52 protein-coding genes (2 of these 52 cut by a window edge) are annotated in these 57671 nt (G+C 73.6%); 28 read left to right on the top strand and 24 right to left on the bottom strand.

Annotation, left to right across the window (positions count from 1 at the left end; translation table 11 throughout):
* Positions 1-651, bottom strand: the 5' portion of a protein-coding gene (locus ACTMSW_RS05285; protein ID WP_441179289.1) for a LuxR C-terminal-related transcriptional regulator. The gene continues 63 nt to the left of window position 1, outside the view; only the first 651 of its 714 coding nucleotides appear in the window; the start codon lies at positions 649-651; its stop codon lies off the left edge, out of view.
* Complete coding sequence (locus tag ACTMSW_RS05290) at positions 603-1907, bottom strand: histidine kinase (RefSeq protein WP_441179290.1); 1305 nt, start codon at positions 1905-1907, stop codon at positions 603-605. The genes ACTMSW_RS05285 and ACTMSW_RS05290 overlap by 49 nt, the downstream gene beginning before the upstream one ends.
* 191 nt (positions 1908-2098) lie before the next feature.
* Here ACTMSW_RS05290 and ACTMSW_RS05295 point away from each other — a divergent pair, with 191 nt between their 5' ends.
* Positions 2099-4234, top strand: coding sequence for an MMPL family transporter (locus ACTMSW_RS05295; RefSeq protein WP_441179291.1), 2136 nt, complete (start codon positions 2099-2101; stop codon positions 4232-4234).
* A gap of 80 nt (positions 4235-4314) precedes the next feature.
* Here ACTMSW_RS05295 and ACTMSW_RS05300 read toward each other — a convergent pair whose 3' ends face one another.
* From ACTMSW_RS05300 to ACTMSW_RS05315, 4 genes are all read right to left on the bottom strand, one after another.
* Positions 4315-5439 carry a glycosyltransferase family 4 protein gene (locus ACTMSW_RS05300; protein WP_441179292.1) on the bottom strand — a complete coding sequence of 375 codons (1125 nt, stop codon included), beginning with the start codon at positions 5437-5439 and terminating at the stop codon, positions 4315-4317.
* The gene (locus ACTMSW_RS05305; protein WP_441179293.1) at positions 5436-6695 is read right to left on the bottom strand and encodes a M48 family metallopeptidase; all 1260 of its coding nucleotides are present in this window, start codon (positions 6693-6695) and stop codon (positions 5436-5438) included. Before ACTMSW_RS05305 ends, ACTMSW_RS05300 begins: the two co-directional genes overlap by 4 nt.
* Positions 6696-6863: 168 nt before the next feature.
* Complete coding sequence (locus ACTMSW_RS05310; RefSeq protein ID WP_441179294.1) at positions 6864-7079, bottom strand: hypothetical protein; 216 nt, start codon at positions 7077-7079, stop codon at positions 6864-6866.
* Positions 7080-7467: 388 nt separating this feature from the next.
* Positions 7468-8955: an NYN domain-containing protein gene (locus tag ACTMSW_RS05315; protein ID WP_441179295.1), complete on the bottom strand. Its 1488-nt coding sequence runs from the start codon at positions 8953-8955 to the stop codon at positions 7468-7470.
* A gap of 127 nt (positions 8956-9082) precedes the next feature.
* On the opposite strand from ACTMSW_RS05315, the gene ACTMSW_RS05320 reads away from it, so the two are divergent.
* From ACTMSW_RS05320 to ACTMSW_RS05340, 5 genes are all read left to right on the top strand, one after another.
* Positions 9083-10837, top strand: coding sequence for a DEDD exonuclease domain-containing protein (locus ACTMSW_RS05320; protein ID WP_441179296.1), 1755 nt, complete (start codon positions 9083-9085; stop codon positions 10835-10837).
* A gap of 129 nt (positions 10838-10966) precedes the next feature.
* Complete coding sequence (locus ACTMSW_RS05325; RefSeq protein WP_441179672.1) at positions 10967-12757, top strand: RelA/SpoT family protein; 1791 nt, start codon at positions 10967-10969, stop codon at positions 12755-12757.
* Between the two features lie 43 nt (positions 12758-12800).
* Positions 12801-13343: an NUDIX hydrolase gene (locus ACTMSW_RS05330; protein WP_441179297.1), complete on the top strand. Its 543-nt coding sequence runs from the start codon at positions 12801-12803 to the stop codon at positions 13341-13343.
* Positions 13340-14236, top strand: a complete 897-nt coding sequence (locus tag ACTMSW_RS05335) for a nucleotidyltransferase family protein (RefSeq protein WP_441179298.1) — start codon at positions 13340-13342, stop codon at positions 14234-14236. The genes ACTMSW_RS05330 and ACTMSW_RS05335 overlap by 4 nt, the downstream gene beginning before the upstream one ends.
* Before the next feature lie 36 nt (positions 14237-14272).
* The gene (locus ACTMSW_RS05340; RefSeq protein ID WP_350923225.1) at positions 14273-14560 is read left to right on the top strand and encodes an Lrp/AsnC family transcriptional regulator; all 288 of its coding nucleotides are present in this window, start codon (positions 14273-14275) and stop codon (positions 14558-14560) included.
* An 88-nt stretch (positions 14561-14648) separates the two neighbouring features.
* Here the strand turns inward: ACTMSW_RS05340 and ACTMSW_RS05345 are convergent, their stop codons facing one another.
* The 5 genes from ACTMSW_RS05345 to ctaE form a co-directional block, all read right to left on the bottom strand.
* Positions 14649-15314, bottom strand: a complete 666-nt coding sequence (locus tag ACTMSW_RS05345) for a DUF4142 domain-containing protein (RefSeq protein WP_441179299.1) — start codon at positions 15312-15314, stop codon at positions 14649-14651.
* 267 nt (positions 15315-15581) lie between these two features.
* Positions 15582-17213, bottom strand: a complete 1632-nt coding sequence (gene qcrB / locus ACTMSW_RS05350; protein ID WP_441179300.1) for a cytochrome bc1 complex cytochrome b subunit — start codon at positions 17211-17213, stop codon at positions 15582-15584.
* Complete coding sequence (gene qcrA, locus ACTMSW_RS05355; protein ID WP_441179301.1) at positions 17210-18298, bottom strand: cytochrome bc1 complex Rieske iron-sulfur subunit; 1089 nt, start codon at positions 18296-18298, stop codon at positions 17210-17212. The genes qcrB and qcrA overlap by 4 nt, the downstream gene beginning before the upstream one ends.
* A gap of 67 nt (positions 18299-18365) precedes the next feature.
* The gene (qcrC, locus tag ACTMSW_RS05360) at positions 18366-19202 is read right to left on the bottom strand and encodes a cytochrome bc1 complex diheme cytochrome c subunit (protein ID WP_441179302.1); all 837 of its coding nucleotides are present in this window, start codon (positions 19200-19202) and stop codon (positions 18366-18368) included.
* 72 nt (positions 19203-19274) lie between these two features.
* Positions 19275-19874, bottom strand: a complete 600-nt coding sequence (gene ctaE / locus ACTMSW_RS05365; RefSeq protein WP_441179303.1) for an aa3-type cytochrome oxidase subunit III — start codon at positions 19872-19874, stop codon at positions 19275-19277.
* 108 nt (positions 19875-19982) lie between these two features.
* Between ctaE and ACTMSW_RS05370 the strand changes: the two genes are divergently transcribed.
* The 4 genes from ACTMSW_RS05370 (at position 19983) to ACTMSW_RS05385 (ending at position 23055) form a co-directional block, all read left to right on the top strand.
* Complete coding sequence (locus ACTMSW_RS05370; RefSeq protein WP_441179304.1) at positions 19983-20927, top strand: cytochrome c oxidase assembly protein; 945 nt, start codon at positions 19983-19985, stop codon at positions 20925-20927.
* Positions 20928-21113: 186 nt separating this feature from the next.
* Positions 21114-21509, top strand: a complete 396-nt coding sequence (locus ACTMSW_RS05375) for a hypothetical protein (protein ID WP_441179305.1) — start codon at positions 21114-21116, stop codon at positions 21507-21509.
* A gap of 54 nt (positions 21510-21563) precedes the next feature.
* Complete coding sequence (gene trpD / locus ACTMSW_RS05380) at positions 21564-22610, top strand: anthranilate phosphoribosyltransferase (RefSeq protein ID WP_441179306.1); 1047 nt, start codon at positions 21564-21566, stop codon at positions 22608-22610.
* Between the two features lie 235 nt (positions 22611-22845).
* Positions 22846-23055: a hypothetical protein gene (locus ACTMSW_RS05385; RefSeq protein ID WP_441179307.1), complete on the top strand. Its 210-nt coding sequence runs from the start codon at positions 22846-22848 to the stop codon at positions 23053-23055.
* Between the two features lie 207 nt (positions 23056-23262).
* Here ACTMSW_RS05385 and ACTMSW_RS05390 read toward each other — a convergent pair whose 3' ends face one another.
* Positions 23263-23691 (bottom strand): cytochrome c oxidase subunit 4, encoded by a 429-nt coding sequence (locus ACTMSW_RS05390; protein WP_441179308.1) that lies wholly within the window; start codon positions 23689-23691, stop codon positions 23263-23265.
* 10 nt (positions 23692-23701) lie between these two features.
* Positions 23702-24670 (bottom strand): aa3-type cytochrome oxidase subunit II, encoded by a 969-nt coding sequence (gene ctaC, locus ACTMSW_RS05395; protein ID WP_441179309.1) that lies wholly within the window; start codon positions 24668-24670, stop codon positions 23702-23704.
* A gap of 432 nt (positions 24671-25102) precedes the next feature.
* On the opposite strand from ctaC, the gene ACTMSW_RS05400 reads away from it, so the two are divergent.
* On the top strand, positions 25103-26254 hold the full coding sequence (locus ACTMSW_RS05400) for a cysteine desulfurase family protein (RefSeq protein WP_441179310.1): 1152 nt from the start codon (positions 25103-25105) through the stop codon (positions 26252-26254).
* Positions 26251-26484, top strand: a complete 234-nt coding sequence (locus ACTMSW_RS05405; RefSeq protein ID WP_441179311.1) for a sulfurtransferase TusA family protein — start codon at positions 26251-26253, stop codon at positions 26482-26484. The genes ACTMSW_RS05400 and ACTMSW_RS05405 overlap by 4 nt, the downstream gene beginning before the upstream one ends.
* A 118-nt stretch (positions 26485-26602) precedes the next feature.
* On the opposite strand, the gene ACTMSW_RS05410 is transcribed toward ACTMSW_RS05405, so the two are convergent.
* From ACTMSW_RS05410 to ACTMSW_RS05420, 3 genes are all read right to left on the bottom strand, one after another.
* Positions 26603-27580 carry a carbohydrate kinase family protein gene (locus ACTMSW_RS05410; protein ID WP_441179673.1) on the bottom strand — a complete coding sequence of 326 codons (978 nt, stop codon included), beginning with the start codon at positions 27578-27580 and terminating at the stop codon, positions 26603-26605.
* Between the two features lie 199 nt (positions 27581-27779).
* Positions 27780-28148, bottom strand: coding sequence for an iron-sulfur cluster insertion protein ErpA (gene erpA / locus ACTMSW_RS05415; protein ID WP_441179312.1), 369 nt, complete (start codon positions 28146-28148; stop codon positions 27780-27782).
* Positions 28149-28314: 166 nt separating this feature from the next.
* Positions 28315-29454, bottom strand: a complete 1140-nt coding sequence (locus tag ACTMSW_RS05420) for a glycerate kinase family protein (RefSeq protein ID WP_441179313.1) — start codon at positions 29452-29454, stop codon at positions 28315-28317.
* A gap of 68 nt (positions 29455-29522) precedes the next feature.
* Between ACTMSW_RS05420 and nadA the strand changes: the two genes are divergently transcribed.
* From nadA to ACTMSW_RS05435, 3 genes are all read left to right on the top strand, one after another.
* On the top strand, positions 29523-30722 hold the full coding sequence (gene nadA / locus ACTMSW_RS05425) for a quinolinate synthase NadA (protein ID WP_441179314.1): 1200 nt from the start codon (positions 29523-29525) through the stop codon (positions 30720-30722).
* Positions 30723-30929: 207 nt separating this feature from the next.
* On the top strand, positions 30930-32285 hold the full coding sequence (gene murA / locus ACTMSW_RS05430) for a UDP-N-acetylglucosamine 1-carboxyvinyltransferase (protein WP_441179315.1): 1356 nt from the start codon (positions 30930-30932) through the stop codon (positions 32283-32285).
* Positions 32286-32407: 122 nt separating this feature from the next.
* Complete coding sequence (locus ACTMSW_RS05435; RefSeq protein WP_441179316.1) at positions 32408-33007, top strand: DUF3043 domain-containing protein; 600 nt, start codon at positions 32408-32410, stop codon at positions 33005-33007.
* Between the two features lie 48 nt (positions 33008-33055).
* Here ACTMSW_RS05435 and ACTMSW_RS05440 read toward each other — a convergent pair whose 3' ends face one another.
* The 3 genes from ACTMSW_RS05440 to ACTMSW_RS05450 are packed head-to-tail and all read right to left on the bottom strand — an operon-like array spanning position 33056 to position 35704.
* Positions 33056-34021 carry an ABC transporter ATP-binding protein gene (locus tag ACTMSW_RS05440; protein ID WP_441179317.1) on the bottom strand — a complete coding sequence of 322 codons (966 nt, stop codon included), beginning with the start codon at positions 34019-34021 and terminating at the stop codon, positions 33056-33058.
* Positions 34018-34860 (bottom strand): ABC transporter permease, encoded by an 843-nt coding sequence (locus ACTMSW_RS05445; RefSeq protein ID WP_441179318.1) that lies wholly within the window; start codon positions 34858-34860, stop codon positions 34018-34020. Before ACTMSW_RS05445 ends, ACTMSW_RS05440 begins: the two co-directional genes overlap by 4 nt.
* Positions 34853-35704 carry an ABC transporter permease gene (locus ACTMSW_RS05450; protein ID WP_441179674.1) on the bottom strand — a complete coding sequence of 284 codons (852 nt, stop codon included), beginning with the start codon at positions 35702-35704 and terminating at the stop codon, positions 34853-34855. The genes ACTMSW_RS05445 and ACTMSW_RS05450 overlap by 8 nt, the downstream gene beginning before the upstream one ends.
* On the opposite strand from ACTMSW_RS05450, the gene ACTMSW_RS05455 reads away from it, so the two are divergent.
* The 3 genes from ACTMSW_RS05455 to ACTMSW_RS05465 are packed head-to-tail and all read left to right on the top strand — an operon-like array spanning position 35670 to position 41387.
* Positions 35670-35945, top strand: a complete 276-nt coding sequence (locus tag ACTMSW_RS05455; protein ID WP_441179694.1) for a hypothetical protein — start codon at positions 35670-35672, stop codon at positions 35943-35945. The genes ACTMSW_RS05450 and ACTMSW_RS05455 overlap by 35 nt on opposite strands.
* On the top strand, positions 35942-40342 hold the full coding sequence (locus ACTMSW_RS05460) for a WG repeat-containing protein (protein WP_441179319.1): 4401 nt from the start codon (positions 35942-35944) through the stop codon (positions 40340-40342). The genes ACTMSW_RS05455 and ACTMSW_RS05460 overlap by 4 nt, the downstream gene beginning before the upstream one ends.
* Positions 40343-40388: 46 nt before the next feature.
* Positions 40389-41387, top strand: a complete 999-nt coding sequence (locus tag ACTMSW_RS05465; RefSeq protein ID WP_441179320.1) for an aldo/keto reductase family protein — start codon at positions 40389-40391, stop codon at positions 41385-41387.
* Between the two features lie 42 nt (positions 41388-41429).
* On the opposite strand, the gene ACTMSW_RS05470 is transcribed toward ACTMSW_RS05465, so the two are convergent.
* Positions 41430-42227 carry a site-2 protease family protein gene (locus tag ACTMSW_RS05470; protein ID WP_441179321.1) on the bottom strand — a complete coding sequence of 266 codons (798 nt, stop codon included), beginning with the start codon at positions 42225-42227 and terminating at the stop codon, positions 41430-41432.
* A complete protein-coding gene (locus tag ACTMSW_RS05475) occupies positions 42227-42427 on the bottom strand; it encodes a hypothetical protein (RefSeq protein WP_441179322.1) in 201 nt (66 codons plus the stop codon). Before ACTMSW_RS05475 ends, ACTMSW_RS05470 begins: the two co-directional genes overlap by 1 nt.
* A 245-nt stretch (positions 42428-42672) precedes the next feature.
* Between ACTMSW_RS05475 and ACTMSW_RS05480 the strand changes: the two genes are divergently transcribed.
* The 3 genes from ACTMSW_RS05480 to ACTMSW_RS05490 all read left to right on the top strand — a co-directional run bounded on the left by ACTMSW_RS05480 (position 42673) and on the right by ACTMSW_RS05490 (position 46672).
* The gene (locus tag ACTMSW_RS05480; RefSeq protein WP_441179323.1) at positions 42673-44550 is read left to right on the top strand and encodes a bifunctional adenosylcobinamide kinase/adenosylcobinamide-phosphate guanylyltransferase; all 1878 of its coding nucleotides are present in this window, start codon (positions 42673-42675) and stop codon (positions 44548-44550) included.
* The gene (locus ACTMSW_RS05485; protein ID WP_441179324.1) at positions 44540-45313 is read left to right on the top strand and encodes an adenosylcobinamide-GDP ribazoletransferase; all 774 of its coding nucleotides are present in this window, start codon (positions 44540-44542) and stop codon (positions 45311-45313) included. The genes ACTMSW_RS05480 and ACTMSW_RS05485 overlap by 11 nt, the downstream gene beginning before the upstream one ends.
* 63 nt (positions 45314-45376) lie before the next feature.
* On the top strand, positions 45377-46672 hold the full coding sequence (locus ACTMSW_RS05490) for a DUF2314 domain-containing protein (RefSeq protein ID WP_441179325.1): 1296 nt from the start codon (positions 45377-45379) through the stop codon (positions 46670-46672).
* Between the two features lie 142 nt (positions 46673-46814).
* Here ACTMSW_RS05490 and gcvT read toward each other — a convergent pair whose 3' ends face one another.
* Positions 46815-47939 carry a glycine cleavage system aminomethyltransferase GcvT gene (gene gcvT, locus ACTMSW_RS05495; RefSeq protein ID WP_441179326.1) on the bottom strand — a complete coding sequence of 375 codons (1125 nt, stop codon included), beginning with the start codon at positions 47937-47939 and terminating at the stop codon, positions 46815-46817.
* A gap of 160 nt (positions 47940-48099) precedes the next feature.
* Here gcvT and ACTMSW_RS05500 point away from each other — a divergent pair, with 160 nt between their 5' ends.
* Positions 48100-49671: a leucyl aminopeptidase gene (locus ACTMSW_RS05500; protein ID WP_441179327.1), complete on the top strand. Its 1572-nt coding sequence runs from the start codon at positions 48100-48102 to the stop codon at positions 49669-49671.
* Between the two features lie 74 nt (positions 49672-49745).
* On the opposite strand, the gene ACTMSW_RS05505 is transcribed toward ACTMSW_RS05500, so the two are convergent.
* On the bottom strand, positions 49746-50075 hold the full coding sequence (locus tag ACTMSW_RS05505) for a hypothetical protein (protein WP_441179328.1): 330 nt from the start codon (positions 50073-50075) through the stop codon (positions 49746-49748).
* Positions 50076-50251: 176 nt separating this feature from the next.
* On the opposite strand from ACTMSW_RS05505, the gene lpdA reads away from it, so the two are divergent.
* The 5 genes from lpdA (at position 50252) to ACTMSW_RS05530 (ending at position 56718) form a co-directional block, all read left to right on the top strand.
* Positions 50252-51643 (top strand): dihydrolipoyl dehydrogenase, encoded by a 1392-nt coding sequence (lpdA, locus tag ACTMSW_RS05510; RefSeq protein WP_441179329.1) that lies wholly within the window; start codon positions 50252-50254, stop codon positions 51641-51643.
* A gap of 72 nt (positions 51644-51715) precedes the next feature.
* Entirely contained in the window at positions 51716-53578 is a 1863-nt protein-coding gene (sucB, locus tag ACTMSW_RS05515; protein WP_441179330.1) for a 2-oxoglutarate dehydrogenase, E2 component, dihydrolipoamide succinyltransferase, read from the top strand.
* 205 nt (positions 53579-53783) lie between these two features.
* On the top strand, positions 53784-55115 hold the full coding sequence (locus ACTMSW_RS05520) for a low temperature requirement protein A (RefSeq protein ID WP_441179331.1): 1332 nt from the start codon (positions 53784-53786) through the stop codon (positions 55113-55115).
* Between the two features lie 108 nt (positions 55116-55223).
* Positions 55224-55712 carry a hemerythrin domain-containing protein gene (locus ACTMSW_RS05525; protein WP_441179332.1) on the top strand — a complete coding sequence of 163 codons (489 nt, stop codon included), beginning with the start codon at positions 55224-55226 and terminating at the stop codon, positions 55710-55712.
* Positions 55713-55779: 67 nt separating this feature from the next.
* The gene (locus ACTMSW_RS05530; RefSeq protein ID WP_441179333.1) at positions 55780-56718 is read left to right on the top strand and encodes a TIGR03621 family F420-dependent LLM class oxidoreductase; all 939 of its coding nucleotides are present in this window, start codon (positions 55780-55782) and stop codon (positions 56716-56718) included.
* Here ACTMSW_RS05530 and ACTMSW_RS05535 read toward each other — a convergent pair.
* A complete protein-coding gene (locus ACTMSW_RS05535; protein ID WP_441179334.1) occupies positions 56700-57053 on the bottom strand; it encodes a MerR family transcriptional regulator in 354 nt (117 codons plus the stop codon). The two genes, ACTMSW_RS05530 and ACTMSW_RS05535, sit on opposite strands and share 19 nt — an antisense overlap.
* Before the next feature lie 53 nt (positions 57054-57106).
* On the opposite strand from ACTMSW_RS05535, the gene ACTMSW_RS05540 reads away from it, so the two are divergent.
* A protein-coding gene (locus ACTMSW_RS05540) for an aldo/keto reductase (RefSeq protein WP_441179335.1) crosses the window boundary here: on the top strand, positions 57107-57671 show its 5' portion. It continues 446 nt past the right edge of the window; the window shows 565 of its 1011 coding nt (coding positions 1-565); it begins with the start codon at positions 57107-57109; its stop codon lies off the right edge, out of view.

Genomic DNA, 57671 nt, shown 5'->3' on the forward strand with positions numbered 1-57671 from the left:
ACCCTCGTCGCCGTCGAGGTATGTCAGCACCGCCAGCACCCGGCGGTTGTCGTCCTCCGACGGCGGCATCCGCAGCTTGCTGAAGATGTTGTTGATGTGCTTGCTGACCGCCTTCTCGGTGACGAAGAGCCGAGCGGCGATCGCCGCGTTGGACCGCCCCTCGGCCATCAGGCCCAGCACCTCCCGCTCGCGGGCGGTCAACTCCCGCAGCGGTTCCGCCCCGGACCGGCTGGCCAGCAGCTGGGCGACCACCTCCGGGTCCATCACCGTGCCACCGCCGGCCACCCGGCGTACCGCGTCGACGAACTGGGCCACGTTGGAGACCCGGTCCTTGAGCAGGTAGCCGACGCCACCGGCGCGGTCGGAGAGCAGCTCCCGGGCGTAGAGCTGCTCGACGTGCTGGGAGAGCACCAGGATCGGCAGGCCGGGGACCTCGGCGCGGGCTGCGATGGCCGCCTGCAGCCCCTCGTCGGTGAAGGTCGGCGGCAGCCGCACGTCGAGCACCGCCACGTCCGGGCGGTGGGTGAGCAGGGCGGACAGCACCGACGGTCCGTTGTCGACGGCCGCGACCACCTCGAAGCCGAACGCGTCGAGGATCCGGATCAGCCCTTCCCGGAGGAGGGCGAGGTCTTCGGCGATGACAACGCGCACGGCAGCTCCATGGTCACGACTGTGGGCCCGCCGAGCGGACTGGTCACCTCCATCGTTCCATCGAGGGCCGCGAGCCGTCGTCTCATCCCGGCCAGTCCACTGCCCGCCGCGGGGTCGGCACCGCCGCGGCCGTCGTCCCCCACCACGACGGCCAGTCGACCGTCGCCGTAGCTCAGGTGGATCCAGGCGCGCGCGGCGTGACTGTGCTTGGTGACGTTCGCCAGCCCCTCGGCCACCGCGAAGTACGCCGCGGACTCCACCGGCGCCACCGGACGGCCCGGCAGGTCGACCTCGACCTCCACGGGCAGCGGCACGGCCAGCGCGAGGGCCCGGACCGCGCCGTCCAGGCCACGCTCGGCGAGCACCGGCGGGTGGATGCCACGCACCAGGTCCCGCAGCTCGACCAGAGCCTGACCGCTGGTCTCCCGCGCCTCGGCCAGCAGCTTCGCGACCGCGGCCGGGTCCCGCTCCAGCATCTGCTCGGCCAGGCCGATGCTCATGCTCAACGCGACCAGCCGGGCCTGCGCACCGTCATGCAGGTCCCGCTCGATGCGGCGCAGCTCGGCCGCCTGGGCGTCGACGCTGTCGGCCCGGGTGACGGTGAGCTGGTGGACCCGCAGCGCCAGCTCCGCCGCCCGGGTGGGGGCCAGGAAGAGCCGGGCGAAGCGCAGGTGCAGCGAGACCAGCCAGGGGGCGACGGCCAGGCCACCGAGCAGCAGCAGCCAGCCCTGCGGCAGCGCGGCCAGCGCCTGCGCCAGGTTGGTCATGGGCCAGAACACGCCGTAGCCGTAGGAGTCGGCGACGACGTAGAGCAGCAGCGGCACCCCGAGTGAGCCCTCCAGGCCGTACAGCGGCAGGGCGAACGCCAGCAGACACGCCGCGCCGGTGACCGCGCCGGGGACCAGCCAGGCGACGTCCCGCCAGGTGGCCGGGTCGCCCACCACCCATCGGAACCGCCGCCAGGTGCCCCACGGTGCGCCCTCCGGCAGCGGCCGGTACGGCGTGGCGATGGGTACGCCGCCCCACCGGCCGAGCCGGCGCTGCAACCCGGTCGACAGCCGCACCATCGCCGTCACCATCGGGAACAGCGCGAAGCCGATGCCGAAGACGGGGATGAGCAGCAGCGACACCAGCGACAGCACGAACAGCGCCAGGTTGGTGGTCAGGGAGAGCACGGCGACGGCCAGGCCCTGCAGCGCGGCGGCCGCGCCAGGCCGGACCGTGTCGCGGGCGAACTCTCGTACGGGGCTGTCCACGGTGTCCATTGTCGGGCAGGACCGGCCCCGGGTTCGGTGGTGCTGGCACCACCGGCCTCGGGGACGTGGCACTCCTGTCCGCGCGCCCGCCACCCAGTTGGATCGAGGGCAGGAAGCAGCGCCGGCGCGGGTACGCGGTCCGCCTGGTTCCGGACCCGCCCGTCAGACCCCGATCCGCGGAGGAACTCGACATGTCCCGGCACCGACTGGCCGGTCTGCCGTCCGGCCGACGCAGCAAGTACGCCCTGATCGTCTTCTGGTTGCTCCTCGTCGCGGTGGCCGGCCCGCTCTCCGTCAAGCTGGGCGAGGTGCAGGACAACGACACGCTCGGCCTGCTGCCCGCCGGCGTGGAGAGCAGCCGCGCCGCGGAGCGGGCCGAGGCGGCCTTCCCGGACTCGACGAAGCCCGTGGCGATCGCCGTCTACGTCCGCGACAGCGGCCTCACCGACGCCGACCGCGCCCGGGCCGAGGCCGACCGTGCCGTCTTCGCCCGGTACGCCGACGGCGGCGCCGTGTCGCCCCCGGTGCCCAGCGAGGACGGGAAGGCGCTGCTGGTGTCCTTCCCGGTCGCCGGGGACGACACCCGGCGCTCGGAGGCGGTGACCGACGTCAAGGAGCGCCTCGCCCTCGACCAGCCGGCCGGCCTGCGCACCGCGTTGACCGGCGACGCGGCGGCGGAGAGCGACGTCATGGACGCGTTCGCCGGGATGGACGTCACCCTGTTGCTGGCGACCGCCGCCACCGTCGCGCTGCTGCTGCTGGTCACCTACCGCAGCCCGGTGCTCTGGCTGATCCCGCTGCTCACCGTCGGCGTCGCCAACCAGTTCGCCGGCGGCGTCGTGTACCTGATGGCGAGGTACGGCGGGGTGACCGTCGACTTCCAGAGCCAGACCATCCTCACGGTGCTGGTCTTCGGCGTCGGCGTGGACTACGCCCTGCTGCTGATCGCCCGGTACCGCGAGGAACTGCGCCGGCACGCCGACCGGCACGAGGCGATGCGGGTGGCGCTGCGCCGCTCGTTCGGCGCGATCTGCGCCTCGGCGGCGACCGTCGCGATCGGACTGCTCTGCCTGCTCGCCGCCGAGCTGCCGTCCACCCGTGGCCTGGGCCCGGTCGGCGCGGTCGGCATCGGCGCGGCCCTGCTCGCGATGACCACCCTGCTGCCGGCGGTGCTCGTCCTGTGCGGCCGGTGGCTCTTCTGGCCGTTCGTGCCGCGCTACACGTCGACCACCGCCACCGCCACCGCCACCGCCACCGCCGACGTCTCCGCCGACCACCGGCTCTGGCGCCGGATCGCGGCGCTGGTCGGGGCCCGTCCCCGCGCGGTCTGGATCGGCACCGCCGCGGCGCTCGTCGCGCTGACCTTCGGCATCGGCAACCTCAGCGTCGGCCTTCCCGCCGAGGAGTCCTTCACCTCGGAGGTCGGCTCGGTGACCGGCCAGCGGCTGATCGCCGCGCACTACCCGAGCGGTGCCGCGTCGCCGGCGGAGATCCTGGCCACCGCCGGCACGGCCGAGCAGGTGACCGCCGCCGCCCGGGCGGTCCCCGGCGTCGCCCGGGTCGACGCGCCGGAGCGCTCGCCGGACGGCGCCTGGGTACGGGTACCGGCGGTGCTGGCCGACACGCCGGACAGCGACGCCGCCATGGAGACCGTGCAGCGGCTGCGCACGGCGGTGCACGAGGTGCCCGGCGCCCGGGCGCTGGTCGGCGGCGGGACCGCGGTGCTGGTGGACCAGGAGCGCGTCGTCGGCCGCGACAACCGGGTGGTCGTCCCGCTGATCCTCGCCGTCGTCGTCGTCATCCTGGTGCTCCTGCTGCGGGCGCTGGTCGCGCCGCTGCTCCTGCTGGTGAGCGTGGTCCTGTCGTACGCCGCCGCGATGGGGGCGGCCGGCTTCATCCTGGACGCGCTGGGCTACACCAAGCTGTTCGTGGGCATCCCCCTGCAGGCGTTCCTGTTCCTCGTCGCCCTCGGCGTCGACTACACGATCTTCCTGATGACGCGGGCCCGGGAGGAGGCGGCGCAACGGGGCCACCGGCCGGGGATCCTGCGGGCGCTGACCGTCACCGGTGGTGTCATCACCAGCGCCGGCGTCGTGCTGGCCGCCACGTTCGCCGCGCTGGGCGTGCTGCCGCTGGTGCCGTCGATGCAGACCGGGGTGATCGTGGCCGTCGGCATCCTGCTCGACACGCTGCTGATCCGCAGCCTGCTCGTCCCGGCACTGGCGCTCGACCTGGGTGCCCGCACCTGGTGGCCGGGGAAGCTGTCCGGGCGGACCACCGCGGCTCTCCCGGTCCCGCCGCAGGAGCGGATCGCCGCCGGCGCCTGAGCGCCGGCGCACCGTCCGCCGGACGGGGCGGGCCGGGCCGAGCCGCCTGGTCCGCCCTGTTCCGCGTGCGGACTCCGTTGTCAGCCGGCGAGCAGGGCGCCCATCCGCTGGGCCTGGGTCTCCCAGCGCCACTCGCGCTCGACCCACGCCCGCCCGGCCGCGCCCAGGTGACGGGCGAGGTCCCGGTCGGCGAGGAGCGTCGCCACCCGATCGGCGAGAGCAGCCACGTCCCGGCCCGGCACGACGTAGCCGGTCTCCCCCTCGCGGACCGCGTCCGGGGCGCCACCGGAGTCGCCGGCCACCACCGGCAGGCCGGTCGCCGACGCCTCCAGGTAGACGATGCCCAGCCCCTCCACGTCCAGACCGCGGTTGCGGGTGCGGCAGGGCATCGCGTACACGTCGCCCGCCGCGTAGTGGGCGGGCAGCTCGGCGGTCGGCACCGAGCCGGTGAAGACCACGTCCCGTTCCACGCCGGCCTGCCGGGCCAGCTTCCCCAGTGCGGCCCGGTAGGGGCCACCGCCGACGATGAGCAGCGCCGCGTCGGGCACCCGACGGCGGATCTCCGGCATCGCGCGGATCAGCATGTCCTGCCCCTTGCGCGGCACCAGGCGGGACACGCAGACCACCACCGGCCGGTCGGCCAGCCCGAGCCGTACCCGGACCGGCTCACCGTCCACCGACGGGTGGTAGGTCTCGGTGTCCACGCCGGGCGCGAGCCGGTGCAGCTCGGTCACGCCGTGCAGCGCCCGCTCCAGCCGTACCCGGGTGTACTCGCCGAGGTAGGTGGTCACGTCCACGCCGCGCCCGATGCGACGCAGCGCACGCCGGGCGCCCGGCAGCGCGGCCCAGCCGACCTCGTGTCCGTGGGTCTGGGCGACGACCCGACGGATGCCGGCCCGCCGGCGCAGACCTGCCGCGAGCAGCCCGAGCGGCGCCGCGGCGCCGAACCACACCGTGTCGCAGTCGTACGCGCGGGCCAGTCGGGCCGCCCGCCGCGCCACCAGCGGGGTCGGCAGCAGCACCTTCGTCCGCTCGCGGACCACCTCGAAGGGCTGGTCCGCGTCGAACTTCTCCGCGCCCCGCCACGACGAGGCGTAGACGACCACGGACCCGGCGGGCTGGCGGAGGGCCAGGTTGTGCACGAAGGACTGGATCCCGCCGGGTCGCGGCGGGAAGTCGTTCGTCACGAGCAGTGTCCGGCTCACCGGCCGTCCCCTCTGGCGTAGGCGCGCGCGGCGGCGATCCGCTCGACGGTGGACGGATGGCTGGCGGAGTAGAGGTACTCCCAGCGGGGCGGATCGGGGTCGGCGAGGTTGATCCCGGCGAGCCGGCGCTGCATCGCCTCGAAGGCGGCGGGGTCGCCGGTGAGCGCGAGGGCGTGCGCGTCGGCACGCGCCTCCACCCGGCGGGACATCAGCGCCTGCACCGGCGCGGAGACCAGCCCGGCGATCACGACCAGGGCGAGCAGGAGCGGGAACGCGCGAGGCTGGGCGACGGAGTCGACGCCGGCCAGCCGCAGCAGCGGGCCGGACGAGCCGAGCAGGTAGAGCGCGACGACGGCCGCGGCGGCGCCGAGCGCCCCGGTCAGGGTGCCGACGGCGACGTCCCGGTCCTTCGCGTGGCCCAGCTCGTGCGCCACCACGGCGGTGACCTCGGCGGGGGTGGCCTCGCGCAGCAGCGTGTCGTAGACGACCACCCGCCGGGTCGGCCCCAGGCCCGAGACGTACGCGTTGACCGCCCGCGTGCGGCGCGACGCGTCGGCCACCAGCACGTCCCGCACCGGTACGCCGTCCCGGGCGGCCATCGCCGTCAGCTCACTGCGCAACGGCCCCGGCTCCATCGGGGTGAACCGGTTGAAGACCGGTTCCACGAGCACCGGCAGCACGAAGGAGAGCACGACGACCAGGCCAGCCGCTCCGGCGGCCCCGAACGCCCACCACCAGCGCGGCGCGAGCCGGATGACGGTGTAGAAGCCGAGCAGCGCGACCGCGCCGATGACCGCGCTGACGGCGTACGACTTGAGCAGGTCGACGGCCCATCCGCCCCAGCCGTTGGTGCTCAGCCCGTAGCGGGTGAGCACCGACTGCCGCCAGGCGGCGAACGGGAGGGTCACCAGGTCGGCGACGAGCACCACGGCGAGGCCGCCGAGCACCGCCTGGGCCGCCCAGTGCCCCCCGAGGGGACGCCCGGCCAGCTCGACGAGGCGGCTGCCCAGCGGGGTCAGGCCGAGCGCGAGCGCCACCAGCAGACCGACCACGAGGGACGCCCAGGTGCCGGGGCGCAGCGCGGCGCGGAACTCCCGGCCCCGCCCGACCTCGTCGGTGGGGAGGTCACGCAACGCGGCGAGCTGGTCGGCGCGGGGGGCCGGTGGCCGGCTCCACGGGATCAGCAGGGCCGCCGCGACGGCCAGGGCGACGACCAGCCCGGCCAGGGTCAGCACCGCCCAGCCGCGCGGGCTCACCGGGGCGCCCCGCACGCGCCGGCGGCCGACGCGGGCCCTCCGGCCATCCGTCGTACCCCGGTCATCCCCGCTCCTCCCGCCTGGCGGGCCCATCGTAGTGCGACCGCCGGTCACGCCGGCCACGAGCCGGGTGCTCCGGTCCTGCCGGCCACGAGCCGGGTGCTCCGGTCACGCCGCCCGGTGGTGGCGGCCGGTGCTCCGGGCGGGCGCGCGTGGCGCGGGAAGCACCTCCACGTCGAAGCCGGCCCGGGCGAACACCTCGATCGCACGCGCTTCGGCGTCACCGAGACCCGCCGTCGGGGAGGTCGCGTCGAGCAGGGCGGTCACCAGGCAGCCGGAACAGCCGTCGCCCCGGATACCGCACCGGTCGCAGTCGATGAGCATCTCGCCCCCTCGGAAGCGCTGGCGGCGATCGGGAGGTGAGCGCGTCGCCACCCGACCACCGTCGGTCACGTCGAACGCTAACGGCGAGGTACGACAGAACCGGACAGGAGCACCGGATCACCGATCAGGGCTCAATCCAGATCTTGGTGAGATGTGGCCCCTCCAGGGGCCATTTCCCACCAAGATCCCCCGGGACACGACAGGCCGGGCGCGCCGAACCGCGCGCGTACCCATGATCCACTCGATGTCATTGATGTCGGGGCATCGGAGTGCCGGGGACACCCTGACGTCAATGACATCGTGTTGATCACACCCGGCGCACCGGGCGCATGGGGCGCAGCGGGCACATCGGCCGCACCGGCCGCAGCGGGCGCGGTCGGTGCCCGGATCAGGAGCGCGAAAGACGCCGCAGGAGGGAGTCGGCGCCGAGCGGGTAGGCGCCGTGCCGGCGTACGCCGTCGGCGACCTCCCGGTCCGAGGAGACCACCACCACCGGGCGCCCGGACGGCTCCGCGCGGACCAGGCGGCGGATCAGCTCGTCGGCGGTCTCCCCCTTCCGGGAGAAGAGCACCCGGACCCCGCGCGGGGCGGGTGGCAGGCCGTGCATCCGCTCGGCGCCGTCGAAGACCACCGTGACCTCGTCGCCGGTCTGCGCGGCGATCCCGCCCAGGCCGGTGATGAGCCGCTTGCGCTGCTGTTCGAGGGACATCTCGCCGAAGCCGCGCTTGGTGACGTTGTAGCCGTCGACCACCAGGTGCGCCCTCGGCAGCGCGAGCAGCTGGTCCAGCCGGGCCGGGTCGTCGGTGTCCCGGGCCCGGGCGGCCGTGCCGGCCGCCGTGGTCGCGGACTGGTCGGCGAAGGCGTCGGCGACGAAGTCGGCCGGCATCCTCTCCACCGGCTCCAGCGCCAGCTCACGGCGCAGCCCGACGGCGGCCTGCCCGATGGTCTCCAACAGCAGCCAGAGCCGCGCGTCGTCGACCGAGCGGGCCTCCTTGGCGCTGGCCCGTGCCACACCGGCCGCCGCCTCCGCCTCGGCGAGCCGGGCCCGCGCGCGGCGCAATTCGGCGTCGGCGTCCGCCGCCACCCGGGTGGCCCGGCCCCGCTCGGTGGCGAGCAGCTCGGTGGCCTTGCGCTCCCGGCCCTGCGTCTCCCGGAGGGTACGGGCGAGCTGGCGGTTCTCCTCGCGCAGTTGTCCCAGTTCCTCACGGACCCGGGCCACCTCGTCGCGGAGCTTCTCCGCCTCGACGCGGGCCACCGCCCGGTCGTGCTCGGCGCGGGTGGCGCGCTGCTCGGCCTCCCGGACCAGCTCGGCCACCACCGCGCTGTCCGCCTCGGCGCGGACCGCCGCACCGCTGGCCTCGATCAGCTCGCGCCAGCCGCGCGGGCGGGCCAGGTAGGCCAGGGCCGCGACCTCGACGGGATCCGCCGCGGCCGGCGCGGTGCCGTCGACCACCGCCGCCCCGAGGTCGCCGGCGTCGGCCAGCACCCGGGCGGTGATCCGCTGCCGGAACAGCGGGTCCCCGGTGAGCTGGGCGGCGATGGCCGGGGCGCCGAGGCGGGCCCGCCGGTTCGGGGCGAACTTCGCCACCCGGCGCAGCGGCACGGGCACCTCGTCGACGGGCAGGCCGGGCAGCACGGCGGCGGTGAGCGCGACGATCCGCTGGCGAACGGGCTCGGGCAGGACGGGCTCCGGCTCGGGAGCCGCCTCGGCCGGCTCCCCCGCGCCGCTCTCCGGTGCGTCCGCCGGATCGCCGTCGGTGCCGGCCCCCGCCCGGCCCGCCGGGTCGAGCTCGTCGGCGGCGCCCCCACCGCCCAGCGTGGCGGCGACCATGTCCTCCTGCGGGAGGTGGTCGTCGTACGGCTCGGTGAGGGGCATGTGGCAAGTCTCCCACCGCGACCGGGCCCACCGCCTGGTGAGTGAGCCGATCTCTCATCCTAGACCGGTGGTGACATCCGGGACCGGTGGGACGGGAGTGTCGGACCGGACCGCTAGCGTGCCGGCGATGGCACCACAGGAGTACGTCCAGGAGTCGCTGGCCGGTCTCGACCCGGCCGGGAGCGGGGTCGATCCGGCACTGCCGCTGTACGCGACGACGTTCGTGGTGGTCGACCTGGAGACCACCGGCGGCGCCCCGGACGGCGGCGGCATCACCGAGATCGGCGCGGTGAAGGTGCGCGGCGGCGAGGAGCTGGGCGTGCTCGCCACCCTGGTCAACCCGGGCGTGCCCATCCCGCCCTTCATCACCGTGCTCACCGGCATCACCCAGGCCATGCTGCTGCCCGCCCCGCCGATCGAGCAGGTGCTGCCGAGCTTCCTGGAGTTCGTCGCCGACGCGGTCCTGGTGGCCCACAACGCCCCCTACGACGTCGGTTTCCTCAAGGCGGCCTGCGCCAAGCACGGCTACCGCTGGCCCAACCCGCGCGTGCTGGACACCGCCGCGCTGGCCCGCCGGGTGCTGACCCGCGACGAGGTGCCGAATCGGAAGCTGGGCACCCTCGCGGCCTACTTCCGCACCGCGACCCAGCCGACCCACCGGGCCCTCGACGACGCCAAGGCCACCGTCGACGTGCTGCACGGCCTGATCGCCCGTCTCGGCGGCCACCGGGTGGACACCGTCGGCGAGGCCATCGAGTTCGCGAAGGCGGTCACGCCGACCCAGCGGCGCAAGCGGCACCTCGCCGAGGGGCTGCCGAAGGTGCCCGGGGTCTACATCTTCCGGGCCGCCGACGACCGCCCGCTCTACGTCGGCACCTCGGTCGACATCGCCACCCGGGTGCGCAGCTACTTCACGGCGGCGGAGAAGCGGGCCCGCATCTCGGAGATGCTGGCCGCCGCCGAGCGGGTGGAGGCGGTGGAGTGCGCCCACTCGCTGGAGGCGGAGGTCCGGGAGCTGCGGCTGATCGGCGCGCACGCCCCGCCGTACAACCGTCGGTCGAAGTTCCCCGAGCGGGTGGTCTGGCTGAAACTGACCGACGGGCCGTACCCCCGGCTGTCGGTGGTCCGCAACCTCTCCCCCGGCGACGACGCCTACCTGGGGCCGTTCACCTCCCGCCGGGGGGCGGAGCTGGCCGCCGCCGGCTTCCACGACGCGCTCGCGCTGCGGCAGTGCACCCACCGGCTGTCGTTGCGGACGAAGACGCCGGCCTGCGCGCTGGCCGAGCTGGGCCGCTGCCCGGCGCCCTGCGAGCACCGGATCACCCCGGAGGAGTACGACGCCCGCGCCGTCGCGCCGTTCCGCACCGCGACCGCCGACGACCCGCAGGTGGTGGTCGACGCCCTGCTGGCCCGCATCGAGGTGCTCTCCCGGGGCCAGCGCTACGAGGAGGCCGCCGTGGTGCGGTCCCGGCTCGCGGCGGTGCTGCGCGCGGCGGTACGCATGCAGCGGCTCGCCGCGCTGACCGGGATCGCCGAGCTGGCCGCCGCCCGCCCGGCCGCCCGGGGCGGCTGGGAGCTGGCGCTGGTCCGGCACGGTCGGCTGGCCGGGGCGGGGGTGTCCCCGCCGGGTGTCCACCCACGACCCACGATCGCCGCGATCCGGGCCACCGCGGAGACGGTCCTGCCGGGCCACGGCCCGGTGCCCCGCGCCTCGGCCGAGGAGACCGAACGCATCCTGTCCTGGTTGGAGCGACCGGAGACCCGCCTGGTGGAGATCTCGTCCGGCTGGGCGTCCCCGGTGGCCGGTGCGGGCCGCTTCCGGGACCTGCTGAGCAAGGCGGAGTCAGCGACGGGTCGCCAACTCTCGACCGAAAGCTCATGACCAAGTGACCGATCGGACTACGTCGACTCGCTTAGGCTGTTAGAGAAGTGCAGTCCTGCCCGTTTCGTGGGCCTGCTCCCGGTTGCCGGCTTCCGGCGGCCGTGGAGCCGGGGTGAGGAGGTGTCCCACGTGGACGTCGACGCCGGACACGGCGCCGCCCTGGGGGGCGCCCTTCCGACCCGGCCGGGCGAGCTGCCCCTGACACGTCGACTGCGGTCGCTGCTCACCTGGCCGACCGCCGAGAGCGAGCCGGTCGCCCACCTCGTCCGCGCCCACCGCGCGATCCACTCCGGCACCGATCCGGCGGTGCTGCGCCGGGCGTACACGATCGCGGAGAACATGCACCGGGGGCAGTTCCGCAAGAGCGGCGAGCCCTACATCACGCACCCGCTGGCGGTCGCGCAGATCTGCGCCGACCTGGGCATGGACACGACCACCCTGGTCGCGGCGCTGCTGCACGACACCGTGGAGGACACCCGCTACACGCTCCAGGCCCTCGCGGAGGACTTCGGTCCGGAGGTGGCCCACCTCGTCGACGGGGTGACCAAGTTCGACAAGGCGTTCTACGGCAAGGCCGCCGAGGCCGAGACGATCCGAAAGATGATCATCGCCGCCGGCAAGGACGTCCGGGTGCTGATCATCAAGCTGGCCGACCGCCTCCACAACATGCGCACCCTCGGCGTCCGGTCCGCCGCGTCCCGGGAACGCATCGCCCGCAAGACGCAGGAGGTGCTGGTCCCGCTCTGCGACCGGCTCGGCATCCAGACCCTCAAGCGCGAGTTGGACGACGTGGTGCTGCTGCACCTGGAGCCGGACGAGCACGCACGGATCGCCCGGCACGTGCACGACCGGCCGGGCTGGGACGCGTACCTCGACGCGGTGGTCGGCCGGGCCAAGACCGCGCTGCGGCGCAGCCGGGTCGACGCGGAGGTCACCCCCCGGCCCCGCCACCTGTACTCGATCTGGAAGGACACCGTGGCCGGCGGGCACGCCAGTCCGTTCGACCTGCCCCGCATCGCGGTGGTGGTGGACGGCCCGCCCACCGACTGCTACGCCGCCCTGGGCGCCATCCACGGGACCTGGCGACCGGTCCCCGGCCGTTTCAAGGACTTCATCGCCTCCCCGAAGAACAACCTCTACCGGTCCCTGCACACCAGCGTGCTCGGCCCCGACGACCGCACGGTCGAGGTGCTGATCCGCACCGAGGAGATGCACCGCTGGGCCGAGTACGGCATCGCCGCCGACTTCCGCTTCCCGCGCGCCGGCGGCAGTGCCAGCGCCCGCGCCGAGCAGCTCGACTGGCTGCGCCGGGTGCTCGACTGGGAGCAGGACGCCGCCGACCCGGCCCAGTTCCTCGAATCGCTGCGCTGCGACCTGGCCGAGACGCAGATCCAGGTCTTCGCCGACGGCCGACAGGTGGTGCTGCCGGAGGGCGCGACTCCGGTCGACCTCGCGTACGAGTTGGGCACCGAGCGCGGCGACCACTGCCTGGCGGCCCGGATCAACGGCCGGCTCGCCCCGCTCTCCTCCGAGCTGGACGAGGGTGACGTGGTGGAGATCTTCACCGAGACCGACGCCGCCAACGGGTTCGAGGCCGACGCCGCCCCGCGCGGGCCCCGCCGGGAGTGGTTGGGCTTCGTGAAGTCACCGCAGGCGCAGATGCAGATCAACCGCTGGTTCTCCGACCACACCGAGCCGGGCATCTCGATCACCGACAAGGTCCGCCTCGGGCGGGCCACCATCGGGCTGGCGCTGCGCACGCACAACCGGGGGCTCGCCAGCGACCTGCCCCTGCTGCGGCTCTCCGAGGAGCTGGGCTACCCCGACCTGGAGACGATGCTGGTGGCGGTCTTCGACCGGGTGATCGAGCCGGACGCGGTGGTCCGGCAGCTCATCGACCTGGTCGACCACCGGCAGTGACTCCTGCCGGTTGAGAGTTCCTCGCGGCCACTAGCCTGGACCCATGATCCCCCGCTCCCGCCTCACCGGCCGCGCCGTCGCGTACCAGGTCTTCTATCGGCTGCCGCTGCCGGTGCGGCGCCGGCTGGTCCGGCTCGCCGTGCCCAAGTACATCGTCGGCGCGGTCACCCTGGTCCGGGACGCCGAGGCCGAGGGGGCGGGCCGCCTGCTGCTGCTGCGGCAGCCGCCCGGCAAGGGCTGGTCGCTGCCCGCCGGCCTGTTGCAGAAGCGGGAGGCTCCGATCGTGGGGGCGGCCCGTGAGCTGTACGAGGAGTCCGGCGTCCGGCTCTCGCCGCGCGAGCTGCGCCCGGCGGTGCCCAACGCGATCGTGCACGACAAGGGCTGGGTGGACGTGGTGTTCACGGCCGAGGTGCCGGCGTCGACCACGACCCTGAAGGTGGACGGCGCCGAAGTGTTCGAGGCTGCCTGGCACCCGCTGGACGACCTGCCGACCTTGACCTGGCCGACGGCGCGCCTGCTGGCCTACTACGACATGGGACCACTGGCCGGGCAGTTCCCGCGACCGGTCCCCGACGACCGGCCGTGACCGGCGGCGAGGCCCCGCGACCGGCCGGCGTCGAGGTCTGCGCGGTGGTGCTCGCGGCCGGTGAGGGCACCCGGCTGCGACCGCTGACCGAGCGGGTACCCAAGGCACTCTGCCCGGTGGGGAACGTGCCACTGCTCGACCGGGCGCTCGCCCGACTCGCCGGGCTGGGGCTGACCGGCCCGGAGCGGGTCGCGGTGAACGCCAGCTACCTGGCCGACCAGGTGGTACGCCACGTCGGCGAGCGGGCGCACCGCTCGGTGGAGCCGGACGGCCCGCTGGGGACCGCCGGTGGTGTGGCGAAGCTGCGGGACTGGATCGGCGGGCGGGGCGTGCTGGTCGGCAACGCCGACGCGTACCTGGCCGACGAGGCGGCGCCGCCGGGCCCGGACATCGCCGCGCTGCTGCGCGACTGGGACGGCGAGACCGTACGCCTGCTCGGCCAGCCCGCCGCGGATCCGGCGGCTCCGGGCACCTTCGACGGGCACGTGTTCACCGGCTTCTCGCTGCTGCCCTGGCGGCTCGTGCGGGACCTGCCGGTGGAGTTCGGTGACCTGGTGCGGGCCGTCTGGCGGCCGGCCGAGGCGGCCGGGGCGCTGACCGTGGTGCCGTACCCGGGGACCTTCCTGGACACCGGCACGCCCGGCGACTACCTGGCCGCCAACCGGCACGCCGCTTCCGGCGGGAACCTGGTCGACCCGAACGCCACCGTGACCGGTCGGTGCCGGGAGTCGGTCGTCGGCGCCGGGGCGGTCGTGCACGGCGACCTCACCCGCGCGGTGGTCTGGCCGGGAGCGGTCGTGCATCCCGGCGAGCACCTGTGCGACGCGGTCCGCGCCGGCGGGGACCTGACGGTGGCCGCCACTCCCCCGATCACCGGGCCGGCGAGCCTCTAGCATGGGCGACGACGCCGACGAACGGAGAACTGTCCCGTGATCACCGCGATCGTCCTGATCGACTGCGCCACCGACTCGATCCCCGAGGTGGCCGAGAACCTGGCCAACCTGCCCGGCGTCAGCGAGGTCTACTCGGTGGCCGGCCACGTCGACCTGATCGCCATGGTGCGGGTGCGGGAGTTCGACCAGATCGCGCAGGTCATCGCCGGCAGCATCTCCAAGGTTCCCGGCGTGCTCAACACCGAGTCGCACATCGCCTTCCGCGCGTACTCCCAGCACGACCTGGAGGAGGCCTTCGCGATCGGTCTCGCGAACGCCGACTGACCGCGGACGCCCGGGATCCACCCCCGACCCGCGCCGGACACGCGGCGGCCGGCCCACCCGAGGGTGGACCGGCCGTCGGTGACGGACGTCAGCTTCCGGTCGGAGCCGGCGTCTCGGTGCCCGGAGCCGGTGGCGTGGTGCCACCCGGAGCCGGCGTGCCGGTGGTGCCGCCCGGAGCCGGAGCCGGAGCGGTCCCGCCCGGGCTCGGCGTGCCGGTGGTCTGCGGAACCGGGATGCCCAGTTGCTGGGCCAGTTCCACCAGCGCGTCGTAGTGCGCCTGCAGGGTCGGTAGCGCGGTCTGCGCCAGCTGGACCACCGACTGCTCGGAGCCCTGCGAGATCTCCGTTTGCGTGGCCTGGATGGACTGGACGTGGCCGTTCAGCTCGCTGGTCACCCAGAGCCGGTCGAACTCCTGGCCGCTGACGTTGTTCAGCTGGTCCAGAACGCGCTGCTGGTCCTCGGTGGGCTCGTCCGGCAGCTCGACGTCGAGCTGGTCGGCCAACTCCTGGACCGACTGGTCCAGCTGCGTGTGGTCGGTCTTGAACCGCTCACCCAGGTCCTTCACCCCCTGGCTCTGACCCTTCTGCTGGGCCAGGTCACCGGCGGTGATCTCGAACAGGTTCACCTGGTGGATCGCCTGCAGATACTGGGTGTCCTGCTGTGACGGCTGCGCCACGGCCTGCGCGGCCGCGGCGGGTGCGATACCTACCAGCACCAGTGCGGCCAGCAGGCCCAGACGTTTGATTCCCAACATGCTTCCCCCCCTTGAGACGTTGGACCGCACGGATACCCGGCTGACCGGCGTTATTCCTGGATCCACCCGTCCCTGGCCGTCGCACCACCCGCGCCCGCCGTCCTCGCCGCCCTCCCGGGACCCACCGCGCCCGCGATCTTGCACTTTCGGACGCCTTTAGGTCAGCTACGCCCTTTTTGCACCCACACGATCTGCATGATCGCGGTCGGGAAACAGGCGTGGCGCCCGCCGGATCGTTCCGGCGGGCGCCACGGTGTGTCGCGAGGGTCAGCGGCGGGGTTCGCCGCTGGTGATCTCCTCCCGCTCCGGTCGGGGCTCGACCGGCGGGTGGCCCGGCGAGACCGGCGCCTCGACCGGCTTCTCGATCGGGTAGAAGAAGCCCCGGATGGCCGGGCCGAGGGCACCGAGCCGGTTCATCTTCTTCGGCACGACCCAGCCGACGTACTCCAGGGAACCGTGACCGTCGGCGTGCCCGTTCGACGCGCTGAGCGGCTGGTGCACCTCGACGAACCGACCGTCCGGCAGCCGCCGGATGATGCCGGTCTCGACGCCGTGGGCGAGCACCTCCCGGTCGTGCTGCTGGAGACCCAGGCAGATCCGGTAGGTGAGGTAGTAGGCGAGCGGCGGGATCACCAGCAGACCGATCCGGCCGGCCCAGGTCATCGCGTTCAGGCTGATCTGGAACTTGTCCGCGATCACGTCGTTCGCACCGGAGAGCGTCAGCACCACGAAGAAGGAGACCGCCATGGCGCCGACCGCCGTACGGGCCGGGACGTCGCGGGGCCGCTGGAGCAGGTTGTGGCTCTTGCGGTCCTTCAGGTGCCGCGCCTCCAGGAACGGGTACAGCGTCGACAGACCCACCAGGATGCCTGGCAGGACGACCGTCGGCCAGAACAGCGGCGGGATCACGTACCCGTCACCGATCGGGATGTTGATCTCCCATGCCGGCATCAGGCGGGTCGAGCCGTCGAGGAACATGACGTACCAGTCGGGCTGGCTGGCGGCCGAGACCACCCACGCCTCGTACGGACCGAACAGCCAGATCGGGTTGATCTGGAACAGACCACCCATCAGGGCGACGACGCCGAAGACGACCATGAAGAAGCCGCCCTGCTTCAGCGCGTACCGCGGGAACATCCGCTCGCCGACCACGTTGCCGTTGGTCCGGCCGGGGCCGGGCCACTGGGTGTGCTTCTGCTTGAAGACCAGACCCAGGTGGACGCTGATCAGCGCGAGCAGCAGACCCGGGATGAGCAGCACGTGGGCGATGAAGAACCGGCTGATGATGATCGTGCCGGGGAACTCCCCGCCGAAGATCGACGAGGTGAGCCAGGAGCCGACCACCGGGATGGAGAGCATGATCGCCGAGGCGATCCGGAGGCCGGTGCCGGAGAGGCCGTCGTCCGGCAGCGAGTAGCCGGTGAAGCCGGCGAGGAAGCCGACCCAGAACAGCAGCGAGCCGATGATCCAGTTCGTCTCACGCGGCTTGCGGAACGCGCCGGTGAAGAAGACCCGCATCATGTGCACGACGATCGAGGCCATGAACAGCAGCGCCGACCAGTGGTGCATCTGCCGCATGATCAGACCACCCCGGACGTCGAACGACAGGTCCAGGCTGGAGGCGTACGCGGCCGACATCGGCGTGCCCCGCAGCGGGGCGTAGCTGCCGTTGTAGACGACCTCGGTCATCGCCGGCTCGTAGAAGAAGGTCAGGAAGACACCGGTCAGCAGCAGGATCACGAACGAGAAGAGCGCGATCTCGCCGAGCAGGAACGACCAGTGGTCGGGGAAGACCTTGTTCAGCAGGCGCCGCAGCGGGGTCGCCACCTGGAAGCGGTCGTCCACTCCCCGCGCGGCGTTGCCCGGCACGGCCGCCATGTCAATCTTTCGCCGCTTCACGGCCGCTCCCAGAAGTCGGGCCCGACGGTCTCGGTGTAGTCGGACTTCGCCACGAAGTAGCCCTCGGCGTCGACCTCGATCGGCAGCTGGGGCAGCCGCCGGCTGGCCGGGCCGAAGATCGGCTTCGCGTTGTCGGTGATGAGGAACTGCGACTGGTGGCACGGGCAGAGCAGACGGTTGGTCTGCTGCTCGTACAGGCTCGCCGGGCAGCCGGCGTGCGTGCAGATCTTCGAGTAGGCGGCGTAGTTGCCCCACATGTAGTCGCCGTGGCCGATCTTCTCGTTGGCCCGGCGTGCCTCCACGGCGTCCGAGTCACGGAGGTGGATCAGCAGGGTCGGCGAGTCGGCGTGCTGGTTGCTGATGCCGTGCTCGATGCCCGGGAACACGGTGATCTGACCGCCGGTGCTCACGTCGGCCGGGCGGACCGGACGACCGTCCTCGCGGACCAGCCGGATCTTCCCGCCGCCGTCCGCCGGGGCGAACCCGGTGGTGAACATCTGGTTGTTCTTGTGCGGCTGCGAGATCAGGCCACCGACCAGCGGGGCCGCGGCCACCGCGCCGACCGGCGCCAGACCGGCCAGCAGCGAGATGCCGAGCAGCGGCCGGCGCTTCACGCCCAGCTCGTCGGCCATGTAGAGCATGGTCTGACCGGTGATGATCCGGTCGTCCTCGCTCACCGCGCCCTCGTGCCGGTCCTGGATCGACACCTCCTTGGGCAGCAGCTTCTTGCCCCAGGTCAGGATGCCGAAGCCGACGGCCAGCAGGGAGATGCCCATGGTCACACCGAGCAGCGGCGTGTACCACTTGTCGCCGCCGCGGCCCGGGGCGTACTCCCACGGCCACCAGATGTAGATGGCCAGGAAGGCGGTCGCCGCCAGGCCGGTGAGGAGGAAGAACAGCGCGACCGTACGGGTCAGCCGGCGCTCGGCCTTGCTGCCCGGCACGACCTGCGGCTCGTAGTGGACGATCTCGATGTCGTCCCGGCGCGCGCCCTCCTGGACGATGTCGAACCGGCTCAGCCGGGCGTCGCGCACGTCGAGCGGTTCCCGGGCCTGCTGGCCCTGGTGCTCGGTGTGGGTGGTCATGCCGTCACCTCGCTACGGACGGTGTCGAGACGCGACACCAGAGCAATCGTACTCACGTTCTGGCGGGTCACGACTTGCCCGCGATCCACAGGCTGGCGAAGACCAGCGCCACGATGCCGACCAGGAAGATCGCCAGGCCCTCGGTGGAGGGGCCGTAGCGGCCGAGGTTGAAGCCACCCGGGTCCTGGTCGTGCTTCAGGGTCTCCTGGATGTAGGCGATGATGTCCGCCTTCTGCTCCGGCGTGATCTGGTTGTCGCCGAAGACCGGCATGTTCTGCGGGCCGCTCAGCATGGCCGCGTAGATCTGCCGGTCGGTGGCCGGCCGCAGGCTCGGCGCGTACTTGCCCGAGGAGAGGGCACCGCCGCCGCCGCCGAACGCGTGGCACTGGGAGCAGTTGATGCGGAACAGCTCGCCACCGGCGGCGATGTTCCCGTCGTCGTGCAGGTTGTCACCCTCGGGCACGATCGGCCCGCCGCCCAGCTCCTGGATGTACTGCCCGAGCTGGCGGACCTCCTCGTCGGTGAAGAGCTCCGGCTTGCGCTGCGCCTGGGCCTCCTGACGGGCCATCGGCATGCGGCCCGTACCGACCTGGAACTCCACCGAGGCCGCGCCGACGCCGATCAGGCTCGGCCCGCGACCCTCGACACCCTGCGCGTTGCGACCGTGACAGGTCACACAGCTCACGTCGAACAGCGCCTTGCCCTCGGCGGCGGCGCCGGTCAGCGGCGGATTGTCCTGCGCCTGCACGCCCGGGGCGAAGACGGTGTAGGCGCCGCCGGCCAGCATCAGCGCGGCGAACAGGCGGACCGCGGCGCCCAGCCGGCGGCGGCCCCTGCTGCGCGCGGCGGGCCGCTCGCGCAGCCGCGCGAGCAGACCGCGTCGGCGGTCGTTGTCAGAAGTCATGACCTGTGTCCTTAACCGGTTGGACCTTGTCTCAGGGGACGGAGCAGCGGCGCGGTTCGTGACGCGCCAAGATCACTGAAGCCAGTAGATCATGGCGTAGAGCCCGATCCACACGACGTCGACGAAGTGCCAGTAGTACGAGACGACGATCGCGGAGGTGGCCTGCGCCGGCGTGAACCGGCCCATGGTGGTGCGGATCATGAAGATGACGAAGGCGATCAGACCGCCGGTCACGTGCAGACCGTGGAAGCCGGTGGTCAGGTAGAACATCGACCCGTAACCGTCTTCGTTGATCTTGATGCCCTCGTGCACCAGCTGGACGTACTCGTTGATCTGCCCGAGCACGAAGATCAGGCCCATCACGAAGGTGATCGTGAACCAGCGCCGCAGCGCGTGCACGTCACCCTTCTCGGCGGCGAACACGCCGAGCTGGCACGTCACCGAGGAGAGCACCAGGATCACCGTGAACGTCGTCGCGTACGGGATGTTCAGGTGCACGGTGTGCTCCGCCCACTGCTCCGGTGCCGCTGCGCGGATGGAGAAGTACATGGCGAACAGCGCCGCGAAGAACATGAGTTCGCTGGAGAGCCACACGATCGTCCCGACGCTGACCATGTTGGGGCGGGTCAGGGAGTGGATCCGGCTCTTGTCAATGGCTGGGGCCGCAGTCACGCGGTCATTATTGCCCCTGACCGGGGCCGCCGATCAGCGGGGGGCCAAACCCGTGGCGTCCGCGGCCCGACCGGCCAGGTCCGGTTCGCCTGGCCTAGTCTGAAAAGCGTGCTGCACGTCGATCCGATCCCCGCCGCCACCTCGGCCGCCGCGCCGGTGGCAGCCGCGGCGACCCCGCCGCCGTTCACCGTCACCTCGGTGTTCACCGAGACGCGGCTGGACAGCTGGCTCGCCGTCGGGCTGGTGCTCGCCGCCGGAATCTACCTCTACGGGGTGCACCGGCTGCGGATGCGCGGTGACCGCTGGCCGGTCGCCCGTACCGTCTTCTTCATCGGCCCCGGCCTGGGCGGCATCGCGGCGGTCACGGTCAGCGGCCTGCACGCGTACGACACCGCTCTGCTGTCGGTGCACATGGTGCAGCACATGGTGCTGTCGATGATCTCGCCGATCTTCCTGGCGCTGGGCGCGCCGATGACGCTGGCGCTGCGCACCCTGCCGTCCCGGCCCCGCAAGCGGCTGCTGGCGATCGTGCACAGCCGGATCGCCCGGGTCTACACCTTCCCCCTCGTCGCGTTCACGATCTTCGTGGTGAACCCGTTCGCGCTGTACTTCACCGACCTCTACCGCTACACCCTCGAACACGCCTGGGCCCACGAGCTGGTGCACGCGCACTTCATCCTGACCGGCTGCGTGTTCTTCTGGCCACTGCTCGGCCTCGACCCGCTGCCCGGCCGCTGGCCGTACCCGGGCCGGGCCCTGCTGATGCTCCTGTCGGTGCCGTTCCACACCGTGCTCGGGCTCACCATCATGCAGAGCACCACGCTCTTCGGCGGCGACTGGTACCCGTCGCTGGGCCTGACCTGGGCCGACCCCTGGGAGGACCAGGTGGTCGCGGGCGGCATCCTGTGGGCCGGCGGCGAGGTCGTCAGCGTCACCATGCTGGCCGTGCTGGTCGTGCAGTGGATGCGCCAGGCCGAGCGCGAGGCCCGCCGGATCGACCGCGACCTCGACCGCCAGGAGGCCCGCCAGCGGGCCGCGGAGACCGCCGCCTGAGCTGCGCGGACGGTACGCCCCGGGGACCGAGCCGGGCGGGACGTCGGCAACGTCACACCGACCGGTACGATCAGCGGGCAGCTACGAGGTGGGAGCCAGTTCAGTCATGAGCGAGCGCAGCGAGCGAATCATCAGGCGCAGTGCAATGGTGCCTCAGGACGGCACGGAGCGAAGCGGAGTGCCGGCATGAGCGATCGTCTGTGCACCGTCCTGCTCTACAGCGACGACCCGCAGGTCCGCGACCGGATGCGACTCGCCGTCGGCACCCGGCCCGCGCCCGGGCTGCTGATCGAGTTCGTCGACGCGTCCACCTACGCCGAGTGCGTCCGCCTGGTCGACGACTACGAGATCCACCTGATGCTGCTCGACGGTGAGGCCAGCCCGGGTGGCGGCATCGGCATCGCCCGCCAGATCAAGGACGACCGGGACGACGCTCCCCCGACGTGCGTGGTGATCGCCCGCGCCGCCGACCGATGGCTCGCGGCGTACGCCGAGGTCGACGCCACCCTGGTGCACCCGCTCGACCCGGTGACCACCGGCACGACGGTGGCCGAGCTGTTGCGGACGCACGCCCCCGCCTGAATTTCCGGCACCGGTTCCATCCCACCCGCACCTCGTACGCTCGGGAGACCCGCCATGGGCGATCGGACCTGGCCGCACCTCCTCGCCGCGCTGCTGCGCGGGGAGGAACTCTCCACCGCCGACACCGCCTGGGCCATGGGCGAGGTCATGTCCGGCTCGGCGACCCCGGCCCAGATCGCCGGCTTCGCCGTGGCGTTGCGGGCCAAGGGTGAGACCTCCGCCGAGCTGGCCGGTCTGGTGGAGGCGATGCTCGGCAAGGCCGTCCTGGTGGAGCTGCCCGAGGAGCTGCGCGCCAGCGCGCTGGACGTCGTCGGCACCGGCGGTGACCTCGCCCACACCGTCAACATCTCCACCATGGCCTCGCTGGTGGTGGCCGGCGCCGGAGTCCGCGTGGTCAAGCACGGCAACCGGGCGGCCTCCTCCTCCTGCGGCACCGCCGACGTGCTGGAGTTCCTCGGCGTACCGCTCGACCTCGGTCCCGAGGGCGTCGCCCGGTGCGTCGCCGAGGCGGGCATCGGCTTCTGCTTCGCGGCCCGGTTCCACCCCGGCATGCGGCACGCCGGCTCCACCCGTCGGGAGCTGGGCGTGCCCACCGCCTTCAACTTCCTCGGCCCGCTGACCAACCCGGCCCGCCCCCGGGCGGCCGCCGTGGGCTGTTTCGACGCCCGGATGGCCCCGGTGATGGCGGGCGTGTTCGCCGCCCGTGGCGACTCGGTGCTGGTGATGCGCGGCGAGGACGGGCTGGACGAGTTCACCACCGCCGCGCCGACCCGCGTCTGGGCCGTCCAGGACGGCACCGTGCGGGAGGCCGTGCTGGACGCGGTCGACCTCGGGGTGCCCCGGGCCACCCTCGCCGACCTGCGGGGCGCAGACGCGGCGTACAACGCCGGCGTGGTGCGTCGCCTGCTGGACGGCGAGAAGGGGCCGGTCCGCGACGCGGTCCTCGTCAACGCGGCGGCGGCGCTGGCCACCCAGGGGCCACTCGACGGCGACCTCACCGAGGCGCTGCGCGCCGGGCTGGACCGCGCCGCCGAGTCCATCGACTCCGGGGCCGCCGCCCGCACCCTCGCCCGCTGGATCGAGGTCGCCCGCGGCGCCTGAGCAGCCGCCGCACGCCCCGGGATTCCGCTCCCGCACCTCAGGACCGAAACAGATCTTGGTAGGAAACGGCCCTCCCAGGGGCCGCTTCGTACCAAGATCTCGTGATGCCGGAGCCGACAGACAGCCGGAAGCCGGGGTGGCGGGAAGTTGTCAGACCCGCGTGGAAAACTACAGCCGAGTAGTTCTCCGCTCTCGTCGTGTCCGACGGGAGCCCCCGGAGCGAGAGGAGACGCCCGTGTCGAGCCGCGAGTTGCACTGCGAGGTCTGCGAGGGCGTTCAGCCGTTCGAGGCCCCTCCCTGCGTCGACGACCACGGTGCCGACTGCCCCGAGCTGGCCTGCTCCGGCTGCGGAACAGCCGTGCTCATCGCCACGTTCACGTTCCAGGCAACGCGCCTGTCAGACCGGCGGCGCCGCCCGACGACGTCCCACCGCCACGCCGCCTGACGGATCACCGCCCCCGGCGCCCTCGGGCGTCCAACTCCGTGATCACGCTCGAACATGGAAGCGGTGGTCCCGCCACCACCGGGAGGGTCCTCCTTCCCGGATCGAGCGCGATCTCGAAGGGCACACCCCGCGCTGCCGGCCGACACGACGAGGCCCGCCTCCCCGGAACGGGGCGGCGGGCCTCGGTGCTGTCGTACGACCGGCGGGTCAGTGCTCGGCGGTGCGCCGGGTGCCGGTGTAGTACTCGAAGAGCAGGCCGCAGGTGGCGAAGGTGACCGCTACCAGGCCGAGGCCCACCAGCCACAGCTGCCAGAACACCAGGCCGAAGCCGGCGATCGAGGCGGCCAGCGCCAGGCCGAACGGCCAGTAGCTGCCCGGGCTGAAGAAGCCGATCTCGCCCGCGCCGTCGGCGATCTCAGCGTCCGGGCGGTCCTCCGGCCGCAGGTCGATACGGCGGGAGACGAACCAGAAGAAGCCACCGCACATGGTGCACAGCAGGAAGCTCAGCAGCAGAGCGACGGTGCCGACCCACTCGACCTGGCCATTCGCGTCCGCGGCGGTCCAGCCGCCGTAGAGGAAGGTCGCGAAGAGCAGGAACCCGGCGATGACCAGGAAGATGCGCCACTCGGTCTTCATGCCCGCTCCCTCAGTTTCCCGCGCCGGAGGCGCTGTCCGGGTTGAAGTTGGCGGTGTTGCGCCGCGTCTCGAACGGCCGGGTGGTCTGCGCGTACGGCGCCTCGCCGATGGCGGTCAGCGCGTCCTGCGTCGACCTGCCCTCCCGCTTGGCGGCGAGGAACTGGTCGTACTTCTCCGGCGAGACGACCCGCAGCTCGAAGTTCATGAAGGCGTGGTAGCTGCCGCACAGCTCGGCGCAGCGACCCACGTAGGCGCCCTCTTCCTCCAGCTTGGAGACCTCGAAGACGTTGCGGATCTTGCCCGGGAAGACGTCGCGCTTGAACAGCATCTCCGGCACCCAGAACGAGTGGATGACGTCGCGGCTGGTCTCCTCGAACCGGATCGACCGGTCGGTGGGGAGGACCAGGATCGGAATGACCTCGCTGGTGCCGAGCACGGAGGCGACCGTCTGGGCCTCGGGGCCCTGGCCGTCGCGGTAGTTGAACTGCCAGTTCCACTTGAAGGCCACCACCTCGACCGTCACGTCGGGGTTCTTGGTGGTGCGCACCACGTCCGTCTGCACGATCGCCGTGTAGTAGAAGAGCACGGAGACGATCAGGATCGGCGCGATGGTGTAGAGGAACTCCATCGGCATGTTGTAGCGGGTCTGCACGGGCAGCTCGTTGCCCCGCTTGCGGTACCGCACTACGCACCAGAAGATCAGGCCCCACACGAAGACGCCAACCGCGAGCGCGGCGATGCACGACGCGATCCACAGGTCGTACATGCGCTGGGCCTCGGGCGTGATGCCGCCCTGCGGCCAGCCGAAGCCGGCGAACGTCTTGCCGACGTCACAGCCCGTGAGCAGGACCAGCAGCGCCGCCCCGCCGAGACCGAGCCCGGCGAGCCGACCGGCACTCCGCCCCCGTCGCCGACCGGCTCCTGGGGAAGCGTTGTGCCGTACGACCGACGGCCGTACCTCCGAACTCCTTGCGACCACCTGGTCCTGCCTCCCTAGCGCGCCGCGGTGTCTGTCCTCGTCCTGCCGGTCTCCGCCGTGCGGAGCGGCAGCACCGCGGCAAAGGCGTCACCGACGGTCGCAGATTACTCGACCATGACGGGCCTGACCGTGTTGGGGTCACTGTCCGCCCCCATCGGGGGGATCTTGGGCATACCGGCGCGATACGTTGGCTTCCGTGAGCGCGAGGAGTGAGCCGGGGTTGCGAGCCCCGCAGTCGCGAACAGAGGTGGCACCGTGAGCGCGAGGAGTGAGCCGGGGTTGCGAGCCCCGCAGTCGCGAACAGAGGTGGCACCGTGAGCGCGAGGAGTGAGCCGGGGTTGCGAGCCCCGCAGTCGCGAACAGAGGTGGCACCGTGAGCGCGAGGAGTGAGCCGGGGTTGCGAGCCCCGCAGTCGCGAACAGAGGTGGCACCGTGAGCGCATCCCCGGTCTATCTGGACGCGGCCACCGCCGTGCCCCTGCATCCGGTCGCCCGCCAGGCGCTGCTGGCCGCGCTCGACGACGGCTGGGCCGACCCCGCGAAGCTGTACGGGCAGGCCCGCCGCGCCCGCCAGCTCCTCGACGCCGCCCGCGAGGCCACCGCGGTCACGCTCGGCGTCCGCGCCGACGAGGTGTCCTTCACCCCCAGCGGTACGGCGGCGGCGCACTCGGCGGTGCTCGGCGGCCTGGCCGGGCGACGCCGGGTCGGCCGCGCCCTGGTGCACTCGGCGATCGAGCACTCCGCGGTGCTGCACGCGGCGGAACGACACGTCGCCGAGGGCGGTACGGCGACGTCGGTCCCCGTGGACCGGCTGGGGCGGCTCGACCTGACGGCCTGGTCGGAGGCGGTACGCGCGCCCGGGGTGGCCCTGGCGGCGCTGATCGCCGCCAGTCACGAGGTGGGCACCGTCCAGCCGGTCGCCGAGGCGGCCGCGGCCTGCGCCGACGCGGGGGTGCCGCTGTCCGTGGACGCGGCGCAGGTGGTGGGCCGGATGCCGGTGCCGGCGGGCTGGTCGGTGCTGACCGCCAGCGCGCACAAGTGGGGCGGCCCGCCCGGCGTGGGGCTGCTGGTGGTGCGCAAGGGCACCCGCTGGGAGTCGCCGTGGCCGGCCGACGAACGGGAGTCGGGGCGTACGCCCGGGGTGGTGAACCTGCCGGCGGTGGTCGCGGCGGCGGCGAGCCTGCGCGCGGCGGCGGCCGACGCGGCGGCGGAGGCGGCCCGGCTGGCACCCCTGGTGGACCGGATCCGGGCGCGGGTCGCCGCGGAGGTGCCGGACGTCGAGGTGGTGGGTGATCCCGATCACCGGCTCCCGCACCTGGTGACCTTCTCCTGCCTGTACGTCGACGGCGAGGCGCTGCTGCACGCGCTGGACCGGCGCGGGTTCGCGGTGTCCTCCGGCTCGTCGTGCACGTCGTCGACACTGCGCCCGTCGCACGTGCTGGAGGCGATGGGGGTGCTCTCGCACGGCAACGTGCGGGTGTCCCTGCACCGGGAGACGACGACGGCGGAGGTGGAGCGGTTCCTCGCCGAACTGCCGGACATCGTGGCGGCACTGCGCGCCGAGGCGGGGGTGGTGGGGCTGTGACGTTCCCCGACGAGGTGCTCGACTGCCGGGGGCAGCGGTGCCCGCTGCCGGTCATCGCGGTCGCCCGCCGGCTGCCCGAGCTGCCCGTCGGGTCGGTGGTCCGGGTGCTGGCCGACGATCCGGCGGCGGCGGTGGACATCCCCGCCTGGTGCCGGATGCGCGGCCAGGAGTTCCTCGGCACCGTGCCCGGTCCGGACGGCCCCGGCTACGACGTCCGCCGCCAGCACTGAGGGGGTGTAAGGAAGGGCCCCTTCTTAACGCCTGCGGTAGAGGAAGGGCCCCCGCTCAACGGCCGAACCCGCCCGGTGCGGTACGCACGAGGCAGGTTCCGGCGGACGCCGTCGGGGGTTACGGCAGCAGGTGCGGCCGTACGTCCTCGGCCGCCCCGTCGCCGTACGACTCGGCGAGCCGCTTGACGAACAGGTCGCGGCGGACCTCGTACTCCTGGGTGCCCACGGTCTCCAGCACCAGGGTGGCGAGCAGGGACCCCACCTGGGCGGCCCGCTCCAGCCCGAGGCCCCACGACAGCGCGGTGAAGAAGCCGGCCCGGAAGCCGTCGCCGACGCCGGTCGGGTCGACCGCCCGGATCTCCCGCGCGATCGGTACGTAAATCGGGTCGACGTCGCGTCCCGCGATCTCCACGCCGTCCTTGCCCAGCGTGGTGACCCGCACCTTGACCAGGTCGAGGAGCTGGGCGTCGCTCAGGCCCGCCTTGCTCTGCAGCAGGGACTTCTCGTAGTCGTTGGTCATCAGGTAGTCGGCGCCCTCGATCAGCCCGACCACGTCCGTGCCCTCCATCCGGGCCAGCTGCTGGGACGGGTCGGCCGCGAACGCGTACCCCCGCTCCCGGCACTCGGCGGAGTGGCGCAGCATCGCCTCCGGGTCGTTCGCGCTGACAAGGACCAGGTCGAGGCCGTCCAGGCGGCGGGCGACCGGCTCCAGCTCGATGTTGCGCGCCTCACTCATCGCCCCCGCGTAGAAGGAGGCGATCTGGCACATGTCCGTGTCCGTGGTGCAGACGAAGCGGGCGGTGTGTGCGAGCTCGCTGACGTGCACCGAGTCGCAGTCCACCCCGTGGCGCTCCAGCCAGGAGCGGTAGTCGGCGAAGTCCGCGCCGACCGCGCCGATCAGGACCGGCCGCAGGCCGAGCTGACCCATGCCGAAGGCGATGTTGGCGGCGACACCACCGCGGCGCAGCACCAGGTCGTCGACCAGGAAGGAGAGCGACACCTTGTGCAGCTGGTCGGCGATGAGCTGGTCCGCGAAGCGGCCGGGGAAGCTCATCAGGTGGTCGGTGGCGATCGAGCCGGTCACGGCGATCTTCATGTCAGCCCTCGGGGTCGGGAGCACGGCGCCGGTCAGCCTACCGGCCGGGTCCGGGGCGTGGCCGCCGGTCGGTCGACCGGTGGACATCCGGGCGTCACCTCTGGGAAAACCCCCAGAACAAGACGGCGGGGCCGCCCCTCGAGGGGCGGCCCCGCCGCTTCTGGTCAGCTCGTCCGGTGCGGGCCGGCGAGCGGTCGACTCAGCTGAACGAGTCGCCGCAGGCGCAGGAGCTGCCCGCGTTCGGGTTGTCGATCGTGAAGCCCTGGGCGTCGATCCGGTCGGCGAAGTCGATGGTGGCGCCGGCCAGGTAGGGGGCGCTCATCCGGTCGACGACGACCTCGACACCGCCGAAGTCGGTGACGACGTCACCGTCGAGCGACCGCTCGTCGAAGAACAGCTGGTACCGCAGGCCGGAGCAGCCACCCGGCTGCACGGCGACCCGGAGCCGCAGGTCGTCGCGGCCTTCCTGCTCGATCAGGGCCTTGACCTTCTGCGCCGCGACGTCGGTGAGGACGATGGACGTGGGGGCCTTGGCCTCGGTCGACTCGGTCTGCGCTGGCGTGGTCACGTGGAAATCTCCCTGCGCGGTATGGGTCCGGACGCACTGGCCAACGTTCGCCGTCGCCCAGTATTCCCGGTGTGGTCCGTCTGTCGATCGTACGCCGCCTGCGGCGGGACGGCCCGGGTGGCGTGATCCGGACCGCAGGTTGCGCGATTTCCGGCCCGGGCGACCGTCAGCGGCTCCACTGCCGCGCCAGGCGGGTGCCCAGCGCCCGCAGGCCCTCGGCCGGCCGGCCCATCGCCGCCTCCACCCCACCGTGCTCCGCACCGCCGAAGTGGTCCACCAGGCTGTACGCCTCGGTCACCCCGGCCGCGGCGGCCTCCCGCCGCCCGGTGCTGACCCGGCCGGCCACCACCACGCAGGGCACCCCCCGGTCCCGGGCGGCCCCGGCCACCCCGGCGACGACCTTGCCGCGCAGCGACTGGTGGTCGAAGGACCCCTCACCGGTGATCACCAGGTCCACCTCGTCCAGCGCGGCGTCCAGCCCGATCGCCCGGTTGACCAGGCCGATGCCCGACTCGCACCGGCCACCCAGGGCGAGGATCGCCGCGCCGAGCCCACCGGCCGCGCCGCCGGCGGGCAGCGCGCCGAGGCCCGGCGGGCAGCCCGGCAGGTCGCGCTCCAGCACGCCGGCGAACCGCTCCAGCGCGGCGTCGAGCAGCAGCACGTCGGCCCGGTCGGCGCCCTTCTGCGGACCGAAGACGTTGCTCGCCCCGTGCAGACCGAGGAGCGGGTTGTCCACGTCCGTGGCGGCCACCAGCCGGGCTCCGCGCAGCCGGGGCGCGCCGTCGAGCGCGGCGACCGCGGCCAGCGCGGCACCCCCGTACGGCAGGGCGGCGCCGGTGGAGTCCAGCGGGGTCACGCCGAGCGCGGTGAGCATCCCGGCTCCGGCGTCGTTGGTGGCCGAACCACCCAGCCCGACCACGATCTGGCGCGCGCCGTGCTCCACCGCCGCCGCGACCAGCATCCCCAGCCCGTACGAGGTGGTGGTCTTCGGGTCGCGTTCGTCGGGCGTGAGCAGGTGCAGGCCGCACGCCTGGGCACATTCCAGATAGGCGGTCGCGCCGTCGGCGGTGAGGAGGATCTCACCGGCCGTCGGCCGGCCCAGCGGGTCGACCGTCGGCACCGGCACCCGGCGGGTGTCGAGCGCCTCGGCGAGGACGTCGAGGAAGCCGGGGCCACCGTCGGCGAGCGGCCGGATGAGCAGGTCGTCGGCGGTGGCGACCGTACGCCAGCCGTCGGCGACCGCGACGGCCACGTCGGGGGCGGACAACGTGCCCGCGAACTTGTCCGGACAGAGCAGCACGCGCATGCCCAGCAGTGTGGCAGCACACACCGGTGGAAGCTGCGGCGCGCCCGCGCTGTGGGACCATGGGGTACGTGACGTCGACCTGGCTAGAACCCTCCAACACCGCCACGGCACTGCTGCTCCTCGGCCGTGGCAGCGACCCCGCCACCGAGCGTGGCGTCGAGTGTCCGGGTGACCTGCCGGCCCCGAGCGACCCCGATCTGGTCGCCCGGGCGGCGGCGGCGAAGGCGAAGCTCGGCACCAGGGTGTTCGTGCTGGGGCACCACTACCAGCGCGACGAGGTGATCCAGTTCGCCGATGTGACCGGTGACTCGTTCAAGCTGGCCCGGGAGGCGGCGGCCCGCCCCGACGCGGAGTACATCGTCTTCTGCGGCGTGCACTTCATGGCCGAGAGCGCCGACATCCTGACCTCGGCCGCCCAGAAGGTGATCCTGCCGGACCTGGCCGCGGGCTGCTCGATGGCAGACATGGCCGTGCTGTCGCAGGTCGAGAAGGCGTGGGACGTGCTCAGCGACGTGGGCATCGCCGACCAGACCGTCCCGGTCACGTACATGAACTCCTCGGCGGACATCAAGGGCTTCGTCGGGCGCAACGGGGGTGTGGTCTGCACCTCGTCCAACGCCAAGCGCGCGCTGGACTGGGCGTACGAGCAGGGGTCGAAGGTGCTCTTCCTGCCCGATCAGCACCTGGGCCGCAACACGGCGGTGCTGGAGATGGGCCTCTCCCTCGACGACTGCGTGCTCTACGACCCGCACAAGCCGAACGGCGGGCTGACCCCGGAGCAGCTGCGCGACGCGAAGATGATCCTGTGGCGCGGGCACTGCTCGGTGCACGGGCGGTTCACCCTCGACAGCGTCAACGACGTGCGCGAGCGGGTGCCGGGCGTCAACGTGCTGGTGCACCCCGAGTGCCGGCACGAGGTGGTCAACGCCGCCGACTTCGTCGGCTCGACGGAGTACATTATCAAGGCGATCGAGGCGGCCCCGGCCGGCTCGTCGTGGGCGGTGGGCACCGAGCTGAACCTGGTCCGCCGGCTGGCGCTGGCCAACCCGGACAAGCAGATCATGTTCCTCGACAAGGCGGTCTGCTACTGCTCGACGATGAACCGGATCGACCTGCCGCACCTGGTGTGGGCGCTGGAGGAACTGGTCGCCGGTCGGGTGGTCAACCAGATCACGGTCGATGAGGACACCGCGCACCACGCCCGCGTGGCGCTGGACCAGATGCTCGCCCTTCCCGGAGCGGACACCCCGCCACCGAACGCCGGCTGACCACTCTCCGTAACTCCCTTGGTACGAGAAAGTGCCGGATCACCGATAAATGCCGTCGAGGGCGATGTGACCGGGTCCATTCTCGTCACGGAGGGCTATGCTGCCCAGGCGACGCGGGCCGCGTTTCACGGCCGCCCCGTTCCGGGTAGCAGGACACCTTGCCCCACCATCGACACGGCACCACCCGATGCGCTGCTGGAGGTTGCATTGACCGACGACGTCCTGGTCGTACACGGAGGCACTCCGCTCGAAGGGCGGATCCGCGTGCGCGGCGCGAAGAACCTGGTCTCGAAGGCGATGGTCGCCGCTCTGCTGGGTGACACCCCGAGCCGGCTCTACGACGTGCCGAAGATCCGTGACGTCGAGGTCGTCCGCGGGCTGCTCGGCCTGCACGGGGTGAAGGTCACCGACGGCGACGAGGACGGCGAGCTGGTCTTCGACCCCGCCAACGTGGAGAGCGCCAGCACCGACCAGATCAACGTGCACGCGGGCTCCAGCCGGATCCCGATCCTGTTCTGCGGCCCGCTGCTGCACCGCCTGGGCCACGCCTTCATCCCGGACCTCGGCGGCTGCCACATCGGCCCCCGGCCGATCGACTTCCACCTCCAGGCGCTGCGCGAGTTCGGCGCGACGGTGGAGAAGCGCCCCGAGGGCCTGCACCTGTCGGCGCCGAACGGACTGCACGGCACCAAGTTCTCCCTGCCGTATCCGAGCGTGGGCGCGACGGAGCAGGTGCTGCTGACCGCGGTGATGGCCGACGGCGTCACCGAGCTGCGCAACGCGGCGGTCGAGCCGGAGATCATCGACCTCATCTGCATCCTGCAGAAGATGGGCGCGATCATCAAGGTGCACACCGACCGGGTCATCGAGATCCAGGGCGTGCCGCGGCTGCACGGCTACAACCACCGGCCGATCCCGGACCGGATCGAGGCCGCGAGCTGGGCCGCCGCCGCGCTGGCCACCCGCGGGCACGTCGAGGTGCTCGGCGCGCAGCAGGCCGACATGATGACCTTCCTCAACATCTTCCGCTCCGTCGGCGGCGAGTACGAGGTCACCGACGCCCGCCCGCCGAAGCTGGGCGACCCCGGCCAGGAGGGCGGCATCCGGTTCTGGCACCCGGGCGGGGAGCTGAAGTCGGTCGCGCTGGAGACCGACGTGCACCCCGGCTTCATGACCGACTGGCAGCAGCCGCTGGTCGTGGCGCTCACCCAGGCGCGCGGCCTGTCGATCGTCCACGAGACCGTGTACGAGCAGCGGCTCGGCTACACCGAGGCGCTGAACACGATGGGCGCCAACATCCAGGTCTACCGGGACTGCCTCGGCGGCACCCCCTGCCGCTTCGGCCGGCGCAACTTCAAGCACTCGGCGGTCATCGCCGGGCCGAGCAAGCTGCACGCCGCCGACCTGGTGATCCCCGACCTGCGGGCCGGCTTCAGCCACCTGATCGCGGCGCTCGCCGCCGAGGGCACCTCCCGGGTGTACGGCGTCGACCTGATCAACCGTGGCTACGAGGACTTCGAGGCGAAGCTCGCCGATCTCGGCGCGCACGTCGAGCGTCCCTGACCCCGTTCGACCCGGCACCGGCGGGCCCTCATCGGCCGGCGCGGGTGTCTCCGGTCACGTCCCGTTCCCGCCCGGTGCACCGCGATGTGCACCGGGCGGTGGCGTTTGGCTACCCTTTCCGCGTGCCGTCGCTGTTTCGCCGCAAGTCCGCCGACCTCGCCGACGAGGCCGTCACCCCGGTGACGCCCGACGAGGAGTCCTCCTCCGCCCGCATCCGGGGCTACACCCCGGCCAAGGGCCGCGAGACGCCGAAGCGTCCCGCTGCCGGCCGGCGCCCCGTCGGCGCCACCAAGCCGCTCAGCAAGGAGGAGCAGCGGGCACTCCGTCGCCAGCTCCGCGCCGAGTCCGCGGCGGAGTTCCGGCGGGAGGGCGGGCCGCGCGACCGTGGCCCCGAGCGACTGCTGGCCCGCAACGTGGTCGACTCCCGGCGTACGGTCGGCACCTGGTTCTTCGGTGGGGCCCTGGTGGTGCTGATCGGCTCCAACCCGGGAATGCCCCCGGCGATCCAGCTCGCCTCCAACCTGATCTGGGGCGCCCTGGCGCTCGGCGTGATCCTGGACTCGGTCCTGATCTGCCGGAAGATCAAGAAGCTGGTCCGGGAGCGGTTCCCCAACACCGGCCAGCGGATGGGCTCCCTCTACCTGTACGCGATCATGCGCTCGATCACCTTCCGCAAGATGCGGACCCCCCAGCCGCAGGTCGCCATCGGCGACGCGGTCTGACCGTGCTGGTCCACCCCCTTCCCGCCCCGGGCGGGTGAGGGGGCGCGACTACGCGAGCTTGCGGTACAGGCGGGCCACCACGTCCTCGATGTCCGGTTCCACGATCGAGACGTCGCGCAGCCCGCCGAGCCCGGCCAGCCCGGCCACCACCTCGGCCACCCCCGCCGACTCCAGGGCGTACACCAGCCGGTGCCCGTCCGCCTCCACGCGGTGCAGGGTCGTGCCGGGCAGCACCGGCGGTCGGGGCGGCGCGGCGTCCAGGTCGACCACCACCAGCCGGCGCGAGCCGTACCGCTGGTGCAGCGCCGCGATCGACCCGTCGTGCACCACCCGCCCCTGGTCCACGACCACCAGCCGCGCGCACAGCCGCTCGATGTCGGCCAGGTCGTGGGTGGTCAGCACCAGGGTGGTGTCCCCCGCCCGGCCGAGCTCACCGAGGAAGCCACGGACCGCCTGCCTGCTCACCACGTCCAGGCCGATGGTGGGTTCGTCGAGGAAGAGCACCTCCGGGCCGTGCAGCAGAGCGGCCGTCAACTCGCCGCGCATCCGCTGGCCGAGGGAGAGCTGCCGGACCGGGACGTCCAGGAACCCGTCCAGGTCCAGCAGGCTCCGACAGCGCCGGAGCCGGGCGGCGTGGTCGCCGGCGGGCACCCGGTAGACGTGTCGGAGCAGCTCGAACGACTCGCGCAGCGGCAGGTCCCACCACAGCTGCGAACGCTGCCCGAAGACGACACCGACGCGCAGCGCCAGTCGGGTGCGCTCGGCGACCGGGCGCAGGCCGCAGACGCGGACCGCACCGCCGGAGGGCGACAGCACCCCGGTGAACATCTTCAACGTGGTGGACTTGCCCGCCCCGTTCGGCCCGATGTAGCCCAGCATCTCTCCCCGGGGCACCCGCAGGTCGATCCCGTCGACGGCGGTCACCAGCCGCTTCGCCCGGCGCCACCGACCGGTCTTCACCCGGACGGTGAAATCCTTGCGCAGCCCCTGGGCCTCGATCACGTTCTCGGTCACGATCCCGTACTCCGGTAGTGGCGGACACCCGTGCGCCAGGCCGCGGCGGCCAGCGCGGCGGCGACCAGCGCGACGGCAGGCGAGACCCAGCCGAGGAAGGCCGGCAGGCCGAGCGGGTCGGCCCGGCCGAGCAGGGCCAGCGCCGGGTGGTAGCTGACGAAGGCGAACCCCAGGCCGTACGCGAACAGCGTCCGGAACCACCCGCCGTAGACGGTGACCGGGTACGCGGTGAAGTCCCGGCCGCCGTAGGTGACCGAGTTGGCCAGCTCGCCCGAGTCGACCCACCAGAACGACACGGTGGCGGTCGCCACGAAGATCGACCCGAAGAACACCACCCCGGCCGCCGGGGCGAGGACCACCAGCAGCAGCCGCGCCGGCGTCCAGTCGATCGGCGCCGAGCCGACCGCCACCACCAGCACGGCGACGCCGAAGACGGCGCGGGAGACCTTGCGCAGCGGCAGGTCCATCAGCAGCAGTTGGGGCAGCGCGCCGAGCGGACGCACCAGTACCGCGTCGAAGAGCCCGGTCCGGACGTACCGGGGCAACCGCTCGATGTTGCCGACCAGCAGGTCCGCCACGGCGAAGGCGGACGTGGCGAGACCGACGACGACAAGCGTCTCGCGCAGCGTGAAGCCGCCCAGCTCACGGGTGACCCCGAAGATCACCAGGACGGTGACCACGTCGAAGACCGTGGACCCGACGTTGCCGACCAGGTCCACCACGAACGAGACCCGGTACGCGGTCTGCGACCGGGCCTGCGCGCCCAGCAGCGCCCGGTACGCCGTCAACCGTCCGCCGCCGCGTCGCACCGCCGTCCTGCCGGCGCCCGCCTCAGCCACCCTGCACCACCAGGTGGCGTTCCGCACGGCGCTGCACGAGCCGGCAGGCGACCAGGATCAGCACCGCCCAGGCGACCTGCACCGCCACCAGGCCGGCCTGGACACCGACCGGGTCCCGCTCGACGAGCACGTCCAGCGGCGTCTGGAGCAGGCTCGGGAAGGGGGTGCCGAGCCAGAGCGCGACCTGGAGCCACTCCGGCAGGAAGCGCAGCGGGAAGTAGAGACCGGCCAGCACGCCCGAGCAGACGGTCCAGAGGACCTGCGGACCCCGGGCGTCCTGGAGCCAGTACGCGGTCGCGTTGACCAGGAAGCGGCAGCCGAAGCAGAGCACGACGGCGACCACCACGGAGACCACGAACAGCGGCGCGGTGGACCAGCGGTGGGGCAGGTAGACCTCGAAGAAGAGCGGCCCGACGAGCACCGGTGGCACGAACCGCACCAGAGCGGCGTGACCGGCCCGGCCCAGGTCCGCCGCGAGGTGACTGGTGACCGGGTGCACCGGCCGGAGCAGGTCGCTCGCCACGTCGCCGGTGCGGATCCGGTCCGCCAGCTCGGTCCAGCCCCACAGCAGGATGACGGCGAGGAGGCCCTGGCTCACCCAGACGAAGGTGGCCAGCTGCCCCCGGTCGTAACCGGCCACCGTGCCCACGGTGCCGACCGCGGCGAGCAGCACGTAGCAGCGGAGGAAGCCGAAGACCACGTTGGTGACGACGCCGGCCAGCGAGGCCTGGCGGTAGGTGGCGTGCCGACGAAAGCCCGATCCGGTTATAGCCCTAAATGTCCGGAACCATAGGATAACGTTTGGGACGGTGGGCCGAGCCACAGTGGCGTTGAGCGAGCCCACGCCGCTACCCTCCTTCCGCAGCCACGCCATGCCGGAACGGGTGACCCTACCGGGGATGCGCGGCGCCCAGCGCGACAATTTGCAACGAGGTGACATCGCCGTGAGCGAGCGGACGCGAGCCGACCACCGGGGCGCGACCGTGAGCAAGCGGACGCCCGCCGGCACCGCCGGCGTCCCCGCTCGCGTCCGCCACCGGGGGTCCGCGCCGGTCACCGCCCGCGGCGACGGGTCGCCCGGATGAGTCGCGGATACGCCGACCGGTGGAACGATCCGGCCGAACCGTCCTGGGTGGTCGAGCCGACCAACGAGTGGCACCCCCAGTTCCCGGGTCAGCGCTACCCGGGTGACATCGGCGTCCAACACGCACCACCGCCCGCCCCCCGTGGCCGGGCGGCCGTCGGCCGGGCCGAGGTGCCGCCGCTGGCGCCCACCCGCCCGGACGGGACGTACGTCGGCCGGTCCTGGGACGACGATCCCGAGGGTTGGGCCGCGCGCCAGGACGGCGCCGTCGGCCGGCACGACGGGCAGCCGAACCGGCACGACAGCCGCACCGGGGGGCACGACGACCGCGGCGGGCGGTCCGACGACAACGACGGCCGGCGGTACGCCGACGAGCCGTACCGCCGGCGGCACGCGGAGCCCACCTGGTCGGACGACCGCGGCCGCCTGAGCGCACCCGAACCGCGTAACGGCCGGGGTGGCCCGGACCGGTCGGCACCGGCCCGACCGGTCGACGAGCACCGACCGCGCGAGCACGGCCGCGACCACCACGCACCCCGCCACGAACCGGTGGGGCGGGACCGCCCCGTCTCCCCCGCCGGCCACACCGAGCTCGGCTGGGTCCCCGAGCCGAACGAGGATCGGCCGCGCCGCCCCGAGGGGTACGAGCGGCCGGAGAACGGCCGCGGCCGGCGACCGGGCGAGGAGCCCCCGCGGACGCGCTATCCGTGGGGACGCGCCGAAGCCGAGCGCCGGGACCGCTCCCCGGACGAGCGCCGGGACCACACCCCGGACGGACGGTGGGACCGCGCACCCGACCCGGGGCGGGACCGCGGACCGGAGAGCCACGCCGGCCGGACGCCGGAGCGGCAGTGGGACCGTGGAGCCGACGGTTCCCGGGACCGGTCCGCGCCCGCACCGGACCGCGCGGCCCGAGGGCAGTGGGCGCCGGCGGACCGGCAGTGGGACCGTCCCGTGGACGGGCAGCGCGACCGGGCCGGCGAGCCCGGCGTACCCGTCGACCACCGGTCGCGCGCGGACCGGGACCGCCCCGGCCAGCCGCACCACGAGGCCGAGCAGCGCCGGCCCGACCCGGACGAGCGCTGGCGGTCGCGGGAGACGGCGGGCCGCGCCGAGACGTACCCGGACCGTCGCCCGCCCGAGACGGTCCGGCCGGCGGCGTACCGCGAGCCGGAGCCCCACCGCGACCCGCGCCGACCCGCGGACAGCCCCGCACGCGACGGCGCGCTGCCGTGGCCTCCGCCCGGCCCGGTCCGCCCTCCGTACGACGGGGACACCCCGCGCCGCGGCGAACCGCGCCCCGAGCACCGACGACCGGCCGAGCCCGTCGACCGGCCCCGCCACGGGAGCCGTCACGACGCCCCACCGCACCGCTACGACGAGCGACCCCACGGCCCGGGAACCCGCACCCCGGGGGCACCCGTCTCCCCCGCTCCCGTCTCCGGGGCGCCGGTGTCGCCCGCCCCGGCACGCGGCGGTGCCGCCGGCCCACCCGCCGCACCCCACCGGCCGGTGTCGCCCGCACCCGTGTCCAGCCCACCCGCCGCACCCGACCGGCCGGTGTCGCCCGCACCCGTGTCCAGCCCACCCGCCGCACCCGACCGGCCGGTGTCGCCGGCGGCGCGCACGCCCGTCTCCGGACCGCCGGTCGACGGCGGTCGCCGGCCGGTGCACGGCGCGGACGACCGGTTCCCGCACCGACGCGACGGCGCGGAAGGGGCCGGGCCGGTGGACGAGCCCGCGCCGGTGTCGGGTCCACCCGCCGCCCGGCTGCGCCTGGAGTTCCGTCCCGCACCCGTCGACGCGTCTCCGGCCGACGACGCGCCCGCCCCGCCGGCACCACCCCGTGCCGGCGTTTCCGGCACACCCGCCCCGCCGGCCGCCGACCGCCCGGCGTCCTCGGCACCGATCGGCCCGGGCATGCCACGGCCGTACGTCCCGCCACCGCCGTCCACGCAGCCACCGCCACCGCCGACGACCACGCCGCCGGGCACGGGCGTCGACGCCTGGTTCCGGCCCGCCCGGCCCACCGCCGAGAAGCCGGAGGAGCCCGTCCGTCCCGACGAGCCGGCGGCGGAGCCCACCCCGCGTGCGCCGGTCGAGGACGCCCCGGCCGCGTCCGCGCCTCCCGCCGTCGAGCCGGTCTCCGCGCCGCCGCTGTCCGCCACCGTCGCACCGGCGGCGGACACCCCGGACGTACCCGTGCCAACGCCCCCGGCCACTCCCGACCGGTCCGCCGACCGGGACGGACGTCCCGTGTCGGGCCCGCCGGCCACTCCCGCTCCCCGGTCGGCGCCGGTGTCGGCACCGCCCGGCCGTCCGACGTCCGGCCCGCCCTGGAACGTGGACCCCGTCTCCGGACCACCGGACAACTCCACCCACCCGGTCTCCGGTGCTGCGCCGTGGGAGACCGAGACCGACGACCTCGCCGGTCTGGTGCTCCCACCGCGCGCCGGCCCGGTCACCTCGACCCACCCGGTCTCCGGCCCACCCGGGGACGCCGCGACCGCCGAGCCGGTTCCGGCACGACCGGTCTCCGCACCACCGGCCGCGTCCGTGTCGGCGCCACCGGCATGGCGGGAGCCGGCCCGGCCGATCCCCGCGTCCTCCGGATCGCCGGAGGACGCGGCCACCGACGACGCGACGACCGCGCCACCTCCCCGTCCGGTGTCGGCGCCGCCGGTCGCCGCGCCGGTGTCCGCACCGCCGCACGCTCCGGTGTCCGCGCCGCCGCAGGCGCCGGTGTCGGCCGCGCCCTGGAACGCCGACCACGCCACCCCCGTCTCCGCACCGTACGTGCCGACCCCCGACGAACCGGCGCCCGAACCGGTCCCGGAACCCGAACCGGCCGCTCGGCCCGAGGAGACGGCCACGCCGGTCGTCCCGGTCTCCGCGCCGCCCGCTGCGCCCGTCCCGGCGCCGCCGGCCACACCGACGGCATCGGTCGAGGACGCCGCAGCCGAACCGGCGACACCGGTCGAGGACGCCCCGCCCGGAGCCGCCGAGCCGGTCGGGAGCACCCCGGCCGACGCCACGCCGACCGGGTCGAACGCGCCGGAGGTAGCCCCGGCGGAGTCGGTGACCGAACAGCCGGACCTCTCCCAGGGCGACCCCGAACAGGTACTGGCGAGCTACCGGTGGCGGCTCGACCCGGCGACGTTGCGCGAGGTGGTCGAGGACCCGGACCAGTTCCGGGTCGTCCGGCGCCGGCTGACCGAGAAGCTGGGCACCGCAGTCGACAACCGGTCCCGGGCGCGGCTGCTGAGCCTGCGGGCGGTGATGTCCCGGATCGTCGGCGACCTGGACGACGCGCTGGCCGACGGCCGCCTGGCGCTGACGTACGCGGAGGCGACCGGCGAGCTGCGCCGGACCTCGCTCGCCCAGGCGCGGCTGGCCCACGTACTGCGCTGGCGCGGGGAGTTCGCCGAGGCCGACCGCCTCTTCGCGCAGGCCAACTCCGAGGAGCTACCGGACCGGCTGCGGGCGGCGCTGCACGAGCACGCCGGCCGGTGCTGCTACGAACAGGGCCGGCTGATGGAGGCGTGCCACCACTTCGAGCGGGCGCTGGACCTGCGCGGCGCCGGGGACGCCGACCTGCTCGCCCGGATCCGGTTCAGCCTCGACGCGGTCGCGGAGCGGGCCGCGGAGGCCGGCTTCGGGCCGTACCCCCGAGGTCGTGACGAGGTGCTGGAGCGGGTGCGGCCCCCGGTGCCGGCACTCGACGGCGATCGCTGGGGTTACGCCGACGCCGACGGCGAGATGGTGGTCCCCGGCCGGTACGCGGAGGCGCAGCCCTTCCGCGACGGGGTCGCCTGGGTACGTCCGGTGGACGACGACCGGTGGGCGTTGATCGACCTGGCCGGTGAGACGGTGCTCCCGCCGACGTACCGGGTCGTCCGGCCGTTCTCCGACGGCCTGGCGTGGGTGTCGCAGGGAGAGCACGGCGGGTGGGGTGCGGTCGACACCACCGGCGAGCTGGCGGTGCCGCCGGGCTTCGCGGAGGTACGCCCGTTCCGGCGCGGCCTGGCCGCGGTACGACGGGAGGGCTGGGGTGCGGTCGACCGCACCGGCCGCATCGTGGTGCCCACCCGCTACCACGGGTTCGCCACGACCCTGGCCGACGGCCGGTACGTCGACGGCTTCACCGAGGAGGGGCTGGCCGTGGTGGACGTGGCCGGCCGGCGGGGCGTGGTGGACCGCACCGGCAAGCTGCTCGTCCCGCCGGTGCACCCGGTGCTGGTGGTCCACCCGGTGGCGTTCCTCGCCGGTGACGGCGCCGGACGCTGGGGTGCGCTGGACCGGCAGGGCCAGCCGCTGATCGACCCGGTCCACCGCAACCCCGACGACGTCGTCGGGGAGATCGAGCGGCTGCTCACCGACACCAGTCCGGTGCTGTGAGCCGCCGTACCGGGTGACGGTGATCGGGCCGGGCTAGGGTCGGGGAATGGAATTCCGACACCTGGGCCGATCCGGCCTGATGGTCAGCGAGATCTCGTACGGAAACTGGATCACCCACGGGTCACAGGTCGAGGAGGACGCGGCGTTCGCCTGCGTCCGGGCCGCCCTGGACGCCGGTATCACCACCTTCGACACCGCCGACGTGTACGCCGGCACCCGCGCCGAGGACGTGCTGGGTCGCGCGTTGCAGGGCGAGCGGCGCGAGGGGCTGGAGATCTTCACCAAGGTGTACTGGCCCACCGGGCCCGGCCGCAACGACCGGGGCCTGTCCCGCAAGCACATCATGGAGTCGATCAACGGCTCGCTACGCCGGCTGCGCACCGACTACGTCGACCTCTACCAGGCCCACCGGTACGACTACAGCACCCCGCTGGAGGAGACGATGGAGGCGTTCGCCGACGTCGTCCACTCCGGCAAGGCGCACTACATCGGCGTCTCCGAGTGGAAGGCGTCGCAGATCCGCGAGGCACACGGGCTCGCCCGGGAGCTGCGGATCCCGCTGGTGTCCAACCAGCCGCAGTACTCGATGCTCTGGCGGGTCATCGAGACCGAGGTCGTACCGACCAGCGAGGAGCTGGGCGTCGGTCAGATCGTGTGGTCGCCGATGGCCCAGGGCGTGCTCTCCGGCAAGTACCTGCCGGGTCAGCCGCCGCCGGCCGGGTCCCGCGCCACCGACGAGAAGTCGGGCGCCGGCTTCATCGCGCAGTGGCTGACCGACGACGTGCTCACCCGGGTGCAGCGGCTCAAGCCGCTGGCCGAGCAGGCCGGGCTCAGCATGGCCCAGCTCGCGATCGCCTGGGTCCTGCAGAACCCGAACGTGTCGTCGGCGATCGTCGGCGCGTCCCGTCCCGAGCAGGTGCACGACAACGTCAAGGCCGCCGGCGTGAAGCTGGACGCGGACCTGTTGAAGGCGATCGACGAGATCGTCGAGCCGATCACCGAGCGCGACCCGTCGCGCACCGAGTCGCCGGCCCAGCGCCCGTGACCGGTCCCGGTCCGGCCGGCCGTCAGGCCGGCCGGACCGGGGTCACGCCTGCCAGAAGCGGATGAGGTCCAGGCCCAGGGCGTAGAGGCCGGACGGCAGGCCGAGCAGGTCACCGACGGCGAAGACCGCGCCGAAGAACGCGCCGCCGATCTGCGGGTTCCACAGCAGCACGAAGAGCAGGATGAAGCCGTACGGGGCGAACAGGTCGTACATCCGGCGGTACGGCGGGCTCAGCCAGGGCTGGATCATGTTGCCACCGTCCAGGCCGGGCACCGGCAGCAGGTTGAGCACGCTCGCGGTCAGCTGGAGGAACGCCAGCAGGGCCAGCGCCGCCCAGAACTCCACCGGGCCGCTCCCGCCCGTACCGAACCCCACCACCGCGACCAGCACCAGCGTGAACACCACGTTGGTGGCCGGGCCGGCGAGGCTGACCAGGCTGTGCCGCAGCCGCCCGGGGATCGCGTGCCGGTCCACCCAGACCGCCCCGCCCGGCAGGCCGATGCCGCCGAGCAGCACCACCGCCACCGGCAGCGCGATGGACAGCAGCGGGTGGCTGTACTTCAACGGGTTCAGGGTCAGGTAGCCCCGGTGGGCCACGCTCCGGTCGCCGGCCCGGAACGCCACGATCGCGTGCGCGTACTCGTGCAAGCAGAGCGACACCAGCCACCCGGAGACGACGAACAGGAACACGTCGAGCCGGACGTTGCCGTACCGGTTCCAGGTGAGCACCCCACTGGTGGCGAAGAGCGCCACCAGGGCGAGGAAGACCGGGCTGGGCCGGAACGCCGCCCGCGGCACCCCGAGCAGCAGCGGCTCGCCGCCGGGACGGTCGTCGGCCATCACTCCGCCGGCGGCAGCAGGCTCATCCGGTAGTCCACCCGGTCGTCCTCGACGAGCGCGACCGAGGTGACGCCGGACGCCGCGAGCTCGCGCCAGGCCTGGCCGATCCAGGACTCGGCGTCCGCCTGGCTGCTGAACGACTCCGTCGGTCCCTCCACCGCCTCGCCGTTCGTGCCCTCGTACCGCCAGCTCCACGCCATGTGCGCGTCTCCCCTCGCCGCCGTCCCGTCCGGGACGCCCCTGCCAGCGTAGTCCGTGATCCACCGTGACGGCCGGGGCCGGCCCCGGCGGGGGTGACGACCGGGGCGGTGACGGCCGCTGATGTCGTCGGCGGCCCGGGCGGCTCGCGGGAACGTGCGGACGGGCCGGACGGGACCGTCCCCGGCGTCGCCCGACCGGGCACCTCACCGGCGGGACACCGCCCGCTGGCTCTAAGGTACGGGGCATGTCCGTTGACGGGTGGAACACGGTCCTGGTGCTGGGCGGCATCCGGTCCGGCAAGTCCGAGTTCGCCGAGTCCCTGGTCGCCGAGGCCCCCACCGTCCGCTACGTGGCCACGGCCGCCGACGCGGACACCGACGACGCGGAGTGGGCCGCCCGGCTGGCGGCACACCGTGACCGCCGCCCGGAGACCTGGACCACCGAGGAGACCGCCCGGGACCCGCGCCGGCTCGCGGATGTGATCGCCTCCGCCGGGCCGAACGAGACGCTGCTCGTCGACGACCTGGGCGGGTGGGTGACCGTCCTGCTCGACCCGGCTTACCAGCCGGCCGACGACACCGCCACCATCGCCGAGCTGGCCACCGCGATCCGCGACTGCGCGGCGAAGCTGGTGCTGGTCAGCCCCGAGGTGGGGCTGTCCCTGGTGCCCACGACGCCCCTCGGTCGGGTCTTCACCGACGCCCTCGGCGCGGCCAACCGGGCGGTCGCGGACGCCTGCGACGCGGTCGTGCTGGTGGTGGCCGGCCAGCCGGCGTGGCTCAAGCCCGCCGCGCCCCGCCCGGTCACCGTGCCGGCCCAGGGCGGCGCGGCCGCCACCGCGGGCAACGGCGCCACGTCCGCTCCCGCGCACGCCGCGCCGGACCACGCCGCGCTGCCGGACGTGCTCACCCCGACCGTCCCGCCGGCGCCGGCCGCGCCGGCCGACGCCGGTTCGCCCTGGTCGGCCCCGACCATGGCGCTGCCGATGGTCGCCACCGGCCTGGTGATCCAGCCGGGCATGGAACTGCCGATGCCCGACGAGTACGCGGGCCCGCAGGCGGTGGACCGCCTCGCCACCCTGGACGTCCCCGGCGCCGGCCTGGGCGTGCTGGACCGGGTGGTCGGCTTCGCCGCCGCCACCCAGGGCACCACGACCCCGGTCCCGTGGGACTCCGTGCGGGTCCTGCTGGTGCACGGCGACCACGCCGGGGGCGCCGCCGCCGGCACGGTTGCCGGAGAGTCGGCCCGGCGGGCCCGGCAGGCCCGCGCCGGGAAGGGGGCGCTGGCCCGGCTCGCCGCCGAGTCCGGCGCCAGCCTCCAGGTGGTGGACGCCCCGACGGCCAATCCGATCGAGAACGAGCCGGCGCTGACCCCGGAGCAGGTCGAGTCGGCGCTGCGGCACGGCTGGCGGCTCGCCGAGCAGGCCGCCGACGCGGGCGTACGCCTGCTGGTGCTGGGGGCGTGCGGCGCCGGCACCGAGGCCGCCGCGGCGGCGGTGCTGGCCGCGACGGCCGGCGCGGAACCGCCGACGGTGCTGGGCCGGGTGGTCACCGACACCGGGGAGTACGACGACGCGGCGTGGATGGTCCGCTGCGCGTCCGTCCGCGACGCGCTGCACCGCACCCGGCGGTCCCCGCGCGGCGCCAAGGACGTGCTGGCCGAGCTAGGCGGCGGCGACATCGCCGTGGCGACCGGCGTGCTGCTCGGCGCGACCGCCCGCCGGGTGCCGGTCATGCTGGACGGCCCGGTCGGCGTGGCCGCCGGCATGGTCAGCCGCGACCTCGCCGGGCAGGCCCGGCACTGGTGCCTGCTCGCCGACCACGGCGGGCACCCGGCCGTCCGGCTCGCCGCCGACGTGCTGGGCCTGACCCCGCTGCTGGACCTGCGCCTCGACCTGGGCGAGGGCGCCAACGCGCTGGCCGTGCTGCCGCTGCTGCGCTCGGTGCTGGCCCTGGCCGCCGCGCTGCCGGTCCACCCGTCGCTGGGCGGCGGGAACGACTCCGACGAGCCGGAGGAGACCGACGAGCCGGACTTCCGCGAGCCGGAGCCGGCCGGGCCGGGCCCCGCCAGCACCGAGCCGGAGCCCGAGCCGGCGGACCCGACCGGCTGGCGTGCCGGCTGAGTCGCGGTTCGGCGACGGGGCGCGGCTGGCGCTGACCACGTTCAGCACCCTGCCGGTACGCGCCGGCCGGGTCGACCGGGCGGCGGCGGGTACGGCGATGGCGCTCGCCCCGGCGGTCGGCGCGCTGCTCGGCGCCGCACTCGCCGGGCTGCTGCTGCTCCTCGGTGCGCTGGCGCCGCCGCTGGTCACCGCCGGTGTGACGGTCGGCGCGGGTGCGCTGCTCACCCGGGGGCTGCACCTGGACGGGCTGGCCGACACCGTGGACGCCCTCGGGTCGTACCGGCGGGGGGCCGCCGCGCTGGAGATCATGAAGAAGCCGGACGTCGGCCCGTTCGGCGTGGTCGCGCTGGTGGTCGTACTCCTGGTGCAGACCGCGACCCTCGCGGAGCTGGCGGGTCGGTCATGGCCGGCGACGCTCGCGGCGGTGGTGACCGCCACCGCGGCCGGGCGGCTCGGCGTGGCGGTGGCCTGCCGGCGCGGGGTGCCGGCGGCCCGGCCCGAGGGCCTCGGTGCGCTGGTCGCCGGCACCGTCGGGCCGGTCGCGCTGGTCGCCGGGACGGCCGGCGTCGCGCTGGTGGCGCTCGCGGCGGTGCCGGGCCGCCCGTGGCAGGGGCCGCTCGCCGTCGCCGTCGCGCTCGCCGTCGCGGTGGGGCTGCTCCGACACGTGGTACGCCGGCTCGGCGGGATCACCGGTGACGTGCTCGGCGCGACCGTCGAGGCGGTCACCACGCTGGTCTACCTGGGAGTGGTGCTGTCCGGCTGAGGGGTGCCCGGAGCGCCGGGTAGCGTCTGGATCGACAGCACCGCGGCCACCCCGGGGGACGACATGCTCATCACGGACGACTTCCTGCCCGTACCGGTCCCGGAGTCGCTGAGCGCGACCTACCTCGTCCCGATGGCCGGTCTGCCGACGGTGGGCACGAAGACGGCGGTGGAGCGGCTCACCGGGCGGCTGGCCGAGCCGGTATTCGGGCTGGCGCGGCAGATGCTCGACAGTCCCCTGATGTCCGTGGACACGCGACCGGTGAGCGAGTTCCCCGAGCTGCCGCCGGACCTGCTCACCGCGTTCGGGGCGACCGAGGCGCAACTGGCCCGCCTAGCCGCGGCGACGCACCTGGTGGTGGTGCAGGCCGAGTACCGGCCCGGCTGGCCGCCGGCGCACGAGTGGGCGGCGCGGGCGGTCGCCGCCGCGGTCGCCGACACCGCCGGCGGCGATGTCGTGGACGTGTTCGGCCTGCAGTTCCTCGACCCTGCGACGGCGCTGCGCTCACTGCCGGACGCCGACGGGCGGATCCGGCTGGTCGACTGGGTGCTCGTGCCGTACTCGTCGGACGCCGAGGGCCTCTGGTTCACCACCAAGGGCCTGCGCCGCTTCGGGCTGCTGGAGTTGCAGACCCAGGGCGTGCCGGACCACCTCACCCGCGCCTGGGGCGCGGTCATGACCGGCGCGGCACGCCGGCTGCTGCGGGACTGGACCGACGGCCTGTCCGGCGAGGAGGTGCCGGCGTTCGTGCAGCTTCCGGTGCTGGCGACGGTGACCGGGCACGACATCGCGGTCGCGTACGGCAACCCGGAGCAGCACGGCGCCACCGCCCCGGTGCTGCTGCGCCTGGAGCTGGACCCGGCCACCGACCCGGAAGCCGACTCGTTCCTCAGCCTGCGTCCGCCGGCCGGGCACCCGGGGCCGGACGGGCGCTACTACGCCACCGCCTGCGCCACGCTCTTCTCCGGCATCCAGCCGGACGTACGGTACGCGCGCTCCGGCGACGCCATGAGCAGGGCGGTGGCGACCGCCCGCGCCGCGCTGGGCGACATCCGGGCGCGGTTCCTCGCCGGTGCGCTCCCGCCGGAGACGCAACTGGTGGTCAAGTACGGCCTGCCCGGCGACGACGGCCCCGAGTTCGTGTGGGCCGGGGTGACCTCGTGGGAGGTTCCGGAGCGGATCGAAGGTGCGAGCGCCAGCGACGCCAACACCGACCCCACCGTCCGGATCGGCTCGCCGGTCGTCGTGGAGGCGAGCGACGTGGTGGACTGGGCGGTCCTGGACGGCACCGGCGTCATCGAGGGCGGCTGGACGCAGGCCGTCCTCGACGCCGGCGAACGCCCCGCTCCCCCCGTCTGACCCCGTCCCACCCCCGGCCCCACCCCCGGCCCCCGGGTCCCTCCGGGTTTCCCCTGTTGATCATGAAGTTGTCGCCCTCGCCATCGGCGTGTCCCGACAACAACTCCATGATCAACAGCGATGTCCGGGCCCCGGGCGGGGGTTACTTCACGGAGGGGTCGACGAAGGGGGGGCGGGTCAGGCGCATGCCGGCGCGGCGACCGCGGATGTCGACCTCGACCTCGGCGCCGTCGGGCAGTTCCGCGCCGGTGTCCACGAGGGCGAGGGCGATGCCCTGCTTCCTCGTCGGGCTGAAGGTGCCACTGGTGACGGTGCCGACCTGCGTGTCGCCGGAGAAGACGGCCATGCCGGGGCGTGGGATGGCCCGATCGACCGCCTCCAGGCCGCGGAGCGTACGCCGGGGGCCGGCGGCCTTCTCGGCGAGCAGCGCGTCCCGGCCCCAGAAGGCCGGCTTGTCCCAGCCGACGGCCCAGCCCGAGCGGGCCTGCACCGGGGTGATGTCCAGCGACAGGTCCTGCCCGTGCAGCGGGTACCCCATCTCGGTGCGCAGCGTGTCCCGGGCGGCCAGACCGCAGGCGCGCAGGTCGAGGCCGGCGGCGAACAGCGCGTCCCACACACCGACGGCGTGCTCGGCGGCCACCACCAGCTCGTACCCCAGCTCGCCGGTGTAGCCGGTGCGGCAGACGGTCAGCTCCGCCCCGGCCACCGTGCCGGTCGAGAAGCTCATGTACCCGTGGTCCGTCGGCAGGCCCAGGGCGTTGAGCAGGTCCCCCGAGCGAGGCCCCTGCACGGCGAGGACCGCGTACGCCTCGTGCTCGTCGGTGACGGTGACCGCCGGCGGCGCGGCGGCGCGCAGCCGGCGCACGACCTCCGCGGTGTTCGCGGCGTTCGGGACGAGGAAGACGTGGTCCTCGGCGTGCAGGTAGGCGATGATGTCGTCCACCACGCCGCCGGTGGCGTCGTCGCAGCAGAGGGTGTACTGCGCCCGGCCCGGTCCGATGCGGCGCAGGTCGTTGCTGAGGCAGGCGTTGACGAACTCCGCCGCGCCCGGCCCGGACACCCGCGCCTTGCCCAGGTGGGAGACGTCGAAGACACCCACGCCGGTCCGTACCGCGGTGTGCTCCTTGAGCACCCCGCCGCCGGCGTACTCCAGGGGCATCTCCCAGCCACCGAACGGGGCGAACTTGGCGCCGGCGGCGGTGTGCCGCTCGTGCAGCGGGGATCGGCGCAGCCGGGTCTCGGCGGCGTCGGTGGTCACGTCGGTCATGGGTGGGAACTTACCGGGGCCTGAACGGCTGGTTAGCATCGGCGGGACCCGCCGACGGTGTCGGCGGGACAGCCAGACGTCCGGCAGGTACCGTCCGCCGGAGACCTCCACCGCCGGTACGCGACGACGCGGCCGGCCCGGCCCGCCCGGAGTAGCTTCAGTGACATCGCCCAGCACCACCCTGAGCCTGGTCGACAGCGACCCCGCCGAACTCGCCGTCGACGCGATCGTGATCGGCGTGCACAGCCAGACCGGAGAGCAGGGCGCCACCAGCGGCCTCGCCGGGACCCTCCTGCTGGCCAGCGGTGCGGAGAGCATCGCCGCCGCCTTCGACGGCCGGCTGACCGAGACGCTGGCCCTGCTCGGCGCGACCGGCAGCCCCGGCGAGGTGATCAAGCTCGCGACCCTGGGCACCGTTACCACTCCGGTCGTCGCCGCGGTCGGCCTCGGCCCCGAGCCGACCGGTGCCGCACCGGCACCGGAGACCCTGCGCCGGGCCGCCGGCGCCGCCGTCCGCGCCCTGGCCGGCGCCGGCCGGGTGGCACTCGCCCTGCCGCTGCCCGACGACACCGACGCCCCCGCCGCGCTGCGCGCGGTGGCCGAGGGCGCACTGCTCGGCGGGTACCGCTTCGCCGGCTACAAGACCCGCCCGCAGCCGGCCCGGCGGGAGCCGGTCGGCGAGGTGCTGGTGGCGGTGCCGGACGCGGCCGACGCGACGGCGACGGCCGAGGTCGCCCGGGCCAAGGCGGTCACCGACGCCGTCCGGCTCACCCGGGACTGGGTCAACACCGCCCCGAACGAGCTGCGTCCGCCGGCGTTCGCCGACGCCGTGGCCACCGCCGCCCGGGAGGCCGGCCTGGAGGTCGAGGTGCTCGACGAGGCGGCCCTGGCCGCCGGCGGCTACGGCGGCATCATCGCCGTCGGGCAGGGCTCGGAGGCCCCGCCACGCCTGGTGAAGCTCAGCTACACGCCGGCCGGTGGCGGCACCGGCAAGCGGGTCGCACTGGTCGGCAAGGGGATCACCTTCGACACCGGCGGCATCTCGATCAAGCCGGCGCAGGGCATGTGGGAGATGAAGTCCGACATGGGCGGCGCCGCCGCGGTCGCCGCGACCATGCTGGCGGTCGCGGCGCTGAAGCCGTCGGTGCCGGTCACCGCGTACCTGCCGATGGCGGAGAACATGCCGTCCGGTACGTCGTACCGGCCGGGTGACGTGATCACCATGTTCAACGGCAAGAAGGTGGAGGTGCTCAACACCGACGCCGAGGGCCGCATGGTCCTGGGCGACGCCATCGCGCGGGCCTGCGCGGACGGCTGCGACTACCTCTTCGAGACCTCCACCCTGACCGGCGGCCAGGTCATCGCGCTCGGCAAGCGCATCGCCGGCGTGATGGGCACCCCGGAGCTGTGCGAGCGGGTCCGGACGGCCGGCGACGCGGTCGGCGAGCCGGCCTGGCCGATGCCGCTGCCGGACGACGTACGCAAGGGCATGGACTCCGACGTCGCGGACATCTCGCAGGTCAGCGCCGGGATGGACCGGGCCGGGCACATGCTCCAGGGCGGGGTCTTCCTGCGCGAGTTCGTCGCCGAGGACGTGGCGTGGGCGCACATCGACATCGCCGGCCCGAGCTACCACGCGGGTGAGGCGACCGGCTACTGGACCAAGGGCGGCACCGGCGTTCCGGTCCGCACGCTGGTCCAGCTGATCGACGACGTGGTCGCCAACGGCTGAGGCGTAAGGAAGGGCCCCCTGTTAACGCCTGGCGTTGTACAGGGGGCCCTTCTTAACACCTGACCGGCCGGGTTTCAGAACAGCTCGGGGCGGCGCTTGCGGCGTTCGTTGTAGTCCCGCATGCGCTGGGGGTACCCCACCAGGCGTACGTCGTAGACCGGGATGCCCGCCCGGTACGCGAAGCGCCGCGCCCCGTCCGGCCCGTCGATGCGGCGGCGGGTCCACTCCCCGTCGTCGGCGATCAGCATGACGGTCGTCTCGGTGACCGTGGTCCGGGGCTCGATGAACGCCTCGACGCCGCGTCGGGTCCGGACGAACGTCTCGAGGTGGTCCAGATCGGCACGGTCGGCCGCCCGGTCCAGGCTGACCGCGCCCGCCTTCTTCCGTCGTCGGAACAGTCCCACCGGTCGTCTCCCCCACACCGCGTCATCGAAGCCGGTGACAAGCGTACGTGTCGACGACGTGTCGTTGGGCACCTCGGTACGCAGCCTGCGCGCGGTGGTGACAAGATGACCGAGGTGGGGTGTGTCTGTTACTCCGCCGTAACCCTCGATGCAGCGACGCGACCTGGGAGTTGGACGTGAGCGAGCCGAACGAAGCGACCTTCGACATCGTCATTCTCGGAGGTGGCAGCGGCGGTTACGCGGCGGCGCTGCGTGCCGCCCAGCTGGACCTCTCCGTCGCCCTGATCGAGAAGGGCAAGCTCGGCGGCACCTGCCTGCACAACGGCTGCATCCCCACCAAGGCGCTGCTGCACGCGGCGGAGATCGCCGACTCCGCCCGCGAGTCGGAGCAGTTCGGCGTGAAGGCCGAGCTGCACGGCATCGACATGGCCGCCGTCAACTCGTACAAGGACGGCGTGGTCGCCCGTCTCTACAAGGGCCTGCAGGGTCTGGTCGGCGGCAGCAAGAACATCACCTTCGTGGCCGGCGCCGGCAAGCTGGTCGCGCCGAACACCGTCGAGGTCGACGGCAAGCGCTACACCGGGCGCAACGTGGTCCTGGCCTCCGGTTCGTACGCGAAGAGCCTTCCCGGCCTGGAGGTCGACGGCGAGCGGATCCTGACCAGCGACCACGCCCTGACCCTGGACCGGGTCCCGGCGTCGGCGATCGTGCTCGGCGGCGGTGTGATCGGCGTCGAGTTCGCCAGCGTGTGGAAGTCCTTCGGCGTGGACGTGACGATCGTCGAGGCGCTGCCCCGGCTGGTCGCCGCCGAGGACGAGGAGTCGTCCAAGGCGCTGGAGCGGGCCTTCCGCAAGCGGAAGATCAACTTCAAGGTCGGCAAGCCGTTCGAGAAGGTCGAGAAGACCGACAAGGGCGTCAAGCTGACCATCTCCGGCGGTGAGACGGTCGAGGCCGAGCTGCTGCTGGTCGCCGTCGGCCGGGGGCCGAACACCGCCAACCTCGGGTACGAGGAGCAGGGCGTGAAGATGGACCGCGGCTACGTGCTGACCGACGAGCGGCTGCGTACGAGCGTGCCGAACGTCTACGCCGTCGGCGACATCGTGCCCGGTCTGCAGCTCGCCCACCGCGGCTTCCAGCAGGGCATCTTCGTCGCCGAGGAGATCGCCGGCCAGAACCCCGCCGTGATCGACGAGGCCGGCATCCCCCGGGTCACCTACTCCGACCCGGAGCTGGCGTCGGTCGGCCTGACCGAGGCGAAGGCCAAGGAGCAGTACGGCGCCGACAAGATCAAGACCTACAACTACAACCTGGGTGGCAACGGCAAGAGCCAGATCCTCAAGACCACCGGCTTCGTGAAGCTGGTGCGCGTCGAGGACGGGCCGGTCGTCGGCGTGCACATGGTCGGCGCCCGGGTCGGTGAGCAGGTCGGTGAGGCCCAGCTCATCTACAACTGGGAGGCGTACCCGGCCGAGGTGGCGCAGCTCGTGCACGCCCACCCGACGCAGAACGAGGCCCTGGGCGAGGCGCACCTGGCCCTCGCCGGCAAGCCGCTGCACGCGCACGCCTGACCGAGAACTGATTCCGCGGCGTCCGGCGGCAGACGGGCGAGATCGCACCAGGGACTGAAGGAGTTTTGGAAGATGCCGGTATCGGTCACCATGCCCCGGCTCGGCGAGAGCGTCACCGAGGGCACCGTCACGCGCTGGCTCAAGCAGGAGGGCGACTCCGTCGAGGTCGACGAGCCGCTGCTCGAGGTGTCGACCGACAAGGTCGACACCGAGATCCCGTCCCCCGCGGCCGGCGTGCTGACCCGGATCGTGGTGGGCGAGGACGAGACCGCCGAGGTCGGCAGCGAGCTCGCCGTCATCGACGGTGAGGGCGGCGCGGTCGGCGGCGGCGAGGCTCCGCAGGAGGAGCCGGCCGAGCAGGCCGAGCCGGCCGCCGAGCCGACGGCGGCCGCCGAGGGCACCGCCGACCAGGTCGCGCAGGACGAGGCCCCCGAGGCCCCCAAGGCCGAGGCGCAGGCCGCCCCGACGCCGTCGGGCGGCGGCACGCCGGTGACGATGCCGGCGCTCGGTGAGAGCGTCACCGAAGGCACGGTCACCCGCTGGCTGAAGCAGGTCGGCGACACCGTCGAGGTGGACGAGCCGCTGCTGGAGGTCTCCACCGACAAGGTGGACACCGAGATCCCGTCGCCGGTCGCGGGCACCGTCCTCGAGATCAAGGTTCCCGAGGACGAGACCGCCGCGGTCGGTGCCGAGCTGGCCGTCATCGGCGCCGCCGGCGCCGCCCCCGCCGAGGCGAAGCCGGAGCCGAAGCCCGAGCCGAAGGCAGAGGCGAAGCCCGAGCCCAAGCCGGAGCCGAAGCCCGAGCCGAAGGCCGAGGCGAAGCCGGCGCCGTCGGTGTCCGAGCCGACCCCGGGCCTGTCGTACAACGAGCCGGCCGCGGAGGCCGAGGTCGCCGCCGAGCCGGTCAAGGCCGAGGAGGCCGCCCAGCCGGCCGCCCCGACCCCGACCCCGCAGCGCCCGACCGCCCCGGCCGCCGGCGGCGGCGAGGAGGCCGCCGGTTACGTGACCCCGCTGGTGCGCAAGCTGGCCGGCGAGCACGGCGTCGACCTGTCGTCGATCAACGGCACCGGCGTCGGTGGCCGGATCCGCAAGCAGGACGTGCTGGACGCGGCCGAGAAGGCCAAGGCGGCGAAGGCGGCCCCGGCCCCGGCGCCGCAGCAGCCCGCCGCGGCGGCCCCGTCCGCTCCGGCGGCGAAGCCGCAGCCCAGCGCCAAGCGCGGTACGACCGAGAAGCTGCCCCGGATCCGCAAGGCCATCGCCAAGCGGATGCACGAGTCGCTGCACGAGATGGCGCAGCTCACCACGGTCGTCGAGGTGGACGTCACCAGGATCGCCAAGCTGCGGGCGCGGGCGAAGGACTCCTTCCAGCAGCGGCACGGCGTGAAGCTGTCCTTCCTGCCGTTCTTCGCCCTCGCCGCCGTCGAGGCGCTGCAGACGCACCCGATCGTCAACGCCAGCATGGACCTCGAGGGTGGGACGATCACCTACCCGGAGGCCGAGCACCTCGGCATCGCCGTCGACACCGAGCGCGGTCTCCTGGTGCCGGTCATCCACAACGCCGGTGACCTCAACCTCGGCGGCATCGCCAAGCGGGTCGCCGACCTGGCCGAGCGCACCCGGACCAACAAGATCAGCCCGGACGAGCTCGCCGGCGCGACCTTCACGCTGACCAACACGGGCAGCCGGGGTGCGCTCTTCGACACCCCGATCGTGCCGTCGCCGCAGTCGGCGATGCTCGGCACGGGTGCCGTGGTGAAGCGGCCGGTCGTGGTCAACGACCCGGACCTGGGTGAGGTCGTCGCCGTCCGGTCGATGATCTACCTGGCCATGTCGTACGACCACCGCCTGATCGACGGCGCCGACGCCGCCCGTTTCCTGTCGACGGTCAAGGAGCGGCTGGAGGCCGGCAACTTCGAGGCCGAGCTGGGCCTGTAGCACCGCGTACGACGAGAGGGGCGCCCCGGACGGGGCGCCCCTCTCTCGCGTACGTGGTCAGGACGCGAGCGTCTCCTCGAAGACCTGCGCCTACGGTGGGTAGCCGGTGCGGGTGCCCGGCTGGTTCGGGCCGGCCTGCGCTGCCGCGCCGCCGGCTGACCCGATTCCGGTCCCAGCCGCCGTGACCCGCTGAGAGAGTGGGTCGGTGGGAGGTTCCCGGTGGCGCAGTCGGTTGGGGCCCGCCGTCGCCGTCGCCCCCGGCGCCCGGGTGGACAAGTTCGAGGTCTTCTTCGACCTGGTCTTCGTCTTCTCGTTCTTCATCATCACGCGGGCCACCGCCGTGCAGATCAACGGCCGGCAGCTCCTGCACGCCCTGCTGGTGCTCGCCGTGCTCTGGTGGTGCTGGGTGGTCCACAGCATCGTCGCCACCCGGGTGCGGCTCGGGGTCGGATTCGTACCGGTGCTGATGGTGATCAGCATGGCGGCGCTGTTCTGCTTCGCGCTCGCCCTGCCGCAGGCGTTCGGCGACCCGCGCGCGGGGGCGGCCGGGCCGGCGGTGGTGGCGGTGAGCTACGTGGTGATCCGCGCGGTGCACCTGGTGCTCTACGTGCACGTGGTGCAGGGCAGCCCGGACGAGCGCCGGCAGCTGCGGCACTTCACGCCGGAGATCGTCATGAGCACTCTCCTGTTGAGCGCGGCGGCGCTGGTGCCGCCCCGGATCGACGATGTGGACCAGGCCACCATGGTCCGGGACATGCTGTGGCTGACGGTCGTGGTGCTGCAGTACGCCACCGGGCTCATCGCCGGCACCTGGGGTTGGGGGATCACCTCCGCCGAACACTGGACCGAGCGGTACGACCTCATCCTGATCATCGCCCTCGGCGAGTCGGTCATCTCCGTCGGCGTCGGCAGCAACCTGCTCGGCCAGCCCCCCACCTGGCCGGCGGTCGCCGCCGCCGCCCTCGGCATCGTCTTCACCGCCGCCCTCTGGTGGGCGCACTACGACATGATCGGGCCGGCCGCGCGGATCGCCCTGCACGCGGCCGAGGGTCGGCCGCGGGTGGCGATGGCCCGGGACGCGTACGCCTACCTGTACCTGCCGATGATCGCCGGCATCATCCTGTTCGCCCTGGGCGCCGAGGAGATCGTGCACGAGATCGCCGACCCGAAGATCCCGATCGCCGAACCGGCGCACGGGCCGGCCGTGCCGCTGCTCTTCGGCGGGGTGGCCTGCTACCTGTCGGCGAACATGCTGTTCCAGCTGCGCACCCTGCGGACCGTGTCGTGGACCCGGGTCGTCACGGTGCTGCTGCTCCTGGCCGCCATCCCGGTCGGGATGCACCTGCCGGGGCTGGCCACCCTCGCCCTGCTCACCGCGATCTGCGTCGGGCTCGTCGCAGCGGAGGTGGTGATCTTCACCGAGGGGCGGCGGGCCCTGCACGCGGTCGTCTTCGAGGAGCGGACCACCCACGAGGCGCACGAGGCGGCGTGGCGCGCGCGCTGGAAGGAGAAGCACGCCGAGGACCCCTCGACCTGACGCCCCCACGAGCCGGGCGTACTCGCGTAGGTTCGTCGGAAGCGTCGCGGTGTACCCGGCACGGAGACCGCCGAGGGCATGGAGGCGCGCGCCCGCCTGAGGAACCACATGTCACCACCACCCCCGCCGTACGGACGCCTGCGCGCCCTCGGCCACCACCTCGTCGAGATCCACCTCTGGCTCCGCGAGGAGCTGGACCGCATCCGCGACAGCCTGGACGCCGACGGCCCGGGCGTACGCCCTCGGGACCTGCGGGCCCACTGCCTGGCCTTCTGCGCGACCCTGACCCGCCACCACACCGGCGAGGACCGCGGAGCGTTCCGGATGCTCGCCGAGCGGGTGCCGGAGCTGCGGCCGGTGCTGCGCGAGCTGGAGGCCGACCACCGGCTCGTGGAGGCCGCGCTGCGCCGGGTCGAGGACCTGCTCGACGGGACCCACCCAATCGAGAAGGTCCGCAACGAGCTGGACACCCTCGCCGCGCTGCTGGAGACCCACTTCCTCTACGAGGAGAAGAAGCTGACCGCGGCCCTCGACGCGCTGGAGGACGGCCGCACCGAGGATCTGCTCGGGGTTCCGCTGCCGCCGCAGGACTGGTGATCTGCCGGTAGCAGAAACGGCCCGTCCGGGCTCGCCGCCGGGGCCGGCCGGCGGCAGGCTGGCACGGGTGACGACCTTCTCCCTCCAGGCCTCCCCCACCGACGCCGCCGACTGGCTGGACCTGGCCCGCCGGGCGGAGGCGGCCGGCTTCGACGCCCTGTTCGCCGCCGACCACCCGGGGGCGGTGCCGTCACCGTTCGTCACTCTCGCCGCCGCGGCGGCGGTCACGACCACGCTGGGCCTCGGGTCGTACGTCTCGAACGCCGGCGTCCGTGAGCCGGCCCTGCTCGCCGCGGACGTCGCCACCCTCGACCTGGTGTCCGGCGGTCGGGCCCGGCTGGGTCTGGGCGCCGGCCACACCCCGGCCGAGTGGCGTGCCGTCGGCCGGGAGCGCCCGGACGTCGCGGGCCGCGTACGCCGGTGCGTGGCCGTGGCCGAGGCCGTACGCGCCCTGCTCGACGGCGAGGAGGTCACCGTCGACACGCCCGACCTGGTCGTGCGCGGCGCCCGGCTGAACCGGCCCCGTCCCGTCCAGGCCCGGATCCCGCTGACCGTCGGCACCGCGAACTCCCGGCTGCTGCGCTGGGCGGGCGCTCAGGCCGACGTCGTCGGGCTCGCCGGGCTCGGCCGCACGCTGCCCGACGGGTACGCGCACGAGGTCCGCTGGCGGGAGGCCGACACGGAGGCGCAGCTGGCGCAGGTGGCGGCGGGTGCGGCGGGCCGGGCGACCCCGCCCGCGCTGGAGGCCCTGGTGCAGCAGGTGGTGGTCACCGACGACGCCGAGGCCGCCGCCGCCGATATCGCCCGGGACACGGGCCTGACGGTGGAGGAAGTGCTCGCCACGCCGTACGTCCTGATCGGCACGGAGGACGAGATCGTTGCGGCCGTCGCCGCCCACGAACGCCGCTGGGGCATCACCCGTTTCGTCGTACGCCGCGACGCGCTCGACCCGCTCACCCCGGTCCTCGGTCGCCTCGCCGCGAGCGCTCAGGCGAGCCGCTCGTAGAAGCGGATCTTCTCGCGGAGGTGGTCGTACTGGCGCTGGAGCAGGCGCATCTGCTCCTCCACCCGGCCGGCGTGCCGCTCCAGCAGGGCCCGGCGGTCGGTGGCGGTGTGCTCGCCCTCCCGGGCCAGTTCGGCGTACCGGCGCATCTCGGCGATCGGCATGCCGGTGTCCCGCAGGCAGCGGAACAGCACCAGCCAGCCCAGGTCGTCGTCGGTGAAGACGCGCCGCCCGCCGGGCGTGCGGTCGACCGTGCCGAGCAGCCCGACCTTCTCGTAGTAGCGCAGGGTGTCGAGGCTGAACCCGCTGCGTCGGGCGGCCTCGGAGGGTGCGTACATGTCCGGAGGCTAGCGCTTGACCTGGAGCGCACTCCAGCTTGGAAGCTGTACCCATGAGGACGACACGGACACTGGGCCGCAGCGGCATCGAGGTCAGCGCGCTGGGGATGGGTTGCTGGGCGATCGGCGGGCCGCTCTGGGAGGGGGACCAGCCGCTCGGCTGGGGCGAGGTCGACGACGACGAATCGGTCCGCACCATCCACCGGGCGCTCGACCTGGGGGTGACTCTCTTCGACACGTCCAGCAACTACGGCGCGGGGCACAGCGAGCGGGTCCTCGGCCGCGCCCTGGCGGGACGCCGCGACCGGGTGGTGATCGCCACGAAGTTCGGCTACCCGACGGACGAGGCCACCCGCCAGGCCACCGGCACGGACGCCAGCCCGGAGTACGCGCGGCGGAGCCTGGAGGGCTCGCTGCGCCGGCTCGGCACCGACCACGTCGACCTGTACCAACTACACGTCAACGCGCTGCCGGCGGCGCAGGCGCTCGACCTGGTCGACACGCTGGAGGACCTGGTCATCGAGGGCGCCATCCGGGCGTACGGCTGGAGCACCGACGACCCGGAGTCGGCGCGGGCGTTCGCGGCGGCCGGGCCGCACTGCGCGGCGATCCAGCACG

Source organism: Micromonospora sp. BQ11 (assembly GCF_052068135.1).
In the GTDB taxonomy this organism is placed as follows: domain Bacteria; phylum Actinomycetota; class Actinomycetes; order Mycobacteriales; family Micromonosporaceae; genus Micromonospora.

Coding starts and splice junctions, on each gene's coding strand:
- ACTMSW_RS05525 (WP_441179332.1), top strand. CDS start 55,224: ATGTCACCACCACCCCCGCCGTACGGACGCCTGCGCGCCCTCGGCCAC.
- qcrC (WP_441179302.1), bottom strand. CDS start 19,202: ATGACTTCTGACAACGACCGCCGACGCGGTCTGCTCGCGCGGCTGCGC.
- ACTMSW_RS05480 (WP_441179323.1), top strand. CDS start 42,673: ATGTCCGTTGACGGGTGGAACACGGTCCTGGTGCTGGGCGGCATCCGG.
- ACTMSW_RS05390 (WP_441179308.1), bottom strand. CDS start 23,691: ATGAAGACCGAGTGGCGCATCTTCCTGGTCATCGCCGGGTTCCTGCTC.
- ACTMSW_RS05475 (WP_441179322.1), bottom strand. CDS start 42,427: ATGGCGTGGAGCTGGCGGTACGAGGGCACGAACGGCGAGGCGGTGGAG.
- ACTMSW_RS05420 (WP_441179313.1), bottom strand. CDS start 29,454: ATGCGCGTGCTGCTCTGTCCGGACAAGTTCGCGGGCACGTTGTCCGCC.
- ACTMSW_RS05330 (WP_441179297.1), top strand. CDS start 12,801: ATGATCCCCCGCTCCCGCCTCACCGGCCGCGCCGTCGCGTACCAGGTC.
- ACTMSW_RS05375 (WP_441179305.1), top strand. CDS start 21,114: ATGAGCGATCGTCTGTGCACCGTCCTGCTCTACAGCGACGACCCGCAG.
- ACTMSW_RS05320 (WP_441179296.1), top strand. CDS start 9,083: ATGGCACCACAGGAGTACGTCCAGGAGTCGCTGGCCGGTCTCGACCCG.
- ACTMSW_RS05310 (WP_441179294.1), bottom strand. CDS start 7,079: ATGCTCATCGACTGCGACCGGTGCGGTATCCGGGGCGACGGCTGTTCC.
- sucB (WP_441179330.1), top strand. CDS start 51,716: ATGCCGGTATCGGTCACCATGCCCCGGCTCGGCGAGAGCGTCACCGAG.
- qcrA (WP_441179301.1), bottom strand. CDS start 18,298: ATGACCACCCACACCGAGCACCAGGGCCAGCAGGCCCGGGAACCGCTC.
- ACTMSW_RS05465 (WP_441179320.1), top strand. CDS start 40,389: ATGGAATTCCGACACCTGGGCCGATCCGGCCTGATGGTCAGCGAGATC.
- ACTMSW_RS05470 (WP_441179321.1), bottom strand. CDS start 42,227: ATGGCCGACGACCGTCCCGGCGGCGAGCCGCTGCTGCTCGGGGTGCCG.
- ACTMSW_RS05315 (WP_441179295.1), bottom strand. CDS start 8,955: ATGCCCCTCACCGAGCCGTACGACGACCACCTCCCGCAGGAGGACATG.
- ACTMSW_RS05345 (WP_441179299.1), bottom strand. CDS start 15,314: ATGTTGGGAATCAAACGTCTGGGCCTGCTGGCCGCACTGGTGCTGGTA.
- ACTMSW_RS05535 (WP_441179334.1), bottom strand. CDS start 57,053: ATGTACGCACCCTCCGAGGCCGCCCGACGCAGCGGGTTCAGCCTCGAC.
- ACTMSW_RS05490 (WP_441179325.1), top strand. CDS start 45,377: ATGCTCATCACGGACGACTTCCTGCCCGTACCGGTCCCGGAGTCGCTG.
- trpD (WP_441179306.1), top strand. CDS start 21,564: ATGGGCGATCGGACCTGGCCGCACCTCCTCGCCGCGCTGCTGCGCGGG.
- ACTMSW_RS05295 (WP_441179291.1), top strand. CDS start 2,099: ATGTCCCGGCACCGACTGGCCGGTCTGCCGTCCGGCCGACGCAGCAAG.
- ACTMSW_RS05460 (WP_441179319.1), top strand. CDS start 35,942: ATGAGTCGCGGATACGCCGACCGGTGGAACGATCCGGCCGAACCGTCC.
- ACTMSW_RS05410 (WP_441179673.1), bottom strand. CDS start 27,580: ATGAAGATCGCCGTGACCGGCTCGATCGCCACCGACCACCTGATGAGC.
- gcvT (WP_441179326.1), bottom strand. CDS start 47,939: ATGACCGACGTGACCACCGACGCCGCCGAGACCCGGCTGCGCCGATCC.